At 69.9% G+C, this 45,372-nt stretch carries 42 protein-coding genes, 4 tRNA genes and 1 pseudogene (1 of these 47 only partly in view); 11 read left to right on the plus strand and 36 right to left on the minus strand.

The features are described from left to right. Positions 1-210: pseudogene (locus ACIQ1J_RS26455) on the minus strand (glycosyltransferase family 2 protein); its annotated part reaches 801 nt to the left of the window's first position; the annotation flags it as partial. 106 nt (positions 211-316) lie between these two features. Between ACIQ1J_RS26455 and ACIQ1J_RS26460 the strand changes: the two are divergent. Continuing rightward, entirely contained in the window at positions 317-1,618 is a 1,302-nt protein-coding gene (locus ACIQ1J_RS26460; RefSeq protein ID WP_403560603.1) for a hypothetical protein, read from the plus strand. An 81-nt stretch (positions 1,619-1,699) separates the two neighbouring features. On the opposite strand, the gene ACIQ1J_RS26465 is transcribed toward ACIQ1J_RS26460, so the two are convergent. The 11 genes from ACIQ1J_RS26465 to ACIQ1J_RS26515 form a co-directional block, all read right to left on the minus strand. Beyond that, entirely contained in the window at positions 1,700-5,599 is a 3,900-nt protein-coding gene (locus ACIQ1J_RS26465) for a DNA-directed RNA polymerase subunit beta' (RefSeq protein ID WP_403560605.1), read from the minus strand. A gap of 98 nt (positions 5,600-5,697) precedes the next feature. After that, positions 5,698-9,183, minus strand: coding sequence for a DNA-directed RNA polymerase subunit beta (gene rpoB, locus ACIQ1J_RS26470; protein ID WP_403560607.1), 3,486 nt, complete (start codon positions 9,181-9,183; stop codon positions 5,698-5,700). Positions 9,184-9,773: 590 nt separating this feature from the next. Further along, complete coding sequence (gene rplL / locus ACIQ1J_RS26475; protein WP_210957960.1) at positions 9,774-10,154, minus strand: 50S ribosomal protein L7/L12; 381 nt, start codon at positions 10,152-10,154, stop codon at positions 9,774-9,776. A 123-nt stretch (positions 10,155-10,277) separates the two neighbouring features. Continuing rightward, positions 10,278-10,808, minus strand: a complete 531-nt coding sequence (gene rplJ / locus ACIQ1J_RS26480) for a 50S ribosomal protein L10 (protein WP_003974311.1) — start codon at positions 10,806-10,808, stop codon at positions 10,278-10,280. Between the two features lie 331 nt (positions 10,809-11,139). After that, positions 11,140-12,114 (minus strand): hypothetical protein, encoded by a 975-nt coding sequence (locus tag ACIQ1J_RS26485; RefSeq protein ID WP_403560610.1) that lies wholly within the window; start codon positions 12,112-12,114, stop codon positions 11,140-11,142. 89 nt (positions 12,115-12,203) lie between these two features. Then, a complete protein-coding gene (locus ACIQ1J_RS26490; RefSeq protein ID WP_403560612.1) occupies positions 12,204-12,989 on the minus strand; it encodes a hypothetical protein in 786 nt (261 codons plus the stop codon). Between the two features lie 147 nt (positions 12,990-13,136). Beyond that, positions 13,137-13,862 (minus strand): 50S ribosomal protein L1, encoded by a 726-nt coding sequence (rplA, locus tag ACIQ1J_RS26495; protein WP_121748636.1) that lies wholly within the window; start codon positions 13,860-13,862, stop codon positions 13,137-13,139. 80 nt (positions 13,863-13,942) lie between these two features. Then, positions 13,943-14,377 (minus strand): 50S ribosomal protein L11, encoded by a 435-nt coding sequence (gene rplK, locus ACIQ1J_RS26500; protein ID WP_003974315.1) that lies wholly within the window; start codon positions 14,375-14,377, stop codon positions 13,943-13,945. 182 nt (positions 14,378-14,559) lie between these two features. After that, positions 14,560-15,432 carry a transcription termination/antitermination protein NusG gene (gene nusG / locus ACIQ1J_RS26505; RefSeq protein ID WP_403560615.1) on the minus strand — a complete coding sequence of 291 codons (873 nt, stop codon included), beginning with the start codon at positions 15,430-15,432 and terminating at the stop codon, positions 14,560-14,562. Between the two features lie 80 nt (positions 15,433-15,512). Continuing rightward, on the minus strand, positions 15,513-15,800 hold the full coding sequence (gene secE / locus ACIQ1J_RS26510) for a preprotein translocase subunit SecE (protein ID WP_210957964.1): 288 nt from the start codon (positions 15,798-15,800) through the stop codon (positions 15,513-15,515). A gap of 108 nt (positions 15,801-15,908) precedes the next feature. Continuing rightward, a tRNA-Trp gene (locus tag ACIQ1J_RS26515) sits at positions 15,909-15,981 on the minus strand. A 215-nt stretch (positions 15,982-16,196) separates the two neighbouring features. Here ACIQ1J_RS26515 and ACIQ1J_RS26520 point away from each other — a divergent pair. Then, the gene (locus ACIQ1J_RS26520) at positions 16,197-17,423 is read left to right on the plus strand and encodes a pyridoxal phosphate-dependent aminotransferase (protein WP_210957965.1); all 1,227 of its coding nucleotides are present in this window, start codon (positions 16,197-16,199) and stop codon (positions 17,421-17,423) included. A 123-nt stretch (positions 17,424-17,546) separates the two neighbouring features. Further along, the gene (locus ACIQ1J_RS26525; RefSeq protein ID WP_403560618.1) at positions 17,547-18,578 is read left to right on the plus strand and encodes an adenosine deaminase; all 1,032 of its coding nucleotides are present in this window, start codon (positions 17,547-17,549) and stop codon (positions 18,576-18,578) included. 361 nt (positions 18,579-18,939) lie between these two features. On the opposite strand, the gene ACIQ1J_RS26530 is transcribed toward ACIQ1J_RS26525, so the two are convergent. Next, positions 18,940-19,536, minus strand: a complete 597-nt coding sequence (locus tag ACIQ1J_RS26530; protein ID WP_403560620.1) for a TetR/AcrR family transcriptional regulator — start codon at positions 19,534-19,536, stop codon at positions 18,940-18,942. A 133-nt stretch (positions 19,537-19,669) separates the two neighbouring features. Between ACIQ1J_RS26530 and ACIQ1J_RS26535 the strand changes: the two genes are divergently transcribed. Continuing rightward, positions 19,670-20,302, plus strand: coding sequence for an NAD(P)-dependent oxidoreductase (locus ACIQ1J_RS26535; RefSeq protein WP_403560678.1), 633 nt, complete (start codon positions 19,670-19,672; stop codon positions 20,300-20,302). A gap of 85 nt (positions 20,303-20,387) precedes the next feature. Here the strand turns inward: ACIQ1J_RS26535 and ACIQ1J_RS26540 are convergent, their stop codons facing one another. The 7 genes from ACIQ1J_RS26540 to ACIQ1J_RS26570 form a co-directional block, all read right to left on the minus strand. Further along, positions 20,388-21,443 carry a UDP-N-acetylmuramate dehydrogenase gene (locus ACIQ1J_RS26540; protein WP_403560622.1) on the minus strand — a complete coding sequence of 352 codons (1,056 nt, stop codon included), beginning with the start codon at positions 21,441-21,443 and terminating at the stop codon, positions 20,388-20,390. Positions 21,444-21,780: 337 nt separating this feature from the next. Further along, the gene (locus tag ACIQ1J_RS26545; protein ID WP_403560624.1) at positions 21,781-22,395 is read right to left on the minus strand and encodes a dihydrofolate reductase family protein; all 615 of its coding nucleotides are present in this window, start codon (positions 22,393-22,395) and stop codon (positions 21,781-21,783) included. A gap of 240 nt (positions 22,396-22,635) precedes the next feature. Next, positions 22,636-23,064 (minus strand): MaoC family dehydratase, encoded by a 429-nt coding sequence (locus ACIQ1J_RS26550; RefSeq protein ID WP_403560626.1) that lies wholly within the window; start codon positions 23,062-23,064, stop codon positions 22,636-22,638. A gap of 7 nt (positions 23,065-23,071) precedes the next feature. Continuing rightward, positions 23,072-23,524: a MaoC family dehydratase N-terminal domain-containing protein gene (locus ACIQ1J_RS26555; protein ID WP_403560628.1), complete on the minus strand. Its 453-nt coding sequence runs from the start codon at positions 23,522-23,524 to the stop codon at positions 23,072-23,074. A gap of 117 nt (positions 23,525-23,641) precedes the next feature. After that, positions 23,642-23,806 (minus strand): 50S ribosomal protein L33, encoded by a 165-nt coding sequence (gene rpmG / locus ACIQ1J_RS26560; RefSeq protein WP_003948671.1) that lies wholly within the window; start codon positions 23,804-23,806, stop codon positions 23,642-23,644. 90 nt (positions 23,807-23,896) lie between these two features. After that, positions 23,897-23,969 (minus strand) — tRNA-Met (locus ACIQ1J_RS26565). A 46-nt stretch (positions 23,970-24,015) separates the two neighbouring features. Continuing rightward, positions 24,016-24,088 (minus strand) — tRNA-Thr (locus tag ACIQ1J_RS26570). A 372-nt stretch (positions 24,089-24,460) separates the two neighbouring features. Here ACIQ1J_RS26570 and ACIQ1J_RS26575 point away from each other — a divergent pair. Both ACIQ1J_RS26575 and ACIQ1J_RS26580 read left to right on the plus strand, forming a co-directional pair. Then, on the plus strand, positions 24,461-25,738 hold the full coding sequence (locus ACIQ1J_RS26575) for a hydrolase (protein ID WP_403560630.1): 1,278 nt from the start codon (positions 24,461-24,463) through the stop codon (positions 25,736-25,738). Positions 25,739-25,819: 81 nt separating this feature from the next. Then, a complete protein-coding gene (locus tag ACIQ1J_RS26580; RefSeq protein WP_403560632.1) occupies positions 25,820-26,476 on the plus strand; it encodes an NAD(P)H-binding protein in 657 nt (218 codons plus the stop codon). Between the two features lie 38 nt (positions 26,477-26,514). On the opposite strand, the gene ACIQ1J_RS26585 is transcribed toward ACIQ1J_RS26580, so the two are convergent. Both ACIQ1J_RS26585 and ACIQ1J_RS26590 read right to left on the minus strand, forming a co-directional pair. After that, a complete protein-coding gene (locus tag ACIQ1J_RS26585) occupies positions 26,515-26,733 on the minus strand; it encodes a hypothetical protein (protein ID WP_247695793.1) in 219 nt (72 codons plus the stop codon). A 113-nt stretch (positions 26,734-26,846) separates the two neighbouring features. Next, positions 26,847-26,928: transfer RNA gene (locus tag ACIQ1J_RS26590), tRNA-Tyr, on the minus strand. A gap of 236 nt (positions 26,929-27,164) precedes the next feature. On the opposite strand from ACIQ1J_RS26590, the gene ACIQ1J_RS26595 reads away from it, so the two are divergent. Continuing rightward, positions 27,165-27,653 (plus strand): YajQ family cyclic di-GMP-binding protein, encoded by a 489-nt coding sequence (locus tag ACIQ1J_RS26595; RefSeq protein WP_121748622.1) that lies wholly within the window; start codon positions 27,165-27,167, stop codon positions 27,651-27,653. Between the two features lie 147 nt (positions 27,654-27,800). Here the strand turns inward: ACIQ1J_RS26595 and ACIQ1J_RS26600 are convergent, their stop codons facing one another. The 14 genes from ACIQ1J_RS26600 to ACIQ1J_RS26665 all read right to left on the minus strand — a co-directional run bounded on the left by ACIQ1J_RS26600 (position 27,801) and on the right by ACIQ1J_RS26665 (position 40,997). Continuing rightward, a complete protein-coding gene (locus ACIQ1J_RS26600) occupies positions 27,801-28,067 on the minus strand; it encodes a GlsB/YeaQ/YmgE family stress response membrane protein (RefSeq protein WP_055418406.1) in 267 nt (88 codons plus the stop codon). A gap of 100 nt (positions 28,068-28,167) precedes the next feature. Beyond that, entirely contained in the window at positions 28,168-28,752 is a 585-nt protein-coding gene (locus ACIQ1J_RS26605; RefSeq protein ID WP_403560635.1) for an SMI1/KNR4 family protein, read from the minus strand. A gap of 75 nt (positions 28,753-28,827) precedes the next feature. Next, the gene (locus ACIQ1J_RS26610) at positions 28,828-29,244 is read right to left on the minus strand and encodes a YccF domain-containing protein (RefSeq protein WP_403560637.1); all 417 of its coding nucleotides are present in this window, start codon (positions 29,242-29,244) and stop codon (positions 28,828-28,830) included. Then, complete coding sequence (gene htpX / locus ACIQ1J_RS26615; RefSeq protein ID WP_210957975.1) at positions 29,241-30,104, minus strand: zinc metalloprotease HtpX; 864 nt, start codon at positions 30,102-30,104, stop codon at positions 29,241-29,243. Before htpX ends, ACIQ1J_RS26610 begins: the two co-directional genes overlap by 4 nt. Before the next feature lie 263 nt (positions 30,105-30,367). Continuing rightward, positions 30,368-31,903, minus strand: coding sequence for an NADH-quinone oxidoreductase subunit N (locus ACIQ1J_RS26620; RefSeq protein WP_403560639.1), 1,536 nt, complete (start codon positions 31,901-31,903; stop codon positions 30,368-30,370). Further along, positions 31,900-33,474 (minus strand): NuoM family protein, encoded by a 1,575-nt coding sequence (locus ACIQ1J_RS26625; RefSeq protein WP_403560641.1) that lies wholly within the window; start codon positions 33,472-33,474, stop codon positions 31,900-31,902. The genes ACIQ1J_RS26620 and ACIQ1J_RS26625 overlap by 4 nt, the downstream gene beginning before the upstream one ends. A gap of 6 nt (positions 33,475-33,480) precedes the next feature. Beyond that, complete coding sequence (locus tag ACIQ1J_RS26630) at positions 33,481-35,475, minus strand: NADH-quinone oxidoreductase subunit L (RefSeq protein WP_403560643.1); 1,995 nt, start codon at positions 35,473-35,475, stop codon at positions 33,481-33,483. Beyond that, positions 35,472-35,864, minus strand: coding sequence for an NADH-quinone oxidoreductase subunit NuoK (gene nuoK, locus ACIQ1J_RS26635; protein ID WP_310871773.1), 393 nt, complete (start codon positions 35,862-35,864; stop codon positions 35,472-35,474). The genes ACIQ1J_RS26630 and nuoK overlap by 4 nt, the downstream gene beginning before the upstream one ends. Next, positions 35,864-36,637, minus strand: coding sequence for an NADH-quinone oxidoreductase subunit J (locus ACIQ1J_RS26640; protein WP_403560645.1), 774 nt, complete (start codon positions 36,635-36,637; stop codon positions 35,864-35,866). The genes nuoK and ACIQ1J_RS26640 overlap by 1 nt, the downstream gene beginning before the upstream one ends. Further along, positions 36,634-37,434, minus strand: a complete 801-nt coding sequence (locus ACIQ1J_RS26645; protein WP_403560647.1) for a NuoI/complex I 23 kDa subunit family protein — start codon at positions 37,432-37,434, stop codon at positions 36,634-36,636. The genes ACIQ1J_RS26640 and ACIQ1J_RS26645 overlap by 4 nt, the downstream gene beginning before the upstream one ends. Positions 37,435-37,436: 2 nt before the next feature. Further along, complete coding sequence (locus tag ACIQ1J_RS26650) at positions 37,437-38,405, minus strand: complex I subunit 1 family protein (RefSeq protein ID WP_210957980.1); 969 nt, start codon at positions 38,403-38,405, stop codon at positions 37,437-37,439. After that, positions 38,402-39,841, minus strand: a complete 1,440-nt coding sequence (locus tag ACIQ1J_RS26655; protein WP_403560649.1) for an NADH-quinone oxidoreductase subunit C — start codon at positions 39,839-39,841, stop codon at positions 38,402-38,404. The genes ACIQ1J_RS26650 and ACIQ1J_RS26655 overlap by 4 nt, the downstream gene beginning before the upstream one ends. Continuing rightward, the gene (locus ACIQ1J_RS26660; RefSeq protein ID WP_403560651.1) at positions 39,838-40,560 is read right to left on the minus strand and encodes an NADH-quinone oxidoreductase subunit B; all 723 of its coding nucleotides are present in this window, start codon (positions 40,558-40,560) and stop codon (positions 39,838-39,840) included. Before ACIQ1J_RS26660 ends, ACIQ1J_RS26655 begins: the two co-directional genes overlap by 4 nt. Then, positions 40,551-40,997: an NADH-quinone oxidoreductase subunit A gene (locus ACIQ1J_RS26665; protein WP_403560653.1), complete on the minus strand. Its 447-nt coding sequence runs from the start codon at positions 40,995-40,997 to the stop codon at positions 40,551-40,553. The genes ACIQ1J_RS26660 and ACIQ1J_RS26665 overlap by 10 nt, the downstream gene beginning before the upstream one ends. Before the next feature lie 143 nt (positions 40,998-41,140). Between ACIQ1J_RS26665 and ACIQ1J_RS26670 the strand changes: the two genes are divergently transcribed. The 4 genes from ACIQ1J_RS26670 to ACIQ1J_RS26685 all read left to right on the plus strand — a co-directional run. Beyond that, positions 41,141-42,370, plus strand: a complete 1,230-nt coding sequence (locus tag ACIQ1J_RS26670) for a sensor histidine kinase (protein WP_403560654.1) — start codon at positions 41,141-41,143, stop codon at positions 42,368-42,370. Positions 42,371-42,541: 171 nt separating this feature from the next. After that, positions 42,542-43,909 (plus strand): sensor histidine kinase, encoded by a 1,368-nt coding sequence (locus tag ACIQ1J_RS26675; protein ID WP_403560655.1) that lies wholly within the window; start codon positions 42,542-42,544, stop codon positions 43,907-43,909. Between the two features lie 309 nt (positions 43,910-44,218). Continuing rightward, on the plus strand, positions 44,219-44,890 hold the full coding sequence (locus ACIQ1J_RS26680) for a response regulator transcription factor (RefSeq protein WP_121748685.1): 672 nt from the start codon (positions 44,219-44,221) through the stop codon (positions 44,888-44,890). A gap of 300 nt (positions 44,891-45,190) precedes the next feature. Next, on the plus strand, positions 45,191-45,372 hold a 182-nt coding region (locus ACIQ1J_RS26685), incomplete at its 3' end, for a hypothetical protein (RefSeq protein ID WP_403560656.1).

Genomic DNA, 45,372 nt, shown 5'->3' on the forward strand with positions numbered 1-45,372 from the left:
CCAGCCCAGCCGGAAGGCGGCGAGCAGTTCCGCCGTACGGTCGCCGCTGCCGTCGTCCACCGCGACGACCTCGTGCGGGACTCCCAGCTCCGTCAGGACCGGCCGCAGCCTGCTGACCAGCGCGGGCAGGACCTCTTCCTCGTTGTACATCGGAATGACGACCGACAGCACGATCGGTTCGTGCAGTTCCTCGTCCCGTTCCTCGGGCACCGCGCCTCCCCTCCCCTCCCCCGAACACCGAGCACAGATGTGCGACTCTTGTGCGATCTTATGGCAGCAATTGACGGTTGAGGGTGGCCTGAGGGGGATGACAGCCATGGATACGGCTGCCGACGACACGGTGACCGGCGGGTCGCGCGACGCACCGGACGGGCAGCCCGACGACCGCCCGGAACGCTCCTGGCGGACCTGGCGGACCTGGCCTCCGACGCTGCCGGACGGCGCCCGCCCCTACCTGCCCGCGCTCGTCCTCTACGGCGTCACGAAGCTCGTCGGCCTCACGGTCTTCGCCTCCCTGCTGAAGTACGCCGGGGACTACAAGGAGAAGAACCCGCGCTTCGGCGGCGGCACCCACTGGTGGGACGTGCTGGCCACCTGGGACGGCTGGTGGTACCTCCAGGTCGCCGAGCACGGCTACAGCCCTGCCCTGGTGCGGCTCGACTCGGACGGCCTGTTCACGGTCCAGCAGAACTCGGTCGCCTTCTTCCCGCTCTACCCGGCACTGATCCGCATGGTCTCGGAGACCACGGGCCTCGGCCTGTACGGCTCCGGCATCCTCGTCTCCGTCGTCTCGTCGTTCGTCGCGGCGGCGGGCATCTTCGCCGTGATCCGCCTCGTCGCCGGAGCCCGCGCGGGCACCATCGCCGCGGGGCTGTGGGCCGTGGCCCCGGGAGCGGGCGTCGAGTGGGCGGTGTACTCGGAGTCCCTGTTCGTCGCCATCGCCGCCTGGGCCTGCTACGCCGTCATGACCAAGCGCTGGGTGGTGGCCGGCCTCCTCGCCTTCACCGCGGGCCTGAACCGCCCCACGTCCGCCGTACTCATAGGCGCCGTGGGACTCGCCGCGCTGGTGACGCTCGCCCGCCCCGCGACCAGACGCGAGCACGGCGTACGCGGCCCCGTGTACGCGATGGTCGTCGCTCCCCTGGGCCTGCTCTCCTACATCGCCTGGGTCGGCTACAGCACCGGCGAGGCCACGGCGTACTTCACGCTCCAGCGCGAGGGCTGGGCGCACTTCTTCGACTACGGCGCCTACACCCTGGACGTGCTGCGCAACCTCGCGGTGGGCAAGGGCGACTACCCCTTCGCCTTCTCCACCCCGGACCTGCTCTCCCTCCAGCTGGTCCTGGCGCTGCCCTTCCTCATCGCCCTGATGCTGCGCAAGAAGCCCCCACTGGTGCTCGTCGCGTACACCCTGGCGACGATCATCACCGTCCTCGGCACCCAGCAGATGTTCGGCAACACCATGCGCTACCTGCTGCCCGCCTTCCCCCTGCTCATCGCCCCCGCCGCGGCCCTCGCCCGCCTGAAGCGCCCGAGCCTGGTGGTCTTCTTCTCCACGGCCGCGCTCGCCTCCGGCTGGTACGCGCACTACGTCATCTTCGAGCTGGGCGTGCCGTAGGCCCCCTCAGCACACGCCGAAGGGCGGCCACCCCACGGGGTGACCGCCCTTCGGTCGTAGCGGCCTTCTCAGGCGACTCGCTTACTGGTTGTACGGACCGTAGTCGTAGTCCTCCAGCGGAACGGCCTGGCCGGAGCCCGTGCCGAACGGCGAGTAGTCGATGTCGTCGTAGCCGACGGCCGAGTACATCGCGGCCTTGGCCTCCTCGGTCGGCTCGACCCGGATGTTGCGGTAGCGGGACAGACCCGTACCGGCCGGGATGAGCTTACCGATGATGACGTTCTCCTTGAGGCCGATGAGGCTGTCGGACTTGGCGTTGATCGCCGCATCCGTCAGGACTCGGGTCGTCTCCTGGAAGGAGGCGGCCGACAGCCAGGACTCCGTCGCCAGCGAGGCCTTGGTGATACCCATCAGCTGCGGACGACCGGAGGCCGGGTGACCGCCCTCCTGGACCACACGACGGTTCTCGGTCTCGAACTTCGTACGCTCGACCAGCTCGCCGGGCAGCAGCTCGGCGTCGCCGGACTCGATGATCGTCACGCGGCGCAGCATCTGCCGGATGATGATCTCGATGTGCTTGTCGTGGATCGACACGCCCTGCGAGTTGTAGACCTTCTGGACCTCGCCGACCAGGTGGACCTGGACGGCACGCTGACCCAGGATGCGCAGCACGTCGTGCGGGTTGGTGGCACCCACGGTGAGCTTCTGGCCCACCTCGACGTGATCGCCCTCGCCGACCAGCAGACGGGCACGCTTCGAGATCGGGAACGCCGTCTCGTCGCTGCCGTCGTCCGGGGTGACGACGAGCTTCTTGGTCTTCTCGGTCTCCTCGATCCGGACGCGGCCGGAGGCCTCGGAGATCGGGGCGACACCCTTCGGGGTACGGGCCTCGAAGAGCTCGACGACACGCGGCAGACCCTGGGTGATGTCGTCACCGGCCACACCACCGGTGTGGAAGGTACGCATCGTCAGCTGGGTACCGGGCTCACCGATGGACTGGGCGGCGATGATGCCGACCGCCTCACCGATGTCGACCAGCTTGCCGGTGGCCAGCGAGCGGCCGTAGCACATGGCGCAGGTGCCGACCTGGGACTCACAGGTCAGGATCGAGCGGGTCTTGACCTCCTCGACGCCGTTGGCGACCAGGGCGTCGATCAGGACGTCACCGAGGTCGACGTTGGCCGGCGCGATCACCTTGCCGTCGATGACGACGTCCTCGGCGAGCATGCGGGCGTACACGCTGGTCTCGACGTCCTCCGTCTTGCGCAGCGTCCCGTCCGCGTCACGCGAGGCGATCGGCAGCTTGAGACCGCGCTCGGTGCCGCAGTCCTCCTCGCGAATGATGACGTCCTGGGAGACGTCGACCAGACGACGCGTGAGGTAACCCGAGTCGGCGGTACGCAGAGCGGTGTCCGCCAGACCCTTACGGGCACCGTGCGTGGAGATGAAGTACTCCAGCACGGACAGGCCCTCACGGAAGGAGGCCTTGATGGGACGCGGGATCGTCTCGTTCTTCGCGTTCGACACCAGACCACGCATACCGGCGATCTGACGCATCTGCATCATGTTGCCTCGTGCACCCGAGTTCACCATCATGAAGATCGGGTTGGTCTTCGGGAAGTTGTCGTTCATCGCCTCGGCGACCTCGTTGGTCGCCTTGGTCCAGATCGCGATGAGCTCCTGCGTGCGCTCGTCCTTGGTGATCAGACCGCGCTCGTACTGCTTCTGGACCTTCTCGTCCTGCGCCTCGTAGCCCTTGACGATCTCCTTCTTCGCCTCGGGAACGACGACGTCGGAGATGGCCACGGTGACGCCGGAACGGGTCGCCCAGAAGAAGCCGGCCGCCTTCAGGTTGTCGAGCGTCGCCGCCACGATGACCTTCGGGTAGCGCTCGGCGAGGTCGTTGACGATCTCGGAGAGCTGCTTCTTGCCGACCTCGTAGTCGACGAACGGGTAGTCCTCGGGCAGCAGCTCGTTGAAGAGCGCGCGGCCCAGCGTGGTCTTCAGGGTGAAGGTGTCACCCTGCTGCCACTCCGGCTCGCCCTCCTCGCGGGCCGGGGGCTCCCAGCCGCGGGGCGGGATGGTGCCCACCGGGAAGCGGATGTCGACCTTCGACTGGAGCGACAGGTCGCCCGCGTCGAACGCCATGATCGCCTCGGCGGCGGAACCGAAGGCACGGCCCTCGCCCTTGAGGTCGCGGCCCTCGCCGTCGGTGGTGAGGAAGAACAGACCGAGGACCATGTCCTGGGTCGGCATCGTCACCGGACGGCCGTCGGCCGGCTTCAGGATGTTGTTCGAGGACAGCATGAGGATGCGGGCCTCGGCCTGCGCCTCCGCGGAGAGCGGCAGGTGCACGGCCATCTGGTCACCGTCGAAGTCCGCGTTGAACGCGGTGCAGACGAGCGGGTGGATCTGGATGGCCTTGCCCTCGACCAGCTGCGGCTCGAAGGCCTGGATGCCGAGGCGGTGCAGCGTGGGCGCACGGTTCAGCAGAACCGGGTGCTCCGCGATGACCTCTTCCAGCACGTCGTACACGACCGTGCGGCCGCGCTCGACCATGCGCTTGGCGCTCTTGATGTTCTGCGCGTGGTTCAGGTCGACCAGGCGCTTCATCACGAACGGCTTGAAGAGCTCCAGCGCCATGGCCTTGGGCAGACCGCACTGGTGCAGCTTCAGCTGCGGGCCGACGACGATGACGGAACGCGCCGAGTAGTCGACTCGCTTACCGAGCAGGTTCTGACGGAAGCGGCCCTGCTTGCCCTTGAGCATGTCGCTCAGGGACTTCAGCGGGCGGTTGCCCGGACCGGTGACCGGGCGACCACGACGACCGTTGTCGAAGAGGGCGTCCACGGCCTCCTGGAGCATGCGCTTCTCGTTGTTCACGATGATCTCGGGCGCGCCGAGGTCGAGAAGCCGCTTCAGGCGGTTGTTGCGGTTGATCACACGGCGGTACAGGTCGTTCAGGTCGGAGGTCGCGAAGCGGCCACCGTCCAGCTGCACCATCGGACGCAGGTCCGGCGGGATGACCGGCACGCAGTCCAGCACCATGCCCTTGGGGCTGTTGCTGGTCTGCAGGAACGCGGAGACGACCTTGAGGCGCTTGAGCGCCCGGGTCTTCTTCTGGCCCTTGCCGGTACGGATGATCTCGCGGAGGCGCTCGGCCTCCTCGTCGAGGTCGAAGGACTCCAGGCGCTTCTGCAGGGCAGCGGCACCCATGGAGCCGTCGAAGTACGTGCCGAAGCGGTCACGCAGCTCGCGGTAGAGCAGCTCGTCGCCCTCCAGGTCCTGGACCTTGAGGCTCTTGAACCGGCTCCACACCTCGTCGAGGCGGTCGATCTCGCGCTGCGCACGGTCGCGCAGCTGCTTCATCTCACGCTCGGCACCCTCGCGCACCTTGCGGCGCACGTCGGCCTTGGCGCCCTCGGCCTCCAGCTCGGCCAGGTCGGTCTCGAGCTTCTTGGCCCGGGCCTCCAGGTCCGAGTCGCGGCGCTGCTCGATCTGCTGGCGCTCGACGGAGACGTGGGCCTCCAGCGAGGGCAGGTCGCGGGTGCGACGCTCCTCGTCGACGTACGTGATCATGTACGCCGCGAAGTAGATGACCTTCTCCAGGTCCTTCGGGGCGAGGTCGAGCAGGTAGCCCAGCCGCGACGGAACGCCCTTGAAGTACCAGATGTGGGTGACGGGAGCGGCAAGCTCGATGTGGCCCATCCGCTCACGGCGCACCTTGGCGCGCGTGACCTCGACGCCACAGCGCTCACAGATGATGCCCTTGAAGCGGACACGCTTGTACTTGCCGCAGTAGCACTCCCAGTCCCGGGTCGGACCGAAGATCTTCTCGCAGAAGAGTCCGTCCTTTTCGGGCTTGAGCGTGCGGTAGTTGATCGTCTCGGGCTTCTTGACCTCGCCGTGGCTCCACTGACGGATGTCGTCAGCGGTGGCCAGACCGATCCGGAGCTCGTCGAAGAAGTTGACGTCGAGCACTATGCGTCAATCCCTCTCAGGGTTGTAAGTCTTGGGGTCTGAAACGGGGGTCCTGGGGCCGGCGGACCTTGATCGCTCAAGGTCCGCCGAAACTCCCGTCAGACCTCTTCGACGCTGCTCGGCTCGCGCCGGGACAGGTCGATGCCGAGCTCCTCCGCAGCGCGGAAGACGTCCTCGTCGGTGTCACGCATCTCGATGGACATGCCGTCCGAGGACAGCACCTCCACGTTGAGGCACAGGGACTGCATCTCCTTGATGAGCACCTTGAAGGACTCGGGGATGCCGGGCTCAGGGATGTTCTCGCCCTTGACGATGGCCTCGTAGACCTTCACGCGGCCGGTCACGTCGTCGGACTTGATGGTCAGCAGCTCCTGGAGGGCGTACGCGGCGCCGTAAGCCTCCAGCGCCCACACCTCCATCTCACCGAAGCGCTGGCCACCGAACTGGGCCTTACCACCCAGCGGCTGCTGGGTGATCATCGAGTACGGGCCGGTCGACCGGGCGTGCAGCTTGTCGTCGACCAGGTGGTGGAGCTTGAGGATGTACATGTAGCCGACCGAGATCGGCTCCGGGAACGGCTCGCCGGAGCGGCCGTCGAACAGCCTCGCCTTGCCGGACGGGAGCACCATGCGCTCGCCGTCGCGGTTCGGGATGGTGTGCTGGAGCAGACCGGCCAGCTCGTCCTCACGCGCACCGTCGAAGACAGGGGTGGCGACGTTGGTGCCGGGCTCGACCTTGTCGGCGCCGATGGCCTGGAGGCGCTCGGCCCACTCCTCCGCGAGGCCGGAGACGTCCCAGCCGCGGCTGGCGAGCCAGCCGAGGTGGATCTCCAGGACCTGTCCCGGGTTCATCCGGGACGGGACACCCAGCGGGTTGAGGATGATGTCGACCGGGGTGCCGTCCTCCAGGAACGGCATGTCCTCGATCGGGTTGATCTTGGAAATGACGCCCTTGTTGCCGTGACGGCCGGCGAGCTTGTCACCGTCGGTGATCTTGCGCTTCTGCGCGACGTAGACGCGGACCAGCTGGTTCACGCCCGGCGGCAGCTCGTCGCCCTCTTCGCGGTCGAAGACGCGGACGCCGATGACCTTGCCGATCTCACCGTGCGGCACCTTCAGGGAGGTGTCGCGCACCTCGCGCGCCTTCTCACCGAAGATCGCGCGGAGCAGGCGCTCCTCCGGCGTCAGCTCGGTCTCGCCCTTGGGCGTGACCTTGCCGACGAGGATGTCGCCGGCGACGACCTCGGCACCGATGCGGATGATGCCGCGCTCGTCGAGGTCGGCGAGGACCTCCTCGGAGACGTTCGGGATGTCCCGGGTGATCTCCTCGGGGCCGAGCTTGGTGTCACGGGCGTCGACCTCGTGCTCCTCGATGTGGATCGAGGAGAGGACGTCGTCCTGCACGAGGCGCTGCGACAGGATGATCGCGTCCTCGTAGTTGTGACCCTCCCACGGCATGAACGCGACCAGCAGGTTCTTGCCGAGCGCCATCTCGCCGTTCTCGGTGGCCGGACCGTCGGCCAGGACCTGGCCCTCGATGATCCGGTCGCCCTCGGCGACGATGACCTTCTGGTTGACCGAGGTTCCCTGGTTGGACCGGGAGAACTTGGCCAGGCGGTACGTGATGTACGTGCCGTCGTCGTTGGTCGTGGTGATGTAGTCCGCGGAGACCTCCTGGACCACACCCGCCTTCTCGGCCTTGACCACGTCGCCGGCGTCGGCGGCGGAGCGGTACTCCATGCCGGTGCCGACCAGCGGGGACTCGCTCTTGATGAGCGGCACCGCCTGACGCATCATGTTCGCGCCCATGAGGGCACGGTTGGCGTCGTCGTGCTCGAGGAACGGGATCATGGCGGTCGCGACCGACACCATCTGGCGCGGCGAGACGTCCATGTAGTCGACGTCGTCACCGGGGACGTAGTCGACCTCGCCGCCACGGCGGCGGACCAGGACGCGGGCCTCGGAGAAGCGCATGTCGTCGTTGAGCGTGGCGTTGGCCTGCGCGATGACGAAGCGGTCCTCCTCGTCGGCGGTCAGGTAGTCCACGTCGTCCGTGACCTGGCCGTCGACGACCTTGCGGTAAGGCGTCTCGATGAAACCGAACGGGTTGATCCGGCCGTACGAGGCGAGCGAGCCGATCAGACCGATGTTCGGGCCTTCGGGTGTCTCGATCGGGCACATGCGGCCGTAGTGCGACGGGTGAACGTCGCGGACCTCGAAGCCGGCCCGCTCACGGGAGAGACCACCCGGGCCGAGGGCGTTCAGACGACGCTTGTGCGTCAGCCCCGACAGCGGGTTGTTCTGGTCCATGAACTGGGACAGCTGGCTGGTGCCGAAGAACTCCTTGATGGAGGCGACGACCGGCCGGATGTTGATCAGGGTCTGCGGCGTGATCGCCTCGACGTCCTGGGTGGTCATGCGCTCACGCACGACGCGCTCCATACGGGCGAGACCCGTACGGACCTGGTTCTGGATGAGCTCGCCGACGTTGCGGATGCGGCGGTTGCCGAAGTGGTCGATGTCGTCGGTCTCGACGACGATCTCCCGGCCCGACTCGCCGACCGTCTCGGTCTCACCGGCGTGCAGCTTCACCAGGTACTTGATGGTGGCGATGACGTCGTCGGTGGTGAGCACGCCGGCGTCCAGCGGCTCGTCCGCGCCGAGCTTCTTGTTGACCTTGTAGCGGCCGACCTTGGCGAGGTCGTAGCGCTTCGGGTTGAAGTACAGGTTCTCCAGAAGCGTCTGCGCGGCCTCACGCGTGGGGGGCTCGCCCGGACGCAGCTTGCGGTAGATGTCGAGCAGCGCGTCGTCCTGGCCCTGGGTGTGGTCCTTCTCCAGGGTGGCGCGCATGGACTCGTACTCGCCGAACTCCTCGAGGATCTGCTCGGTGGTCCAACCGAGCGCCTTGAGGAGGACGGTCACGGACTGCTTGCGCTTGCGGTCGATGCGCACACCGACCATGTCGCGCTTGTCGATCTCCATCTCCAGCCAGGCACCCCGGGACGGGATGATCTTGGCGGAGAAGATGTCCTTGTCGGACGTCTTGTCGATGGAGGAGTCGAAGTAGACACCCGGCGAACGGACCAGCTGCGACACGACGACACGCTCGGTGCCGTTGATGACGAAGGTGCCCTTGTTGGTCATGAGCGGGAAGTCGCCCATGAAGACCGTCTGGGACTTGATCTCGCCGGTCTCGTTGTTGGTGAACTCGGCGGTGACGAAGAGCGGGGCCGCGTACGTGAAGTCGCGGTCCTTGCACTCGTCGATGCTGTTCTTGGAGGGCTCGAAGCGGTGGTCGCGGAACGTCAGCGACATCGACCCGGAGAAGTCCTCGATCGGCGAGATCTCCTCGAAGATCTCTTCCAGACCGGACTTGGTGGGGACGTCCTGACCGGACTCCAGAGCCGACTCGACGCGAGCCTTCCAGGCGTCGTTGCCGAGCAGCCAGTCGAAGCTCTCGGTCTGCAGCGCGAGAAGGTTCGGAACCTCGAGGGGCTCCTTGATCTTTGCAAAGGAGATGCGCAGCGGGGCGGTGCTGGCAGCGTTGTTCGTATTCGCGGTCGAGGCATTGCGCGAGGCGGCCAAGAGGGGGTCCTTCCGAGGGCTCGGACTCACTACGCGCGTACCGGCCCCTCTTCCGTGCACGAAGACAGGGGGCGCCTGATGTGGCTGTAGAGCCAGGTCAGGCATGCTCTGGTCGTCGGTGCTCGGGCGAGGGCAGACCCCTGGTGACGGGCAGGGGGCAACTAACAGGCAGCGCAAAGGGTCAGTGTAGCCACATGGCACACTGATGTCCAGTGCGGGTCTCGATGACCGTGTTCGCTCCTCGTTGTTCTCACCACCTGCGGCAAGGCCTCGCCCTCAACGCACCGTGATACTGCCCTCTTCGCCGTGGATCCATGCCTCGGATTCGGATCCGTGTGACGACGCGTCCTGAGAATCGCGCGCTGCGTGCGGTTCGTCAAGGCCCCCCTTGCCCGAACCGCCTGCCGCCTGGGGGCTCTCAGTGCCCCGGCGACGGCACGACGAAGATCACCATACTCTCCGCCGTCGCGCGTGCAAGGCAGCCACCGCCGGACCCCCGGATACGCCGAAGAGCGACCACCCGGATGGATGATCGCTCTTCGGTGCTGTGGCGTTACAGATCCTGACGGATCTGTTGAGCCTTCGCGGTCTTACTTGACCTCGACCGAGGCGCCGGCGCCCTTGAGGGACTCGGCGGCCTTCTCGGCGGCGTCCTTGGCGACCTTCTCGAGGACGGGCTTCGGGGCGCCGTCCACGAGGTCCTTGGCCTCCTTCAGACCCAGGGAGGTCAGCTCGCGCACGACCTTGATGACCTGGATCTTCTTGTCGCCGGCACCGGTGAGGATGACGTCGAACTCGTCCTGCTCGGCCTCGGCCTCGGCCGGGGCGGCAGCGGCGGCCGGGGCGGCGGCGACGGCCGCGGCGGCGGTGACGTCGAACTTCGCCTCGAAGGCCTTCACGAACTCGGAGAGCTCGATGAGGGTCATCTCCTCGAACTGGGCGAGCAGGTCGTCCTGGCTGAGCTTCGCCATGATGGCGGTCCTTCCACTAATTCGGCAGGTGCCGGATGTACGGGGTGAGGCGGGCGTACGTCGGGCCCGCGTCGACCCTCACCTCATGCGGTTCATGCGGCGAGGATCGGAAAGCGAGCCGAATTACTCGGCACCGCCCTGCTCGTCCTGCTTGGCACGGAGCGCGTCCACGGTGCGGACGAGCTTCGAGGGAAGCGCCTGGAAGAGCTGCGCAGTCTGGGACTGCTTGCCCTTGAAGGCACCCGCCAGCTTGGAGAGCAGAACCTCGCGGGACTCGAGGTCCGCAAGCTTCTTGATCTCGTCGGCGGACATCGCCTTGCCGTCAAGGACACCGCCCTTGATGACGAGATTCGGGTTGTCCTTGGCGAAGTCGCGCAGACCCTTCGCCGACTCCACCGGGTCACCGGTGACGAAGGCGACGGCCGTCGGACCAGCGAAGAGCTGGTCGTCGAGCGTGATCCCGGCCTCGTTGGCCGCAATCTTGGTCAGCGTGTTCTTCACCACGGCGTACTGGGCGTTCTCACCGAGCGACCGGCGCAGCGTCTTGAGCTGCGCCACGGTGAGACCGCGGTACTCGGTCAGCACAGCGGCGTTGGAGCTGCGGAACTTGTCCGTCAGCTCGGCAACCGCGGCAGCCTTTTCGGGCGTCGCCATAGAGCCTCGGCCTCCTTCCGGGTGATTCGGACCGCGCGGACCCGAAGGAGGACTGGGGAATACGAAACGCCCCGGCGCAGGCGCACGGGGCGTGGCTCGACCGTTGATCACACGCACGAGGCGCGGACTGACGGGAGCTCATCCACAGTCACCTGCGCGGGTCGTCCGCAGTTCAGCGGATCCTTCGGCCACCATGCCCTCTCGCGAGCACACGGCAACGACCAGCGGTCTTTGGCTTCTGGGAAAGCGTACGTGAACGGGGCAGTGTCAAGCAAATCCGCCCGACGGGCCAGCGCACGGGCCGCGCCGGGGACCCGCGGGCGCCGCGGACTCAGAGCCCGGAGCCGCTCTCCAGCGCCTCCAGCTCGGCCATCTCCTCCTCGAAGGTGGCCTCGTCGCCGGACATCTCGCCCAGCTGCTCAAGCAGCTCGAAGAGGTCGAAGGTGTCGGCGGCCGGCGGCACCTCGACCTCGGCCTTGGCCCCGTAGCCGGAGAGCTTCATGCTCATGTCGATGTCGCCCTGGGGGGTGTCCATCCCGACGTCCATGCGGACCGGCAGGTCGTCGTCGTTGACCCAGACCTCGGTGTCGTAGCCCTTGATGCCGGACTTCTCGACGTTCTTCAGGAGCTGTTCGCGCTCCTTGGGCTCGAGTACGTCCAGACCATCGTTGCTCTCCATCACCTCTTTGACGGTGAGCGTGCCCTTGTAGTGCTGGGCCGTGACGCCGTCGACCTTCTCCTCGCCGACACGCTTGAGGTTGGGCGACTCCAGGAGCAGGGCGAGCTGCTCGACCGGGTTCTGGTTCATGTTCTCCAGACCGGAGAGCATCTCGCCCCCGGCCTCGGCGCCCGCGGACTCGGCGGCGGCCGCCAGGTCCATCTTCATCCAGCGCTTGCCGTCCATGTCCTTGGCGGCTGCCTCGCCCATGTCCATGTACATCACGTTGTCGCGCCAGACCGTCCGGACCTGCTCCGGGGCGTCCGGCTCGGTGGCCAGCATGGAGCCCTTCATGGTCATGTCCATGACCATCGGGTCCCAGCCCATGACGCCGGACATCGTGACGTCACCACCACCGTCCAGGGCGGCCGGCGTCGACATGGTCATCTCGACGTTGGCGGACTTGGCCTCGGACGTCTTCTCGTACGCCGCGGTCAGGACCTGATGGACGGTCCGGTCCGCGCCGGAGGCTCCGTCCTCCTTCTCGGCACCGCAGCCGACGGCCCCGCCCGCCAGCACCAGAGCCGACACGCCGGCGAGCGCCACCCCACCCCGCCGCGAAGACCGCGCGTACACAGAAAGCCTCATCGATTCCCCCCAAGGAAACGCGACCAACGTATTGTTGAATTCTGAACCCGTCGTGAGCCTAACGCACGGGTTCGATCGGCTGCCTCCCATTACCGACCCGCCCCTTGCAGCAGCTCCGTGAAGTCCGCGGTGTCCGCGGCCGGAGGGCGCTCGGCGGAGACGGCGACGCCGTAGTCGCTGTAGTACGCGGTCTGGCTCAGCTCGCCGGTCTCCGTCCGGCCCCGCTCGACCTTCTTGACCAACAGGTCCCGGTCGTCGACCCAGATGTCGACGGTCTGCTCGGTGGCGCCTCCCACCGTGCCGGTCCAGTGCGTGGTGCGCCGCCCACGGGTCGTCTCCTCCCCGACCTCGCGTACGTCGTCGGAGGCGAGCAGCTGCTTCACCGCCTCGTGGGGCGTGGTCTTGCGCATCCGGTCCGCGAACCCGGCGCCCGCGCCGTCGCCGAGGTCCTCCAGGTCGGCGTAGACGTACTTGATCCAGTGTCTTCCGCCGACCCGGTCGGCGAACACGTCGCCCATCCTGGCGTAGTAGGCGTCGGGCAGGTACCGGGCCTCCATGGCGGTGGTGCCGAGCCGGCGCATGGTCTCGGCGGTCGTGCCGCCGGTGTACGTGATCGTCAGGGTGCCGGTGAGGCCGTCGCGCCAGCCGAGGGCGCCGACGGCGTCCAGGGACAGCTCGCGGCCCATGACGGTCGTGGACTCGACCCTCGCCGAACCCGCCCGTCCGGTGGCCCGCTCGACGGAGCGCAGCGACCGCGTCGACGGGTCGGTGGCGTCGTCGGCCGGTCCGTCGGCCGAGGTGCAGGCGGTGACGCACGCCAGCGCGGCCGTCACCGCGATCGAGGCGACCGTACGGCGTGCCGTCGTGCCCGTCATGCGCCCACCCCTTGTCCCCGTGTGCCCCCGCGCGATTCCGCGCTGCCCGCACGCTAACCCAGCGCTCCGACACCCGTACGGGAAAAGGGAACGGGCCCCGCACCTCGGAAGGTGCGGGGCCCGTGAACCGGTTGGGCGAGCCGTGGCTCAGACCGCCGCCGGGTCCTCCTCGACGAGGAGGTTGCGGGTGCGGTTGGAGTCGATCTGAATGCCGGGGCCCATCGTGGTGCTGATGGCGGCCTTCTTGATGTAGCGACCCTTGGCGGCGGACGGCTTCAGACGGAGGATCTCCTCCAGCGCCGCCGCGTAGTTCTCCACCAGCTTGGTGTCGTCGAAGGACGACTTGCCGATGATGAAGTGCAGGTTCGAGTGCTTGTCGACGCGGAACTCGATCTTGCCGCCCTTGATCTCGGTCACGGCCTTGGCCACGTCCGGGGTCACGGTGCCCGTCTTAGGGTTCGGCATCAGACCACGCGGGCCGAGGACGCGGCCGAGGCGGCCGACCTTGCCCATGAGGTCCGGGGTGGCGACGACGGCGTCGAAGTCCAGACGGCCCTTCGACACCTCGTCGATCAGTTCGTCGGAGCCGACGATGTCGGCGCCGGCGGCGGTCGCGGCCTCGGCACGGTCACCGGTCGCGAAGACCAGGACCCGGGCGGTCTTACCGGTGCCGTGCGGGAGGTTCACGGTGCCGCGGACCATCTGGTCGGCCTTGCGCGGGTCGACACCCAGGCGGAAGGCGACCTCGACGGTGCCGTCGAACTTGGTCGTGGAGGTCTCCTTGGCGAGACGGACGGCCTCGAGCGGGGCGTAGAGCTTGTCCCGGTCGATCTTGGCGTCCGCAGCGCGGAGAGACTTGCTGCGCTTGCTCACTACTGCTCCTGTTGCTTCTTAGGAGTCGTGGTCCGGGCCGAGCAGGCCCCGCCACTTCTGCTTGCTTACGGGGGTGGAGGTCAGCCCTCGACCGTGACGCCCATGGAACGAGCGGTACCGGCGATGATCTTCTCCGCCTGGTCCAGGTCGTTGGCGTTGAGGTCGGGCATCTTGGTGGTGGCGATCTCGCGGACCTGGTCGCGCGTGATCTTCGCGACCTTGGTCTTGTGCGGCTCGCCGGAGCCCTTCTCCACGCCCGCGGCCTTGAGGATCATCTTGGCGGCCGGCGGCGTCTTGGTGATGAAGGTGAAGGAGCGGTCCTCGTAGACCGTGATCTCCACCGGGATGACCCAGCCACGCTGCGACTCGGTCGCGGCGTTGTAGGCCTTGCAGAACTCCATGATGTTGACGCCGTGCTGACCCAGCGCGGGGCCGACCGGCGGGGCCGGGTTCGCGGCACCGGCCTGGATCTGGAGCTTGATGAGCCCCGTGACCTTCTTCTTCTTGGGAGGCATAGCTCTCCGGGTCCTTTCGATTCGGGTCCTGCCCGCATCCGGGGGCGACCCGGACACAGGCATACCGCACAACGATAACGGGTATGGATGTGCGGCCAAAACCGAGCAGGTCAGGCACCCGCTCTCGCGGCTGCCTGACCTGCTCGGAAGCAGTGCGTCCAGAGAAGTACCGGTGAGCGGTACTAGTTCTTCTGGATCTGGTCGAAGCTCAGCTCGACCGGGGTCTCGCGGCCGAAGATCTCGACGAGGCCCTTGACCTTCTTCGAGTCGGCGTTGATCTCGTTGATCGTGGCCTGCAGCGTCGCGAACGGGCCGTCGGTGACGGTGACCGAGTCGCCGACCTCGAAGTCCAGCACCTGGACCTCGACCTTGCGCTGCGGCGCCGGCTTGCCCTCGGCCTCGGCGGCCTCGCGGGCGGCCTTCTCCTCGGCCTCCGGGGCGAGCATCTTGACGATCTCGTCCAGCGTCAGCGGGTACGGGTCGTAGGCGTTGCCGACGAAGCCGGTGACGCCGGGGGTGTTGCGGACGACACCCCACGACTCGTTGGTCAGGTCCATGCGGACGAGGACGTAGCCGGGCAGCTTGTTCTGCCGGATCGTCTTGCGGTCGCCGTTCTTGATCTGGACGACCTCTTCCTGCGGCACCTCGGCCTGGAAGATGTAGTCCTCGACGTTCAGGGAGACGGCGCGCTGCTCGAGGTTGGTCTTCACGCGGTTCTCGTAACCGGCGTAGGTGTGGATCACGTACCACTCGCCGGGCAGGACGCGCAGCTCCTGGCGGAGCTTCTCGATCGGGTCGATCTCGGGCTCGGGCTCGGCGGCTTCGGCGGTCTCCGCGTCGGCGTCCTCGGCCTCCGCGTCCGCATCCTCGCCCGCCTCGGCGGTCTCGTCCTGGGCCTCGGCGGTCTCGTCCGCGTCCGCGACGACGGCGTCGTCGGCAGCCTCGGCCTCGGCGGAGGCCTCGGTGTCCTCGTTGTCGGCGCCCTCGACGATGCCGGGCTCGTCCTCGACGGACTCGACCGGCTCGATGGCGTCGTTCACGTTCGGGTCAGACACGGTGGCTGCTTCTTCCTGGATACATAGGGGTGGAACACGCGAAAGGGGCGCCGGGTACCTCGGCGCCCTTCGCTCTCGACTCAGCCGAAGACGTACTTGGCGGCGTGAGAGAAGCCATAGTCAATCAGTGTCACCAGGCCGATCATGATGACCACGAAGATGATCACGACGGTGGTGTACGTCGTCAGCTGGTTGCGGGTCGGCCAGACAACCTTGCGCAGCTCCGCGACGATCTGGCGGTAGAAGAGTGCGAGGCGCTTCAGCGGGCCCTTCTTGGCGCGCTTGCCGCCTTTGCGCGACTTCTTCTTGGAGTCCGGCGCCTCGTCCTGGGCATCAGGCATGTCGATGGAGCCCACGGCGTCCGTCACTCGTCCTCACCTGATTCCGGGTCGTGGCCGTGCCGCGCCCGGTTGGAGCCGCACGGCGGTGCATTGCTGTACGTACATGCGCACACATCCTGGCGAAGGTGTGTGTAGCAGGGCCGGAGGGACTTGAACCCCCAACCGCTGGTTTTGGAGACCAGTGCTCTACCAATTGAGCTACGACCCTTTGTGTGTCCCCCAACGTACCGCATCCGCCCGGATGCTTGGTGTGCACCGGATGACCGCAGGCCGCTGAAGGCCAACGAGGTGAGAGTGTACGTGCTCACGGGCCGGGCGTCGAACAGAAAGCACGTCCGGACTGATGTTCAGGGCTTGACCCCGTCCTGCTCAGTCCGTGAAACCCCTGTGCCGGGGAGGTTTCCGGTCTGAAACGATGGGGTCATGAGCGCTGCAACCCCTCCCACCGAGCGCCGGGTCTCCGCCCGAGTCGGCGCGATCTCCGAGTCCGCCACCCTCGCCGTGGACGCCAAGGCGAAGGCCCTCAAGGCCGCCGGGCGGCCGGTGATCGGCTTCGGCGCCGGTGAGCCGGACTTCCCGACCCCGGACTACATCGTCCAGGCCGCCGTCGAGGCCTGCCAGAACCCGAAGTACCACCGCTACACGCCGGCCGGCGGGCTGCCCGAGCTGAAGGCCGCGATCGCCGCGAAGACGCTGCGCGACTCCGGCTACGAGGTCGACCCGTCGCAGATCCTGGTCACCAACGGCGGCAAGCAGGCCATCTACGAGGCGTTCGCCGCGATCCTCGACCCGGGCGACGAGGTCATCGTCCCGGCGCCGTACTGGACGACGTACCCGGAGTCGATCCGGCTGGCCGGCGGTGTCCCCGTCGAGGTCGTCGCCGACGAGACGACCGGTTACCGGGTGAGCGTGGAGCAGCTGGAGGCCGCGCGCACCAAGAAGACGAAGGTCGTCCTCTTCGTTTCGCCGTCGAACCCGACGGGCGCCGTGTACAGCGAGGCCGAGACCGAGGCGATCGGCCAGTGGGCCGTCGAGCACGGTCTGTGGGTGCTGACCGACGAGATCTACGAGCACCTCGTCTACGGCGACGCCTTCTCCGTGTCCATGCCCGCGCTGCTGCCCGAGCTGCGCGACAAGTGCATCGTGGTCAACGGTGTCGCGAAGACGTACGCGATGACCGGCTGGCGGGTCGGGTGGGTCATCGGCCCGAAGGACGTCGTCAAGGCCGCGACGAACCTCCAGTCGCACGCCACGTCCAACGTGTCCAACGTGGCCCAGGCGGCGGCGATCGCCGCGGTCTCCGGCGACCTGGACGCCGTGGCGAAGATGCGGGAGGCCTTCGACCGGCGCCGTCAGACCATCGTGCGGATGCTCAACGAGATCGACGGCGTGCTGTGCCCGGAGCCCAAGGGCGCGTTCTACGCGTACCCGTCGGTGAAGGCGCTCCTCGGCAGGGAGATCCGCGGCAAGCGTCCGCAGGACACGGTCGAGCTGGCCGCGCTGATCCTGGAGGAGGCCGAGGTCGCGGTCGTGCCCGGCGAGGCCTTCGGCACGCCCGGGTACCTGCGGCTGTCGTACGCGCTCGGGGACGAGGACCTCGTCGAGGGCGTGAGCCGGATCCAGAAGCTGCTGGCGGAGGCGCGGGACTGACCGCCGCTCATCGAGCAGGGCCGCACCTCGACGTCGAGGTGCGGCCCTGTTTCTTTGTGCGAGCAAGACCACGTACGGGGAAAGTGCTGTCGGGCCGGGCGTGTCGTGCGGCAGGATCACGGAATGGAGCGTGTACGTGATGTCTCTGAACTGCCGAAGGCCCATCTCCACCTGCACTTCACCGGGTCGATGCGGCCCGCGACCCTGCTGGAACTGGCCGACAAGCACGGCGTGCGTCTGCCCGAGACGCTGACCGAGGCGCTGGGCCGCGGGGAGTCCCCGAAGCTGCGGGCGACGGACGAACGGGGCTGGTTCCGCTTCCAGCGGCTGTACGACGCGGCGCGATCGTGCCTCCAGGAGCCGGAGGACATCCAGCGGCTGGTCCGCGAGGCCGCGGAGGAGGACCTGCGGGACGGGTCGGGGTGGCTCGAGATCCAGGTGGACCCGACGTCGTACGCGCCGCGGCTGGGCGGGCTGATTCCGGCGCTGGAGATCATCCTGGACGCGGTGGAGACGACCGTGCGGGACACCGGGATCGGGATGCGGGTGCTGGTCGCCGCGAACCGGATGAAGCATCCACTGGACGCGCGAACCCTGGCCCGGCTCGCGGTGCGGTACGCGGACCGGGGCGTGGTCGGGTTCGGGCTCTCCAACGACGAGCGGCGAGGCATGGCCCGGGACTTCGACCGGGCGTTCGCGATCGCGCGGGAGGGCGGGCTGCTGTCGGCTCCGCACGGCGGTGAGCTGACCGGACCGGCGTCCGTGCGGGACTGCCTGGACGACCTGGAGGCCGACCGGCTCGGGCACGGGGTGCGGGCGGCGGAGGACCCCCGGCTGATGAAGCGGCTGGCGGACCGGCAGGTGACGTGCGAGGTGTGCCCGGCGTCGAATGTCGCCCTGGGCGTGTACGAGAAGCCGGAGGACGTACCGCTGCGGACCCTGTTCGAGGCGGGGGTGCCGATGGCGCTGGGCGCGGACGATCCGCTGCTGTTCGGGGCTCGGCTGGCCGCCCAGTACGAGATCGCACGGGACCACCACGGGTTCACGGACGCCGAACTGGCGGAACTGGCACGCCAGTCGGTGCGGGGGTCGGCCGCGCCGGAGGATGTGAAGGGGAGGCTGCTGGCGGGGGTGGACGACTGGCTGACCGAGTAACCGGCATGAGCAGGGGTCGTCCCGCGTGCGGTGGCGGTGGGCGGTGGCAGTGGCAGTGGCGGTGGCAGTGGCAGTGGCAGTGGCAGTGGCAGTGGCAGTGGCGGTGGCAGTGGCAGTGGCAGTGGGTCGGGGCTCGTTCCCGCCCGACTGCGGACCGTCCAGGCTCGTCCCCGCCCGACTGCGGGCAGTCGCGGCTCGTCCCTCCCGACTGCGGGCAGCCGGGGCCCGTCCCGCCCAACTGCGGACCGTCCGGACTCGTCCCTCCCGACTGCGGGCGGTCGCGGCTCGCCCCGCCCGGTTGGCGGGCAGCCCGGCCTGTCCCTGCCCGGCCGCGTGTCCCACCCCCGCGCCGGGCGGCAGTTCAGCAGATCCCCGCGAGCAGCGTCCGGGCCAGTCGCCGCGCGAAGTCGTCCAGCGGTGGGCGGACGCCGGTACGCGTCGCGTCGTACGCGAACGCCCGCTGCGAGCAGGCGCCCAGCAGGAGCGACGCGGCGGCGAAGGTGTCCGCGTCGGCGCGGACGCGCCCTGCGGCCTGCTCGATGCGCAGGTAGGCGTCGAGGCCCTCGATCGGCAGGTGCGGCCCGGTGCCGAGCTCCCGCATCGCGTCGTCGTGCCGCCGCTTGAGCTGCGTCTGGGCGTACAGCGAGGCGGCGATCGGGAAGCTCTGCTCGTAGAAGAGCGCGGCCTGGTGGGCGATCTCCGTGAGGTTCTCCTCCAGGGAGGCACGGCCCGGCTCCGTGGCGAGGCCGTTCAGCAAGGGAGTCAGCCGCGGCAGCCGTTCGGACAGGACGCGGATGAAGAGCTCCTCCTTGCTCGCGAAGTGCTTGTACAGCGCGGCCTCGGAGCAGTCGGCTCCCTTGGCGATCTCCTTGGTGGTGGCGCGGGCCAGCCCGACGGTCAGCATCAGCTCGTGGGCGGCGTCCAGGATGCGTTCCCGGGCCGGCTTGGCGGACTGCACGGTTACTCCTGACGGGGCTTGACGAGTGGGTGAGTACTTACTCACCCTAGAGGAAGGCCGGGTGGGTGAGTACTCACTCACCCAGCTCCATCACCAGAGCGCGGCCACGCCGCCGTGCGGAGCGGAGTACGCCATGAAGCTCACCGTCTTCGGTGCCACCGGGGGCATCGGCCAGGAAGTCGTCCGGCAGGCACTCGACGCCGGCCACCAGGTCACGGCCGTCGTACGGGACCCCGCGCGGCTGTCCGTCACCGGCGAGCGCCTGGAGGTGTTCCGCGCGGACCTGAGCGACCCGGCAGCGGTGCGGCCGGCGGTGGCCGGGCGTGACGCCGTGCTGTCCGGGCTCGGCGCACGTCGCCGCGCCGACGCCGGGGTCGCGACCAGGCTGACCCGGACGGTACTCGACGCGATGGAGGCGGAGGGCGCGCGCAGACTGCTGGTCGTCAGTGCCGCCCCGGTCGGGCCCGAGCCGCAGGACGCCGGGCTGCTGGACCGGGGCGTGCGCGGGGTCGTCTCCGCCGTTCTCAAGGACATCTACGCCGATCTGCGCGCGATGGAGGCCGAGCTGGCGCGCAGCGCGACCGACTGGACGGTCGCCCGGCCGCCGCGGCTGCAGGACAAGCCGGTGTCCGGCCGGTACCGGACGGTGGTCGGCGGCTTCCCGTCCAAGGGCCGTCTCATGGGCCGCGCCGACGTCGCCCACGCGATGCTCGCGATGACCGGGGACGCGGGGACCGTGAAGCAGGGCGTGGGCATGGCGTACTGATGCCCTGGACTGCGGGCTGCGGCAGCGGCTAGAGGCAGCGGCAGCGGCTAGAGGCAGCGGCAGCGGCAGCGGCTAGAGGCAGCGGCTAGAGGCTGACGCCGACCGTCACCGGTTCGTTGACCAGTGTGACGCCGAAGACCTCGCGGACGCCGGTGACGACCTCGCGGGCCAGGGCGAGCAGGTCCTCCGTGGTCGCGTCGCCGCGGTTGGTGAGGGCGAGGGTGTGCTTGGTGGAGATGCGGGCGGGCCCGGTGCCGTAGCCCTTGGTGAAACCGGCCTTGTCGATCAGCCAGGCCGCGGAGGTCTTGATGCGCCCCTCCCCGGCCGGGAAGGCGGGCGGCTCGGCGCCGGTACCGAGGCGCTCGTCCACGCGCGCGCGGAACACCGCGAACTCCTCGTCCGTGAGGATCGGGTTGGTGAAGAAAGACCCGGCCGACCAGGTGTCGTGGTCCTCGGGGTCCAGGACCATGCCCTTGCCGGCGCGCAGCCTCAGCACGGTGTCGCGGGCCTCGGTCAGCGGTACCCGATCGCCGGGCTCCACGCCGAGGGTGCGGGCCGTCTCGGCGTAGCGGAGGGGCGCGGAGAGCCCGGCGGCATCCTCCAGCCCGAAGCGGACGCGCAGGACGACGTACCGCTCGGGTTCGGCCTTGAAGCGGCTGTGGCGGTAGGAGAAGCCGCAGTCGCTGTTGGTGAGGGTGGCGGTCTCGCCGGATCTGCGGTCGTACGCGATCACCTCGGTGATCGTCGAGGAGACCTCCTGGCCGTACGCGCCGACGTTCTGGATGGGGGTCGCGCCCGCCGAGCCGGGGATGCCGGCCAGGCACTCGACGCCGGCGAGTCCGGCCTCGACGGTGCGGGCGACGGCGTCGGTCCAGATCTCGCCGGCCGCCAGCTCCAGCGTCGTGCCGTCGAGGGAGAAGCCGCGGGTGGCGATGTGCAGGGCGGTGCCGTCGAAGCCCTTGTCGCCGATGACCAGGTTGGAGCCGCCGCCGATGAGCAGCAGGGGCGTGCCGGTGTCGTCGGCCTCGCGGACGGCGTCGATCACCTCGGCGTCGGTCGTGGCCGTGACCAGCCGGGTCGCCGGTCCTCCCAGCCGGAAGGTGGTCAGCGGGGCGAGGGGGGCGTCGTGGAGTTCCTGCACGCGCCCAAGACTACGAGACGGCACCGACATCCCGGAGCAGCGGGAAACGCCCCGACCGTTCGGCCGGCGCGTTTCCTGTCGTCATATCCGTCCGTACCCGGCCCTCAGCGCAGCCGCTCACGCATCTCCGCCCAGCTCACCGGCAGCGCGTCGCTCGGTGCCGACCAGGAGGCGGACTTCGAGTCCCGCATCTGCGCGGACAGCCCTCGGGAGGTCGGCGCGTGATTGCCCGAGTGGGCGAACCCTTGAGTGCTCGGGCGACTCCCAGGGGGACACCGTCCAGAACGTCCGCGTGAAGCCACCCTCACTCGCCGTCGCCACGGAAGGGCGTACGACGTCACAGGACGTCGTAGGTCAGGTGCGTCGCGGTCGATGTCCGGGTCACGCCGCGCTGCACCAGCGTGCGCGGTGTTCCGCCGGTGAACAGCGGCGTCCCGGCGCCCAGCACCACGGGCGCGAGGTGCAGGGACAGGCCGTCGACCAGCCCGGCGTCGATGGCCGAGCCGATCGTGGCACCACCGCCCATGAGGACGACGTCGAGGTCTTTGCCGCTGTCCGACGACGCCGCCTCGGCGCGCTCCCGCGCGGCGGTGAGGACGTCGGGCAGACCGGTGGTGACGAACGTCCAGTCGAGGTGGGTGAGTCGCACCGACTCCGGCCGCGAGCTCGTCACGACGACGAAAGCGGGCTTGCCGACCTCGCCGGCGCCGTAGCCGGACGTGTCGTCCCAGCCGTACGGCCCGTCGACCACGTCGAAGAGCCGGCGCCCGAGGACGACGGCACCCGAGCGTGCGGTCGCCTCGCGCAGGATCCGGCGGTCGTCGGGGTCGTCGGAGAACGCCCAGGTGTGCAGGGCCTCCCCGCCGGTGCCCAGACCGCTGTCCGGGCCGGGGTCGGGTCTGGTGACGAAACCGTCGAGGGAGATCGAGATGTCAGCGATGATTCGTGTCATACAGGACAGACCCGATCCGCCACCCGGACTCATCGCTGGAGCGTGAAACGGGTACCGCTTGGAACGGCTACCGCATGAAGCGGGTGCCGGATGAAGCGGGTGCCGGATGAAGCGGGTGCCGGATGAAGCGGGTGCCGGATGAAGCGGGTGCCGGATGGACCCCGATCGGCCCCGGCCGGCCCCCGACGCCTCCCGGCAGCCCCACCGCCCGCCCCGGGGACGAGGACCGGCCACCGCGTCTCAGGCGAGTCGTACGACCGCCCGGGACATGCCGAGGACCTTCTGACCGGCGCTGGTGGCCGTGAGGTCGACGCGGACGGTGTTGTCGTCGAGCTTGGCCGCGACCTTGCCGCTGACCTCGACCACGGCACCGTGGTCGTCGTTCGGGACCACGACGGGCCGGGTGAACCGGACGCCGTACTCCACGACCGCGCCCGGGTCGCCGAGCCAGTCGGTGACCACGCGGATCGCCTCGGCCATCGTGAACATGCCGTGCGCGATGACGTCCGGCAGGCCGACCTCCTTGGCGAACTTCTCGTTCCAGTGGATCGGGTTGAAGTCGCCCGAGGCACCCGCGTACCGCACGAGAGTGGCGCGGTTCACAGGGAAACTCCGCGCGGGCAGTTCGGTGCCGACCTCGACGTCACTGTAAGTGACCTTCGCCGTCATGGGATGCTCACGCCTCCTCGGCCGCGCGGGCCACGAGCTTGGTCCAGGCGGTCACGACGTGCTCGCCGGCCTCGTCGTGGACCTCGCCGCGGATGTCCAGGATGTCGTTGCCCGCCATGGACTTGATCGCCTCGATGGTCGAGGTCACCGTGAGCCGGTCACCGGCCCGCACCGGACGGACGTACGAGAACTTCTGGTCGCCGTGCACCACCCGGCTGTAGTCCAGGCCGAGCTGCGGGTCCTCGACTACCTGACCGGCCGCCTTGAACGTGATCGAGAACACGAAGGTCGGCGGAGCGATCACATCGGGATGGCCGAGCGCCTTCGCGGCCTCCGCGTCCGTGTACGCCGGATTGGCGTCCCCCACCGCCTCCGCGAACTCGCGGATCTTCTCCCGGCCCACCTCGTAGGGCTCGGTGGGCGGATAGGTCCGCCCCACGAACGACTGGTCGAGCGCCATGGGCTCGCAACCTCCTGCTGTTCTGTGCGGCTGTGGGTGCCGTCTCGGGTACCGCTGAACCAAACGACACGAGGCCGCCCCCAAACCTCGGGGACGGCCTCGTGTACGAGCCTGTTTCTATCGCGTTTCGCGGTGCGCGGTGTGCGCGTTGCAACGCGGGCAGTGCTTCTTCATCTCCAGTCGGTCCGGGTTGTTACGCCGGTTCTTCTTGGTGATGTAGTTCCGCTCCTTGCACTCCACGCAGGCCAGCGTGATCTTCGGGCGGACGTCGGTGGCAGCCACGTGAAGTGCTCCTTGACGAACGGATTGATGGTATTAACGCAGGAAAGAGTAGCCGATTGAAGGACCGACCCCGCAATCGGCTACTGAAAGTAGCGGTGACCGGACTTGAACCGGTGACACAGCGATTATGAGCCGCTTGCTCTACCGACTGAGCTACACCGCTGTGATGCGATCGGGTCCCGCCTTTCGACGGGAACCTCTCACACCAGAGCCCCAAAACGGAATCGAACCGTTGACCTTCTCCTTACCATGGAGACGCTCTGCCGACTGAGCTATTGGGGCGAGCGATGAAGACATTACACGGTCGCCCGCCGTTCGCCCAAATCCGTTTCGCCGCCCCTGTCCCGGCCCGTCCCCCGTCCCGCCCCCGGGCCCGTCGGCCTTCCGCACGTACGCCCCTGGGGCCGCCAGCAGTGCCGACAGCCGTGGCTCCCTCGGGGCCGACAGCCGTGGCTCCGACGGGGCCTCCAGCGGTGCCTCCGTCGGGACTTCCAGCGGTGGCTCCGTCGGGGCCTCCAGCAGCCTCGGCACGGCAGACCGCGCCGGTACGACTATTGCGCTCCTCCGCGCCACGGACTGATCACCGTCCTAGGCTCGACTCACTCTGCGTGATCTTGCGTCCCCCACTGCGCAGTCCGAGCCCAGAGGAGCGCGATGCCCGACAGCCAGCCGCAGCCGCCCCACTCGCCCTCCCCCTCGGGCCCCGCCGACCGCGGCTCGCTCCTGCTGGCCGGGGCGCGGCTCACCGACGGCCGGACCGTGGACGTACGGCTGCACGGCGGGCGCATCGAGGCGGTCGGCACGGCCGGCAGCCTGACGGCGGCCCGCACACCCGGCCCCGGCACCCGCGTGGACCTCACCGGCTACCTGCTCCTCCCCGCCCCCGCCGAACCCCACGTCCACGGCGACACGGCGCTGACGGCCGACGCCCCCGGCCCCGTCTCGTACGACCCCCAGGACGTCCAGCGCCGGGCCACCGAGGCCGCCCTGCTCCAGCTGGGACACGGGGCGACCGCGCTGCGGGCACACGTGCGCGTGGGCGACGTCGCGGGGCTGGGCGCGCTGACCGCCGTGCTGCGGGCGCGGCGTTCGCTGCGCGGGCTGGCAGAACTGACCACGGTGGCGATGCCGAGGGTGCTGACCGGGGTGGCCGGGGCCGACGGGCTGGCGATGCTGCGGGACGCGGTCAAGATGGGTGCGGACGTGGTGGGAGGGTGTCCGGACCTGGACCCCGATCCGACCGGGTACGTGGAGGCGGCCCTGGTGGTCGCCGCCGAGCACGGTTGCCCGGTCGACCTGCACACGGACGCCGCCGACCCGGTGCGGCTGGCCCGGCTGGCGGCGATGGCGGGCGGGCTGCGCCCCGGGGTGACCCTCGGCCCCTGCGACGGGCTGGGACGCCTGCCCGCCGACGCGGCTTCCCAGGCCGCCGACCGGCTCGCGGCGGCCGGGGTGACGGTGGTGTGCCTGCCACAGGGCGCCTGCGGCGCCGTCGACCGCCGTGACGGCACCGCTCCGGTACGGCTGTTGCGCGCGGCCGGGGTGCGGGTGGCCGCCGGGAGCGGTGCGCTGCGGGACGTGTCCAAGCCGGTCGGGCGCGGCGACCCCCTGGAGGCCGCCTACCTGCTCGCCGCGTGCCACGGGCTGCGCCCGGAGGACGCGTACGACGCGGTGAGCGCGGCGGCACGGGCGGCCCTGGGTCTTCCCGAGGTACGGGTCGAGGCGGGCTTCCCGGCCGAACTCCTCGCGGTACGCGGGGACCGGCTGGCGGGGGCGCTGTCACTGGCGTACAGCCGGATCGTGGTGCACCGGGGGCGCGTTGTGTCACGGACCAGCGCTGTACGGGAGTACGGCGACTCGACGACCTCGACCGACCTGGGGCTGCCTCGGCAGGGGCGCGGGGGGCCCGCGGGGCGTGGGGAGGCCTCCTGACGGAGAGAGCGCGACGCACGTCCGGTGGATGCGGCCGAAGTCGTGCGGCGCGGGCGGCCGTCGGAGCGTACGGTCGAAGACATGCGCATTGTCATCGCTGGTGGTCATGGTCAGATCGCGCTGCGGCTGGAGCGCCTGCTCGCCGCGCGTGGTGACGAGGTGGCGGGCATCATCCGCAAGGCCGAGCAGGCCGACGATCTGCGTGCGGCCGGCGCCGAACCGGTCGTGCTCGACCTGGAGTCGGCCTCGGCCGACGAGGTCGCGGAGCGGCTGCGGGGCGCGGACGCGGCGGTCTTCGCGGCGGGCGCGGGCCCCGGCAGCGGAGCGGCCCGCAAGGACACGGTGGACAAGGCGGCGGCGGTCCTCTTCGCCGACGCGGCGGTCCGGGCGGGCGTACGGCGCTTCGTCGTCGTGTCCTCCATGGGCGCCGACCCGGGCCACCAGGGGGACGAGATCTTCGACGTCTACCAGCGCGCCAAGGGCGAGGCCGACGCGTACGTGCGCTCGCTGGACGACTTGGCCTGGACGATCCTGCGCCCGGGCGCGCTGACGGACGACGCCGGTACCGGCCTCGTACGCCTGGAGGCACACACCGGCCGGGGCCCGGTCCCGCGCGACGACGTGGCCGCCGTACTGGCGGAACTGGTCGACACCCCGGCCACGAACGGCCTGACCCTGGAGCTGATCAGCGGCTCCACGCCCGTGTCGGTGGCGGTGAAGTCGGTGGCCGGGAACTGAGGGCGCGGGGCGCCTGGGGCGCGCCCCGGCACACACAGTCAGAACAGCGGCAACTGCCCGGGGAAGTCGGGGACGGCGTACCCGTCCAGGGCGGGCTGCGCCGCACCGAGCTGCGCCGTGCGTCGCGACCCCGGGCAGGAGACGAGTTCGCCACTCCCCCGCGTCCCGGGCGGATCGTGGCGCGCGTACCGACCTGCGACGACGGCGATCTCGCGACGGCACTCGGGGCAGGTTCTGCGACGGGAGGACGAGACCATGTCACCAGTCTGCCCGCAGCACCCGCAGCGAGAGCCCTCTCCAGGGACCGACACATGACGAAGACCCCGTGACCTGCTGTTTCGGGCAGGTCACGGGGTCTTTCGTTCCCGTGTGGCGGCGCCAGGATTCGAACCTGGGAAGGCTGAGCCGGCAGATTTACAGTCTGCTCCCTTTGGCCGCTCGGGCACACCGCCGGGGTTCGCTGCCCGTCGAACCGCTTTGGGGCGGTGCTCCGTGGCAACGACGTAAACAATACCTGATGTGGAGGGGTGCTTCGCCACCCGATTGATCGGCCGCTCGGGGGGCGGCGGGTGACTAGGCTGGTCCGGATGCGGCCGAAGCCCCCTGCGGGCTCGCCGGCCGCCGTTGTACGCCGGTACGGACCCGATACGCGGCCCGACACGCACCCAGATACAAGGAGCCACAGGACATGGCCGACTCCAGTTTCGACATCGTCTCGAAGGTCGAGCGGCAGGAGGTCGACAACGCCCTCAACCAGGCCGCCAAGGAGATCTCGCAGCGCTACGACTTCAAGGGTGTGGGCGCCTCGATCTCCTGGTCCGGGGAGAAGATCCTCATGGAGGCCAACTCCGAGGACCGGGTGAACGCCGTCCTCGACGTCTTCCAGTCCAAGCTGATCAAGCGCGGCATCTCGCTGAAGGCTCTGGACGCGGGCGAGCCCCAGCTCTCCGGCAAGGAGTACAAGATCTTCGCGTCGATCGAGGAGGGTATTTCCCAGGAGAACGCGAAGAAGGTGGCCAAGCTCATCCGCGACGAGGGCCCCAAGGGTGTGAAGGCCCAGGTGCAGGGTGAGGAACTGCGGGTCACCTCCAAGAGCCGGGACGACCTGCAGACCGTGATCGCCCTGCTGAAGGGCCAGGACTTCGACTTCGCGCTGCAGTTCGTGAACTACCGGTGATCTGCTGAGCCGACGGCGCGACTGAGGTGACGAGGCGACGACGCGTTGGGCGTCCCCGCAGATGATGAGGGTGTGCACCGTACGGTGCGCACCTCATCGTCCGCCGTTCAGGTGCCGGCTCGTCTGCCGGACGGGGTTCCACCGCGTTCAGTCGCGCGAGTTGCCGAACAGGAGCCGGTAGGCGACGAGAAGCACCAGGGAACCGCCTATCGCCGCCGCCCACGTGGCGCCGTCATAGAAGTCCTTGCTGACCGGGTGGTCCAGCCAGCGGGCCGATATCCAGCCGCCGATGAACGCCCCCGCGATACCTATGAGGGTCGTGCCGACGAGCCCTCCCGGGTCGCGGCCCGGCAGCAGGAACTTGGCGATGGCCCCGGCCAACAGTCCGAGGATGATCCAGCCGATAACGGTCATGCCGTGAACCTGCCCTTTCTCGCTGTGCCCGCGCTGTCCCAGTGCTGTGGGCTCGTTCCTCCGCGCGTGTTCTTGCCGTCTGGGTGGGAGGACGTTCCGATCACGCCCGGTGGTTGCGCTGACCAGCAGGGGTGCGGCCCATCACACCTGCGGTCCCGGTCCACGTGGCCAGCTCAAGCCCACCGTTGGCCTCCTCGTACCAGCCCGTGCCGTCGACCCAGGCGCGCAGCCAGTCCGTGAGGCTCGGGGCGTCGACGAACCAGGCCTGGTCGGCGCTGCCGGGGTTGGGCTCGAAGAGCAGAACCGTGGCCTGCGGGGAGCGGCAGTCCACGCACGCGTACATCGCGCAGCCCCAGTGGGATATCGGCAGGACCCCCTCGGGCCAGGGCCAGTCGGGATCTTTCCGCCCTTCCTCGCGGTTTGCGAGGTACTGGGAGACCGCGGCGGGCTCACCGGAAGGCGGGCTGTCGAGCAGGGGCAACAGGCCGTACTCGGGGCCGAACCCACCGTCTCCTATCCGCAGGTACAGCTCGGCGAGCAGTGGGGGCAGGGAGAAGCCCAGGGCTGCCTCGGCGCGGGCGGGCGTCGCCTCGTCGACTGGCTCGGGCAGGGAAGCCCAGCCCCACGGACGGGTGTTGCGTGCCTTGTCGGCCACCCGTGCCAGCAACTGCTCGTTCTCGGTCATGGGTTCATGATGCAGGTCGCCACTGACAAACGGGCGGGCCTGTGGACGATCCTCGGGCTGTGGAGAACAGGGCTCCTACCAGCCGGCTCGCTGCGTGGTGCCGGTGGCCGTGAACGGCTGGTCCGTCCGCACGATCTCGCGCCCCATCGGGAGCAGTGAGACCGGGATCAGCTTGAAGTTGGCGATGCCGAGCGGAATGCCGATGATCGTGACGCACAGCGCGATGCCGGTGACGATGTGGCCGATGGCAAGCCACCAGCCGGCGAGGAGCAGCCAGAGCACGTTGCCGACGCAGGAGGGTGCCCCCGCGTCGCGACGCTCCACGGCCGTGTACCCGAAGGGCCACAGAGCGTAGACACCGATGCGGAAGGCCGCGATGCCGAACGGGATTCCGATGATCGTGATGCAGAGCAGCGCGCCCGCGGCCAGGTAGCCGAGGAACAGCCAGAAGCCGCTGAGCACGAGCCAAATGACGTTGAGGATGGTCTTCACTGCTGACGACCTGCCATCTTTTCGAGTCGGGCGATTCGCTCCGCCATCGGCGGGTGGGTGGAGAACATTTTCGAGAGCCCCTGTCCCGGCCGGAAGGGGTTCGCGATCATCATGTGGCTGGCGGTCTCGATCCGGGGCTCCGGGGGCAGCGGGAGCTGCTTCGTGCCCATCTCGAGCTTGCGCAGGGCGCCGGCGAGGGCGATCGGGTCACCGGTGAGCTGGGCGCCGGAGGCGTCGGCCTCGTACTCCCTGGAGCGGCTGATCGCCAGTTGGATGACGGTGGCGGCGAGCGGACCGAGGATCATGATGAGGAGCATGCCCAGCAGACCGGGTCCGTCATCGTCGTTGGAGCGTCCGATGGGGATCAGCCAGGCGAAGTTGACCAGGAACATGATCACGGAGGCCAGGGCGCCGGCGACGGAGGAGATCAGGATGTCGCGGTTGTAGACGTGGCTGAGTTCGTGTCCGATGACGCCGCGCAGTTCCCGCTCGTCGAGCAGGCGCATGATGCCCTCGGTGCAGCACACGGCCGCGTTGCGCGGGTTGCGGCCGGTCGCGAAGGCGTTCGGTGCCTCCGTCGGCGAGATGTACAGCCGGGGCATGGGCTGGCGGGCCTGGGTGGAGAGCTCGCGGACCATGCGGTACAGCGCCGGGGCCTCGAACTCGCTGACCGGGCGGGCACGCATCGCGCGCAGGGCGAGCTTGTCGCTGTTCCAGTACGCGTACGCGTTCGTGCCCAGGGCGATGAGGACGGCGACGACGAGCCCCGCTCGGCCGAAGAAGCTGCCGATGACGATGATGAGCGCCGACAGCCCCCCGAGGAGTACTGCGGTCCTGAGCCCGTTGTGCCGGCGGTGCACGGTACGCCCTCCAAGTGGTGCAGCAGGGGAACCCTTTGCTTGCTGGTGTCGCTCGCTGTGGCTGCTTCCTGGTCTCCGATGCCACCGGTGCCGTGGCGTCACGTCCAGTGGACCCTTCCGTACTGGTCAACGCCAGGCGAGGGCCACCAGTTCCCTGGCGCCCACGGCAGCACGCTTGGTCCGTACGGGTGACGGCCGCAGCGGACGGCACGCGCGCGTGGATGCCGGGTGCCGCACGCGCGCGTGCCCGAAGCGGCTGCCGCTCAGAAGAGTCCGGTGTCGGCGAACCGCAGAATCAGCTGGGGTGCTCCCGAGAGGGCGACGGCGAGGACCGCGGTGACGGTGATCGCGGCCGTGAGGGGGACGGGGACGCGGTGCTTCGCGGTCGCGCCGTCGGGCGCCCGGAACAGCAGGGCCGTCCATTGGAGGTAGTAGAAGAGCGCGATGACGACGTTCACGGCCATGACGACGGCCAGCCAGCCGAGGCCCGCGTCGACGGCCGCGGAGAAGACGGTGACCTTGGCGAAGAGGCCGATGATGCCGGGCGGCAGTCCGGCCAGACAGAGCAGGAAGAACGCCAGGAGCAGCGCCGCCAGCGGGTGGGACGCGTACAGGCCGCGGTAGTCGGCAACGCGGTTCAGGGACCTCGTTCGGCCCACCAGCGCGGCCACCGCGAAGGCGCCGAGGTTCACCGCGGCGTACATGAGGGCGTAGGCGACGGTGGAGCCGATCGAGCGCTCGGGGTCGTCGGAGTACGCGGCGGCGGCGATCGGGACGAGGAGGTAGCCCGCCTGGCCGACGGACGACCAGGCGAGCAGGCGTACCGCGCTGTACGCGCGCGTGGCCTGCTGGCGGAGGGCCCCGACGTTGCCGACGGTCATGGTGAGCGCGGCCAGCGCCGCGAGGGCCGGCCCCCAGACATCGGCGTAGGACGGCAGGGCGATGACCGTGACGAGGATCAGGCCGGAGAAGCCGACCGCCTTGCCGATCACGGACAGGTAGGCCGCGATGGGCAGGGGCGCGCCCACATAGGTGTCGGGCACCCAGAAGTGGAAGGGCACGGCGGCCGCCTTGAAGGCGAAGCCGACGAGAGTGAGGACGACGCCGGCCTGGACGAGTGTGGTGAGCTGCCCGTCGACGTGCTGGATGCGTTCGGCCACCTGGGTGAGATAGAGGGTGCCGGTGGAGGCGTACACGAAGCTGATGCCCATGAGGCTGACGGCGGTCGCGGTGACCGACGACAGGAAGAACTTCAGCGCCGCTTCGGAGGACCGGCGGTCGCCCTGGCGCAGGCCTACGAGGGCGAAGGCGGGCAGCGAGGCGACCTCCAGGGCGACGATGAGGGTCGCGAGGTCGCGGGAGGCGGGCAGGAGCGCGGCGCCGGCCGCGGAGGAGAGCAGCAGGAACCAGAACTCGCCCTCGGGGAGTCCGCGGTCGGCGTCCTTCACGGCGGTGACCGAGAGCAGGGCGGTCACGAGGGCGCCGCCGAGGACCAGGAACTGGATGGCGAGGGTGAAGGTGTCGGCGGTGTAGCTGCAGACGTCGGCGTCGTCGGCCAGGCAGAACGTCGAGCGGTCGCCGTTCACCAGGGGCAGCAGCATGAGCGTGGCGGCGGCGAGTCCGGCGACCGACATCCAGCCGAGCAGCGGCTTGCGGGCGTCCCTGACGAAGAGGTCGGTGACGAGGACGACGAGGCCTGCGACGGCCGCGATGGTGGGCGGTGCGATGGCGAGCCAGTCGACGGACTGGACGAGGTTCTGGGCCAGTGGCGCCGCCACGGCCTGGGCCGGGGAGCTCATCGGGTGCCTCCTGAGAGGAGCTGCTGCACGGCCGGGTCGGTCAGCCCGAGGAGGACCTTGGGCCAGAGTCCGGCGACGACGGTGAGGGCGACGAGCGGCGTCCAGGCGGCGAACTCGTACGTGTGTACGTCGGCGAGCTTCGGGGCTTCCTGCGCTACGGCGCCCATGCAGACGCGGCGGACCACGATCAGCATGTACGCGGCTGTCAGCAGTGTGCCGAACGCGGCGACGGCCATGAAGGTGAGATAGGCGGGGCGACTGAGGTCGTCGTGGGGGTCGAAGGCGCCGAACAGGGCGAGCATCTCGCCCCAGAATCCGGCCAGGCCCGGGAGGCCGAGCGAGGCGACCGCGGCGAAGGCGAGCAGACCGCCCAGGCGGGGCGCCTTGCCGTACAGGGCGGCCCCGGTCTCCTCGGCGAGGGTGTCGAGGTCGGTGGTGCCGGTGCGGTCCTTGAGCGCGCCGACCACGAAGAAGAGCAGGCCTGTGATGAGGCCGTGGGCGATGTTGGCGAACAGGGCGCCGTTCACGCCGGTCGGGGTCATGGTCGAGATGCCGAGCAGGACGAACCCCATGTGGCCGACGGAGGAGTAGGCGATGAGGCGCTTGAGGTCGCCCTTCGCACCCCGCTTGGCGAGGGCCAGGCAGGCCAGGGAGCCGTAGATGATGCCGACGGCCGCGAGGGCGGCGAGGTAGGGCGCGAAGGTCTGGAAACCGTCCGGTGCGGCCGGGAGGAGGATGCGGACGAATCCGTACGTACCCATTTTCAGCAGGACGCCGGCCAGCAGGACCGAGCCGACGGTCGGCGCGGCGGTGTGGGCGTCGGGCAGCCAGCTGTGCAGCGGCCACATCGGGGTCTTCACCGCGAGCCCGATCCCGATCGCCAGAACGGCGATGACCTGCACGGACGTGGTCAGTGACCGGCCGTTGTCAGTGGCGAGTGCCACCATGTCGAATGTGCCCGCCGTGATTCCGATCAGGAGCAGGCCGAGCAGCATGACGACGGAGCCGAGGAGCGTGTAGAGGATGAACTTCCAGGCGGCCCCGGCCCGTCCCTCGCCGCCCCAGCGGGCGATGAGGAAGTACATCGGGATGAGGACCATCTCGAAGGCGAGGAAGAACAGGATCAGGTCGAGGACGGCGAAGGTCGCGAGCGTGCCGGACTCCAGGACGAGCAGCAGCGCGACGAATGCCTTCGGACTCGGGCCCGCGGGCATCTTGAAGTACGAGTAGAGCGCGCACAGGAAGGTCAGCAGCGCGGTCAGGACCAGCAGGGGGAGGGAGATGCCGTCGATGCCGAGGTGGATGCGCACGTCGAGTGCGGGGATCCAGCTGATGTCCGTGCTGGCCTGCATCTTCGACGGATGGTCGTGGTCGAAGCCGAGCACGAGGACGACAGCGGCGATGAGGACGGTGCCGGTGACGGTGACGCCGTGCCGGAGGGCCGCCTGGTCGGGCGACTTCCCCTTCAGTCCGGGCGGGGCCGGCAGGAGAGCTGCGGCAGCGCCCAGGAGCGGGCCGACGACGACCAACGCCAGAAGGAACCGCATCACGGACTCGTTGATATCGATCACGTCTGCTCACGCTCCCGTGGCGACGAGGACGGCGGCGACCGTGAGGACGACGGTGCCGGCGAGCAGCGCGCTCACATAGGTCTGCACATTGCCGGTCTGGGCCCGGCGTACGGCGGTCCCGAGCCAGCGGGGCAGGGTGCCGGCCCCGCGCACGTAGGTGTCGACGACCTCGCGGTCGAGGAACCGGACAAGGCTCGCGCCGGCCTGGACCGGTCGGACGAAGAGGGTCCTGTACACCGCGTCCAGGTGGAAGCCGACGGCCGCGTGCCGGTGCAGGCGCCCCAGCAGGAGCCGTCCGGGGTCCGACGGGTCGGGAGCGTAGGCGACGTCTCCGTAGGCGGGCTTGTGGCTCGCGATGGCCTCGGCCTCCACGAGGGCCGCGTCGCCCTCCGGGTGGGCCGCGACGGCGCCCAGCGGGGTGCGGTCCGCGAGCGCCGTGGTGTGGCGCCAGGCGGCGTAGGTGACGATGCCGCCGACCAGGGCCACACCCGTGCCGAGCACGGAGGTGGTGAGGGTGGGGGTGAGGTCCTGTCCGTCGAACCAGTCGGGCAGCAGACGGAAGGCGAGTCCACCGAGGGCGAGTGAGGGGATGGCCAGGGCCCAGAGCACGGCGTTCATTGCCACCGGCTGCCTGCCGTGGTCGGGGGCCTCGACGCCCCGTCCCCGGAAGGCCAGCAGCCACAGACGAGTCGCGTACGCGGCGGTGAGCAGGGCCGTGATCAGGCCGGCGGCGAGGACGGTCCAGCCCGCGGCGCCGGGCGCGTGCTCGGAGTGGCCGGTGACGACGTGCTCCGCGGCGACGAGGACGGACTCCTTGGAGAAGAAGCCGCTGAAGGGCGGGATCGCGGCGAGGGCCAGCAGTGCCACGGTCATCGTCCAGTAGGCGTCCGGTACGCGGTCGCGCAGGCCCCGCATGCGGGACATCGCGGCCAGCGAGTTGGTGCCGGCTGCGTGGATGATCACGCCGGCGGCGAGGAACAGCAGCGCCTTGAAGGCGCCGTGCGAGATGAGGTGGAAGACGGCGGCACCGCGGTCGCCGACGGCGAGGGCGCCGGTCATGTAGCCGAGCTGCCCGATGGTCGAGTAGGCGAGGACGCGCTTGATGTCGTCCTGGGCGAGCGCGGCGAGCGCCGAGCCGACCATCGTGACCGCGGCCATGACGGCGAGGACGGCCATCGCGGCGTGCGAGGCCTGGAAGAGCGGAAGGAGCCGGGCGACGAAGTAGACACCGGCGGCGACCATCGTCGCGGCGTGGATCAGCGCGGAGACGGGTGTCGGGCCCGCCATCGCGTCGGGGAGCCAGGTGTGCAGCGGGAACTGCGCCGACTTGCCCGCGACACCCGCCAGGAGCAGCAGGGCGATCAGCGTCGGGTGGTCGAGCGAGCCGTTCGCGACCGCTCCGAGGATCTTGGTGATGCGGAAGGAGCCGGCCTCGGTGGCCAGCGCCAGCAGGCCGATCAGGAAGGGGACGTCACCGAGCTTGGTCACCAGGAAGGCCTTGAGGGAGGCGGCGCGGGCCTCCGGGGTCTCCCAGTAGTGGCCGACCAGGAAGTACGAGCAGATGCCCATGATCTCCCAGCCGACCAGCAGCACCATCAGGTCGCCGGAGTAGACGACGAGGAACATGGCGGAGGTGAAGAGGGAGACGAGAGCGGCGTACGAGGGGTAGCGCGGGTCGTCGCGCAGGTAGCCCGTCGAGTAGATCTGGACACAGGTGGCGACGGTGCCGACCAGTACGGCGACGAGGGCGGCGAAGCCGTCGATGTGCAGGGCGAGCTCGATCGGGACGGAACCGGTGGGCGTCAGTTCCGTGACGGCGTCGACGGCCCGGCCGCCGCCCTGGCGGGCCGCGACCGCTACGGCGAGGACGAGGGCCGCCAGCGTCGGCAGGACGGCGAGCGGGCGGACGAATCCCGGCGCGGTACGGCCGAGCAGGAGGCCGGCGGCTGCTCCGAGGAAGGGGAGGAGGGGGACGAGTACGGCGAGGGTGGTCGTGGTCACGCGGTGGCCTCAGCCTTCTCGGCGGCCGTCCCGGTCGCGGGGGCATCGGTGTCGGGGCCGTCCGGCTCGTGACCCTCGGCGGTGTCTCGGAGCTTGTCGATGTCCGAGGTGCCGCGGTTGCGGTGGACGGCGAGCACGATCGCCAGGCCGATGCCGATCTCGGCGGCCGCGATGGCGATCGTGAACAGGGTCAGGGCCTGGCCGGAGTGCAGGGTCTCCTCGGCGGCCTTGCTGAGCCAGACGTCGAAGGCGACGAGGTTGAGGTTGACGGCGTTGAGCATCAGCTCGACCGACATCAGGACCAGGATCGCGTTGCGTCGGGCGAGGACGCCGTACAGGCCCGTGCAGAACAGGAGGACGGAGAGAACGGCGGGATAGGCGAGGTGCATCAGCGGACACCACCCTTGTCGGCACCGTTCGGGTCTGCGGGCGGATCGGTTTCGGTCGTACGGCCGGCCTCGGCTGCGCGACCGGTGGCGGCTGTACGGCGGGTGGCGGCTGCACGGCCGGTGGCTGTGCGGCGGGTGGCGGCTGCACGGCCGGTGGCGACTGTGCGGCCCGGGTCGGCGGCGCGGTCCGCCTTGGCCTTGCGGGACAGGACGATGGCGCCGACCAGGGCGGCGAGGAGGAGGACGGAAAGGGCCTCGAAGGGGAGGACCCAGTTCTGGAAGAGGCTCGCTCCGGTCACGGCTGTGGAGCCGGCGGCCGGGCCGTCCAGGTCGATCCAGGTGGTACGGAAGGCGTCGACGACGACCCACACCAGGGCCGCGGCGGCGGCCACGGCCACGGTGAGGGCGGCCCAGCGGTTGCCGGAGTCCGCGTCCGGGGACCGGCCGATGGGTGCCCTGGTGAGCATCAGGCCGAACAGGATGAGGACGACGACGGAACCGACGTAGATGAGGACCTGTACCCACGCGATGAACTCGGCGGTGAGCAGGAGGTACTCGACGGCGAGCCCGCCGAGCGCCACGACCAGCCACAGGGCGGCATGGACGAGCTGCCGGGTGGTGACGGTGACGACGGCGGCGCCGAGGGTGACGAGGCCGACGAGGAGGAAGGCGATCTCGACGCCGGTCGGGGAGAGGAAGCCGTGGGGTCCGGCTGCCCCGGTCGTGGAGTCCGCGGCGAGGTGAAGGTGACCGACGGTCGTTGCGAGGGTCATTCCCGGCCCTCCTGATCCGGCTGGTCCCCTGTGGTCCGGGGCTCCGACCGACCCGGTGTCCGGGGCTCCGACCGACCCGGCGCCGGCCCGGGCTGGTCCGTCTGCTGCTTGGAATCGCCCATCGGGCGGGTGGGCTGCTCGGCGGCGCGGGCCTGCTCGTCGGCGTGCGGTTCGGTCGCCCGGGCCGCCTGCTGTCGAGTCGTCTGCTGTTGGGCCGTCTCCTGTTGGGCCGTCTGCTGTTGGGCCGTCTGCTGTTGGGCCGTCTGCTGTTGGGCGGCCAGCTTGTCGGCGGTCTTGCGGGCGGCGGCGAGTTCCTTCGGTTCCTCCGCGCCGGGGTCGAGGGCGGGCGGGGCCGGAACCGTCCACATCCACTCGCGGAGCTTGTCGCGTTCGTGGGTGAGATCACGGATGTCGGTCTCCGAGTACTCGAACTCCGGGGACCAGAACAGGGCGTCGAAAGGACAGACCTCGATGCAGATACCGCAGTACATGCACAGGGAGAAGTCGATGGCGAAGCGGTCGAGGACGTTGCGGCTGCGGTCGCGTCCACCGGGGGTCGCCGCCGGGATCGTCTCCTTGTGGGAGTCGATGTAGATGCACCAGTCCGGGCACTCGCGGGCGCACAGCATGCAGACCGTGCAGTTCTCCTCGAACAGGCCGATGACACCGCGGGTACGGGGCGGGAGCTCGGGCTGGACGTCCGGGTACTGCTCGGTGACGGTCTTCTTCGTCATCGTGCGCAGGGTGACGGCCAGACCCTTGGCCAGGCCGCTGCCGGGGATCGACAGGCGGGACATGGTTACTGAATCACCACCTTGACGATGCCGGTGAGGGCGATCTGGGCGAGGGACAGGGGGACGAGGAGCGTCCAGGACAGTTTCTGGAGCTGGTCCTCGCGCAGGCGCGGGTAGGTCACGCGCAGCCAGATCACGACGAAGGCGAGGACGGCCGTCTTCAGCAGGGTCCACACCCAGCCGAGGCCGTCGGCGCCCCAGGGGCCGTGCCAGCCGCCCAGGAAGAGGACGGTGGTCAGGCCGCACAGGACGACGATCCCGGCGTACTCGGCGAGGAGGAACAGGGCGAAGCGCAGGCCGGTGTACTCGGTGTAGGCGCCGAAAATGATCTCCGAGTCGGCGACCGGCATGTCGAAGGGGGGCCGTTGCAGTTCGGCCAGCCCGGCGACGAAGAAGACGATCGCGCCGACGATCTGCCAGGGCAGCCACCACCACTCGAAGGCGTCGAGGATGCCGACGAGCGAGACGGTGCCGGCCGCCATCGCGACCGAGGCCGCGGTGAGCAGCATCGGAAGTTCGTAGGCGAGGAGCTGGGCGGCGGTCCGCAGTCCGCCGAGGAGGGAGTACTTGTTGGCGGAGGCCCAGCCGGCCATGAGCGAGCCGAGGACGCCCACGCCCATGACGGCGAGGACGAAGAAGATGCCCGCGTCGACGACCTGGCCGACCGCGCCCTCGCCCGGGCCGATGGGGATGGCCAGAAGAACCAGAAGGTACGGCAGGAGGGCCACGGCGGGAGCGAGCTGGAAGATGCGGCGGTCCGCGTCGGCGGGGACCACGTCCTCCTTCTGCGCGAACTTCACGCCGTCCGCGACGAGCTGGGCCCAGCCGTGGAAACCACCCGCGTACATCGGACCGAGACGGCCCTGCATGTGGGCCATCACCTTGTGCTCGGTCTGGCCGACGATCAGGGGGAAGGTGAGGAAGACGACGAAGACGACGAGGAGGCGCAGGGTGACGTCGAGCGCGTCGTTCACTGCGGGCCTCCTGGGGGGTTCGGGCGGTCGGGTTTCTTGGGGTTGCCGGAGTCGTCGGGGGCTCCCTGCCCGGGTTCCGGCTCCTGTGCCTGCCCGGTTTCGGGCTCCTGCCCCTGCCCCTGCCCCTGCCCCTGTACGGGCTTCTCCTCCGCTGTGACGTCCGGGGCCCCGCTCGCCCCGGGCTCCGCCCCGTCACGCGACTCGGGCTCGGCTTCGTCGAAGGCAGGGCGGGCGTGGTGCCACGGGGCATCCGGGCTGCGCGGTGTGGAGGGGGCTGTCTCCGGGGCCGGTTCCTCCGTGCGCGGGGGCGTGGTGGTGTCGTCGCCGACGGAGGTGGCGGGATCGGCGGAGGTCTCGTCCGGCGTCCCGGTGTCGGAGGCGGCGCGCATGCTCGCCGAGCCCTCGGACGCGCTCCGGGCCCGCCGGGGTCCCCCGGTGCCGCCCGTTCCTGCTCGCTGCGACGCCGAGCCCTCACCGGCCGTCGTCTCCGCCGTGGGCGCGTCCGTCGTGGCGCCCGTCCGCTGGGACGCGGAGCCCTCGCTCGCGCTCCGCGCCCGCCGGGTCGGCGGGGCAGTCGAGGGTTCGGCAGCCGGGGCCGTCTGGCCGGCGGAGCCTTCCGCCGCCGTGCGGGAGCGGCGGGAAGTGGCGGGGGCATCCGTGCCAGGCGCCGTCTGACCGACGGAGCCCTCCGCCGCCGTGCGGGAGCGGCGGGAAGTGACGGGGGCATCCGTGCCAGGCGCCGTCTGACCGACGGAGCCCTCCGCCGCCGTGCGGGAGCGGCGGGCCGGGCGGTCACCTGCCGCACGGGCCGGACGCTCCCCTGCCGCGCGCCCCGCCCCGCGTGCCGGGCGGGCCGGCGCGGGAGGCAGCTGGCCCTTCAGCGGCCCCCACTCGTTGGGGTCGGGGACGCCCGGCGGCAGCATCTGGCGGCGCCGGGGGCCGCCGTGATCGGACTCGCCCGGCTCCTTCGCACCGGGCCAGGCCTTCGCGACGCGGGCCGCGAGGACGAAGTCCTTCCGCAGTGGGTGACCCTCGAAACCCTCCGGCAGGAGCAGGTGGTCCAGCGCCGGGTGGTCCTCGAAGGCGACGCCGAACATCTCGTGGGTCTCGCGCTCGTGCCAGGCCGCGCCCGCGTACACCGCGACGGCGGTGGGCAGGACCGGGGTCTCGTGCGGGACCGTCGTACGCAGCAGCAGCCGGCGTACGGGACCGAGGGCCACGACGTGCGCCGCGACGCGGAACCCCGTGCCCGGTTCGTCGACCGCGCTCAGCCAGTCGAAGTACGTGCAGCCCAGCCGGTCACGCGCCGTCTCCAGGGCGGAGATCCAGGACGCCGGCGGCACGTCCACGGTCAGGACGTCGTACGACTCCTCGGCCGTGGCCTGTGCGCCGAAGAGTTCCTCGGCGTCGGCGGGCAGCCAGCCGACCGCGGTCATCGGCCCTCCCCCGAACCCGATGCCTGGTCCGCGGCGGAGTCCGAGGCCGCGCCCGGGGCCGAGGTCGCCCCGGGGGCGAAGGCCGCCCCGGGGGCCGAGCCCGCGCCCGGGGCCGAGGACGCGTCAGCGGCAGGTGGTCGCACCAGGCCGCTCTGCAGCGCGGCCGTCGACGGCCGGGGCGACGTGCCGTACCGCTCCCCCAGCGACTCCCGCGCGATCTTCTCCTGAAGCTTCAGGATCCCCTGGAGCAGCGCCTCGGGGCGCGGCGGGCAGCCGGGGACGTAGACGTCGACGGGGATGATCTGGTCGACGCCCTTCGTCACGGAGTAGGAGTCCCAGTAGGGGCCGCCGCAGTTGGAGCAGGCGCCGAAGGAGATGACGTACTTCGGCTCGGGCATCTGCTCGTACAGGCGCTTGACGGCCGGCGCCATCTTGTCGGTGACCGTGCCCGAGACCACCATCAGGTCGGCCTGGCGGGGGCCCGGCGCGAACGGGATGACGCCGAGCCGGATGAAGTCGTGGCGCGCCATCGACGCGGCGATGAACTCGATCGCGCAGCAGGCGAGGCCGAAGTTGAAGACCCAAAGGGAGTACCGGCGGCCCCAGTTCAGGACGACCTTCATCGGCTCCGGCGCGAGACGGGCGAGCGCGCCGAGCCGCTTGGGCTCCGGGAGCAGCACGGGTCCGGCGGGGTTCGGATCGGCGGGGTTCACGTCCACGACAGGACGCCCTTCCTGTATGCGTACAACAGACCCACGGCGAGGAATCCGAGGAAAATGAACATTTCCACGAGGGTCGTCGCGCCGTAACCAGGATCGGCGAAGACCGTCGCCCAGGGGAAGAGGAAGATCGAGTCGACCGCGAAGATGACGTAGAGGAACGCGTAGACGTAGTAGCGGACCTGGGTGTGGGCCCAGCCGTCGCCGACGGGGTCCACCCCGCACTCGTACGTCAGCAGCTTCTCGGGGGTCGGGACCACCGGCCGCAGCAGGTGCCCGGCCCCGAATGCGACGGCGACGAAGAGCACGCCCACGACGGCGAGCAGCCCGACGACCGAGTAGGACTGGAAATAGTCCGCGGCGAGCCCGACGGTCGGTTCCGGCACGTGCGTCCCTCGCTCCCTCTCCTGAACGCTGCTGTTCGACGATCTGTGCATCTGTGCGTACGGGAGTCTAGGGCCTGATAAAGAGACGTTAAGCAGCCCGTCACACCTTGGGACGCGGGGGTGGGGTTTTCCTCAGTGCATCCCGGCGGTCCACCTCATGGCGCGGCGCCGCGCCGCACGGCACGCTGACTCGTATGACCGAACGCCTCTCGACCTCGAATCCCGCCGGGACCACCGGCGCAGCGACCGAAGACCGCCTGCCGCCGGCCCGTTTCGCCTACGACCGGCACACCTGGAAGGAGATCGCCCACCTGCTGGCGAATCTCCCGGCGGCGCTGCTCGGATTCGTCTACGTCGTGACGATGCTGGCCGTGGGTGCCGTGTTGACGATCACGGTGATCGGGTTCCCGCTGCTGGCGGCCGGCCTGCTGGGCGCGCGGCAGTTGGGCAAGCTGGAGCGGGCGCGGGCCCGTGCACTGCTCGGGGTGCGGGTGGACGAGCCGAGCCCGCTGCCCTTGCGGGGCAGGGGCGGGTTCTTCCCACAGTTGTGGATGGCGCTGAAGGACCCGGTGGGCTGGCGCACGGTCCTGTACGACTTCATACGACTCCCGTGGGGCATCCTCACCTTCCTCCTCATCCTGACGTCGTTGTTCGTACTGTGGCCGGTGCTGCCCTTCATCACGCGAGGTCTGGCCAACGCGGACCGGGCGATGGTGCGCGGCCTGCTGTCCCCGTCCGACGAACTGGAGCGGCGGATCGCCGAGCTGGAGTCGGACCGGGGGGTCGTGGTCGACACGGCCGCCGCCGACCTGCGGCGCATCGAGCGCGACCTGCACGACGGGGCACAGGCCCGCCTGGTCAACCTGGCCATGGGGCTGGGTCTGGCCAAGGAGAAGCTGCTGGAGGACCCCGACGCGGCGGCGGCCATGGTCGACGAGGCGCACGGCGAGGTGAAGCTGGCCCTGCAGGAACTGCGGGACCTGGCGCGCGGCATCCATCCCGCCGTGCTGACCGACCGTGGCCTGGACGCGGCGCTCTCCTCGGTCGCCTCCCGCTGCACCGTGCCGGTCAAGGTGACCGTCGACCTGGCGGAGCGCCCCGCGGCGGCCATCGAGGGCATCGCCTACTTCACCGTCTCGGAGCTGCTCCAGAACGTCAGCAAGCACAGCGCGGCGAGGTCCGCCTCCGTGGAGGTGTGGCGGTCGTCCGACCGACTGCTCATACAGGTGGGGGACGACGGCCGCGGAGGCGCGCGCCTCGACGGTGGTACGGGGATGAAGGGTCTCGCCGACCGGCTGACCGCCGTCGACGGTCTCTTCGTCGTCGACTCGCCGGAGGGCGGCCCGACGACGGTGACGGCCGAGCTGCCGTGGCGCGACCGGGAGGATGCCGACTCCGTCTCCCGTACCGCGGTCCCGAGGTAACAGACGACGAGGCAGCTGTCGGGGGGCACCCCTCCCGGCCCAGAGGTCTCAAGAGGGGTGGGGAAAACCCCCCTCTTGGGACGCCGACGAGCTCCATGGCCCGTGGATGTGCGGTCGAGGAGGGTGGAGTTACGACAGCACAGCCGTACGACGAGGAGAAGGACGGCACCGATGGCCACGGAATACGGACAGGGTTACGGATTGGAAAGCGGGCCCGGCTTCCCCGGGGCCACCGGCGCGCGACGTCACCGGCTGCCGGCGGGGCTGCGGGCACCGTTCGAGGCACGCAGCTGGCGCGAGTTCGGTTATGTGCTGCTCAGCCTGCCGATCGGCATCCTGCTCTTCACGTACGCCGTCACGATGACGTCGCTGGGCGCGGGCCTGCTGGTGACGTTCCTGGGTGTCCCGGTGCTGGCGGCGGCACTCGCCGGATGCCGCGGCCTCGGCGCGATGGAACGGGCGCGGGCCCGTGCGCTGCTGGGACTCCGGGTGTCCGACCCGGATCCGCTCCGGCTGCGGAAGCAGGGCGCGATGGGATGGATGGGTGCCGTGCTCAAGAGCGGCACCTCCTGGCGGAGTCTGCTGTACGCGGTGCTGCAGTTCCCGTGGTCGGTGTTCTCGTTCGTCGTGGCCGTGAACGTCTGGGCGGTCGGCTGGGCGATGCTGACGTACCCGCTGTGGTTCTGGGTGTTCCCGATGTACGCCGGCCAGGACGGGCTCCAGCTGTACGGCGACGAGACGCACCGGATCTACTTGGACAACCCCTTCGAGATCACCGTGACCGCGCTGGTCGGGCTGCTGTTCACGCTGGCGACGCCGTGGATCGTCCGGGCGCTGACCACGGTGGACCGACTGATGGTGCACGGGCTGCTCGGACCGTCGCGGCTGGCGACGCGCGTGGTGGAGCTGGAGTCGGACCGTGGGGTCGTGGTCGACACTGCCGCCGCCGACCTGCGGCGCATCGAGCGCGACCTGCACGACGGGGCACAGGCCCGCCTGGTCAACCTGGCCATGGATCTGGGCCTGGCCAAGGAGAAGCTGCGGGAGGACCCGCGGGCCGCGGCGGTCATGGTGGCCGATGCGCACGGCGAGGTGAAGACGGCGCTGCAGGAGCTGCGGGACCTGGCCCGGGGCATCCATCCCGCGGTCCTGACCGACCGCGGTCTGGACGCGGCGCTGTCGTCGGTCGCCTCGCGCTGCACCGTGCCGGTGCGGGTGGAGGTCGACCTGGCTGAGCGGCCGGCGTCGGCGATCGAGGGGATCGCGTACTTCACGGTGTCGGAGCTGCTGCAGAACATCAGCAAGCACGCACGTGCCACGTCGGCCGCCGTGGAGGTCTGGCGGGTGGAGAACCGGCTGCTGCTCCAGGTCGTGGACAACGGCGTGGGCGGGGCGGCTGCGTCGGCCGGGTCGGGACTGGCGGGACTTGCGGAGCGGCTCGACGCGGTGGACGGGATCCTCGTGGTGGACTCGCCGGTCGGCGGACCGACGCGGGTGACGGCGGAGCTGCCGTGGCGGAACGAGCCGGTGGCCGGGTAACCACCGCGGGAGCCCTCGCGGGAGCCGCCACGCGAGCCGCCCCTGAGACGGTCTCATCGCCGACCGACAGCCCTGATCTCCCTCCCGCCTCCTCCCCCGAGGGCTGGAGACGTGATCGAGAACCGGCCACCGAGCGGCCGGACCCGGCCTGGTGCCCCCGCTCGTCCCGGCTCTTCCCGCTCTCTTCCCACTGCCCGAACGCATCCGGCCTCCGATGCTGGAATGCTGGACCTGTCGCACGGACGGTTCGTGGACGCGGCGTGGGCCGCGCGGGCCGTGGGGTGGGCGGGTTGTGGGGGGCCGAGGATCGTGGAGGACAGGGTGCGGGTGGTCATCGCCGAGGATTCAGTGCTGCTCCGAGAGGGGCTGACCCGGTTGCTGACCGACCGTGGGCACGAGGTCGTGGCCGGTGTCGGCGACGGCGAGGCACTGATCAAGACAATCACCGAGCTGGACGCGCAGGGCGAGCTGCCGGACGTCGTGGTGGCGGACGTACGGATGCCGCCGACGCACACCGACGAGGGCGTGCGCGCCTCGGTGCAGTTGCGCAAGGCTCACCCGGGCCTCGGCGTACTGGTGCTGTCCCAGTACGTGGAGGAGCGGTACGCCACGGAGCTGCTGGCCGGTTCCAGTCGCGGCGTCGGTTATCTGCTCAAGGACCGGGTGGCCGAGGTACGGGAGTTCGTGGACGCGGTGGTGCGTGTGGCGGAGGGCGGTACGGCGCTGGACCCGGAGGTCGTCGCGCAGTTGCTCGGGCGCAGCCGCAAGCAGGACGTACTGGCGGGACTCACCCCGCGGGAGCGGGAGGTTCTGGGGCTCATGGCCGAGGGCCGGACGAACTCCGCGATCGCCCGCCAGCTCGTCGTGAGCGACGGGGCCGTCGAGAAGCACGTCAGCAACATCTTCATGAAGCTGGGACTGTCCCCGAGCGACGGTGATCACCGGCGGGTGCTCGCCGTGCTGACGTACCTCAATTCCTGAGACAAGCTCTCAATACCTGAGATCAGCGGCCCACCCATCGTTTCCCAGGTCGCCGGCCCGGCAGCCTGGGGACTCATCCGAACGAATGAGAAACCAGCGCACGAGCAGGGTGCGTCTTCACGAGCGTCACTTGTGCCGGGGGGCGGGGAAACGTCGAGTGCAGGGGCGACGGGCCGTCTCGAGGTCGTGTCCATCATGCGAATGTCCACCGGAAGTCAACACCTGCGGACGTAGGGTTGATCCCGGGACGGTCGGTGGGAGACCGGCCCCGGACAGCCGTCTCGAGGGAGGTCCAATTCAGTGACCAGCCAGGTCAGCAGCCCAGCGGAGCAGGCCGACGGAACCGTCGTAGGAGAGCAGCGCAAACCGGTCGGGGCGAAGGACGTTCGCCGGTTGGACCGGGTGATCATCAGGTTCGCGGGGGACTCGGGTGACGGGATGCAGCTCACCGGTGACCGTTTCACCTCGGAGACCGCGTCGTT

Origin of the sequence: Streptomyces sp. NPDC097107 (assembly GCF_044762405.1) — a bacterium.
Classification (GTDB): Bacteria; Actinomycetota; Actinomycetes; order Streptomycetales; family Streptomycetaceae; genus Streptomyces; species Streptomyces thinghirensis.

Excerpts from the sequence above, each read along its gene's own strand:
- ACIQ1J_RS26460 (WP_403560603.1), top strand. The coding sequence starts at position 317 with ATGGATACGGCTGCCGACGACACGGTGACCGGCGGGTCGCGCGACGCA.
- rplL (WP_210957960.1), bottom strand. The coding sequence starts at position 10,154 with ATGGCGAAGCTCAGCCAGGACGACCTGCTCGCCCAGTTCGAGGAGATG.
- rplJ (WP_003974311.1), bottom strand. The coding sequence starts at position 10,808 with ATGGCGACGCCCGAAAAGGCTGCCGCGGTTGCCGAGCTGACGGACAAG.
- ACIQ1J_RS26485 (WP_403560610.1), bottom strand. The coding sequence starts at position 12,114 with ATGAGGCTTTCTGTGTACGCGCGGTCTTCGCGGCGGGGTGGGGTGGCG.
- ACIQ1J_RS26490 (WP_403560612.1), bottom strand. The coding sequence starts at position 12,989 with ATGACGGGCACGACGGCACGCCGTACGGTCGCCTCGATCGCGGTGACG.
- rplK (WP_003974315.1), bottom strand. The coding sequence starts at position 14,377 with ATGCCTCCCAAGAAGAAGAAGGTCACGGGGCTCATCAAGCTCCAGATC.
- ACIQ1J_RS26520 (WP_210957965.1), top strand. The coding sequence starts at position 16,197 with ATGAGCGCTGCAACCCCTCCCACCGAGCGCCGGGTCTCCGCCCGAGTC.
- ACIQ1J_RS26525 (WP_403560618.1), top strand. The coding sequence starts at position 17,547 with ATGGAGCGTGTACGTGATGTCTCTGAACTGCCGAAGGCCCATCTCCAC.
- ACIQ1J_RS26535 (WP_403560678.1), top strand. The coding sequence starts at position 19,670 with ATGAAGCTCACCGTCTTCGGTGCCACCGGGGGCATCGGCCAGGAAGTC.
- ACIQ1J_RS26545 (WP_403560624.1), bottom strand. The coding sequence starts at position 22,395 with ATGACACGAATCATCGCTGACATCTCGATCTCCCTCGACGGTTTCGTC.
- ACIQ1J_RS26550 (WP_403560626.1), bottom strand. The coding sequence starts at position 23,064 with ATGACGGCGAAGGTCACTTACAGTGACGTCGAGGTCGGCACCGAACTG.
- ACIQ1J_RS26555 (WP_403560628.1), bottom strand. The coding sequence starts at position 23,524 with ATGGCGCTCGACCAGTCGTTCGTGGGGCGGACCTATCCGCCCACCGAG.
- ACIQ1J_RS26575 (WP_403560630.1), top strand. The coding sequence starts at position 24,461 with ATGCCCGACAGCCAGCCGCAGCCGCCCCACTCGCCCTCCCCCTCGGGC.
- ACIQ1J_RS26580 (WP_403560632.1), top strand. The coding sequence starts at position 25,820 with ATGCGCATTGTCATCGCTGGTGGTCATGGTCAGATCGCGCTGCGGCTG.
- ACIQ1J_RS26585 (WP_247695793.1), bottom strand. The coding sequence starts at position 26,733 with ATGGTCTCGTCCTCCCGTCGCAGAACCTGCCCCGAGTGCCGTCGCGAG.
- ACIQ1J_RS26595 (WP_121748622.1), top strand. The coding sequence starts at position 27,165 with ATGGCCGACTCCAGTTTCGACATCGTCTCGAAGGTCGAGCGGCAGGAG.
- ACIQ1J_RS26600 (WP_055418406.1), bottom strand. The coding sequence starts at position 28,067 with ATGACCGTTATCGGCTGGATCATCCTCGGACTGTTGGCCGGGGCCATC.
- ACIQ1J_RS26605 (WP_403560635.1), bottom strand. The coding sequence starts at position 28,752 with ATGACCGAGAACGAGCAGTTGCTGGCACGGGTGGCCGACAAGGCACGC.
- ACIQ1J_RS26620 (WP_403560639.1), bottom strand. The coding sequence starts at position 31,903 with ATGAGCTCCCCGGCCCAGGCCGTGGCGGCGCCACTGGCCCAGAACCTC.
- nuoK (WP_310871773.1), bottom strand. The coding sequence starts at position 35,864 with ATGCACCTCGCCTATCCCGCCGTTCTCTCCGTCCTCCTGTTCTGCACG.
- ACIQ1J_RS26640 (WP_403560645.1), bottom strand. The coding sequence starts at position 36,637 with ATGACCCTCGCAACGACCGTCGGTCACCTTCACCTCGCCGCGGACTCC.
- ACIQ1J_RS26645 (WP_403560647.1), bottom strand. The coding sequence starts at position 37,434 with ATGTCCCGCCTGTCGATCCCCGGCAGCGGCCTGGCCAAGGGTCTGGCC.
- ACIQ1J_RS26655 (WP_403560649.1), bottom strand. The coding sequence starts at position 39,841 with ATGACCGCGGTCGGCTGGCTGCCCGCCGACGCCGAGGAACTCTTCGGC.
- ACIQ1J_RS26665 (WP_403560653.1), bottom strand. The coding sequence starts at position 40,997 with ATGCACAGATCGTCGAACAGCAGCGTTCAGGAGAGGGAGCGAGGGACG.
- ACIQ1J_RS26670 (WP_403560654.1), top strand. The coding sequence starts at position 41,141 with ATGACCGAACGCCTCTCGACCTCGAATCCCGCCGGGACCACCGGCGCA.
- ACIQ1J_RS26675 (WP_403560655.1), top strand. The coding sequence starts at position 42,542 with ATGGCCACGGAATACGGACAGGGTTACGGATTGGAAAGCGGGCCCGGC.